Here is a 57090-nt window from a genome sequence, read left to right on the forward strand (position 1 = left end):
CTGGACATTGCTCAGCAGCTTGATTGCCACGTGATCGGCGAGCTCCTCCATGAGGATGGAGTAGTACTTGATGTAGGTCTCGTAGATCGACCAGCGGGTGACATCGATCACGCCGAGGCGCTGCAGACGGACGATCAGCGAGATGACACGCAGCACGCGCAGTACACGAAAGCCGCTGAGCGGTATGCAGCCGAGCACGTCGTACCAGTGTACGAAGGGGTAGAAGAACCAGCGCTGATAGCGACGCTCGGCGACGGCCACGCTCCAGCCGATCAATACATCGAGCACGAAGATGGCGACGAAGGCCAGATCGATGGCCAGGAAATTGTCATGAATGTAAGTGCCATAGGCCGTGTATAGATCGGGCGCGACGGATTCGAAGGCATTGTTCAACGGTGGCAGCAGAAACAGGCTATCGAACAGCAGTAGCGCGAGGTTGACCAGCACCAGAGTAATGATGAACACGTCCCACACCAGAAAGATGTCTTCCCGGCGACGATTGCCGCTGCGCTTGGGGCGTTTCGGCCGTGGTGGCGGTGTGCGTTCCAGCATCAACGTGTCCTATGCGGGTGAAAACAGGCGGGTAATCGATGGAGTGTTGCGCCACGGCAGAATGCCCGGTCAAAGCTGTAGCGTCGACCGGGCAGAGGCTTGTGCGGTGGAGTCCGTCAGTTGGGCGTGGCGGGCAGCCGACGCTTGTGGGCGGTCTTGCGGTAGGCCTCGAGGATGATCTCGCTGGCCTGTTCGTCGATGGGGCCGCCCTCGAGAAAATCGTCGATCTGTTCATAACGGACCCCGAAGGCATCCTCGTCGGCGCGCTGGGGCGATAGCGACTCCAGATCGGCGGTGGGCGCTTTCTCGACCAGCGATGCGGGAGCGCCCAGCGTGCGTGCGATCTCGCGCACCTGACGTTTGGTCAAGCCGGTCAGCGGTGCGACATCGCAGGCTCCGTCACCGTATTTGGTGAAAAACCCCATCAACGCCTCGGCCGCCTGGTCGGTACCGACCACCAAGCCGCCATGGGCGCCGGCGACGGAGTACTGGGCAATCATGCGCTGGCGAGCCTTGATGTTGCCGAGCACGAAGTCCCGGTGTGCCTCGTCGCGGAAGGCCAGATCGCCCCGCTCGAGGCTCTCGAGCATGGCGTCGCTGGCGGGCTTGACGTCGACGGTGAGCGTCTCGTCGGGCGCGATGAAGTCGAGTGCCATACGGGCATCGCTCTCGTCGTGCTGGGTGCCGTAGGGCAGGCGCATGGCGAAAAAACGCGCTTCCAGCCCCTGCTCACGAGCGCGTTCCACGGCGATCTGGGCCAGACGGCCCGCCACGGTCGAGTCGACGCCGCCACTGATGCCCAGCACCAGGGCATGCTGACCGCTCTCGATCATCTGGTCGCGCAAAAAGGCGCTACGGCGGGTGATTTCCTGCTCCGGGTCGATGGAGGCACTCACCCCTAGGGCGCTACTGATACGGCGCTGGGCGCCGCTGGTGGATTGCGTATCCATGGCTGTCTCCTCAATGATCGGTTGCCGCTCCGGGGACGTGAACTGGTGTCGCATCGCCATTTTTCACCTTGGCGTGATAGTCGGAAATGCGTGAGAGCGCGTAGTGGGCCGCTGCCAGGCGCACTTCATTTCTGTCGCCATCGAAATGCTGTGTTTCGGCAAACAGGTAGGTATTGCCCTGGAACCGATAGGCCCAGGCAAAACACAGCGTGCCGACCTCAATCTCGTCATTGGGGGTGCCGGGACCGGCGACCCCGGTATTGGCAACTGCCACATCGGCGTTATTTTTGTTGAGGGCGCCGAGCGCGAGTTCCCGCGATACCGCCTCGCTGGTCAGGCCATATTTCTCGATAGTGTCGAAGTTGACGTTGAGATGGCGATTCTTGGCCTCTGGCGAATACACGGCCAAACCACAGTCGATCGACTTTCCGCTGCCCGGAACACGGGCGAGCTCCGAGACGATCAGACCGGCGGTACAAGACTCGGCCGTGGCCAGCACCAGTTCCTGCTCGTCGAGATACTGGGTGATGCGTTCCAGCAGTTCCATTGCCCTTCTCCTTTATTCATCGAAGCCCGGTGAACGTGTCCATGCTCCGATGCCGTCTCCATAGATCCACTGTGTACTATAGTAGTGATCCTATTGAAGCTGTCGACCGACGTCAGTCCGACGCGACGTTCAGCCTTACTATTGAGGGAAATGGTCGGCGTGGGCACGTTGAGCCTGCTCTTCGGCTTGTTTGCGCAGTTTTTTGCGTAACGCGGCTTTTTCGAAACGCAGCTTCTGCAACGGCGTTTCCAGATTGAGCGGCGGCACCGGTGCTGGACGTCCTTGGCTGTCCATGGCCACCATGGTCAGATAGCAGCTGTTGGTGTGGCGGATGATTTTTTCCTGAATGGACTCGGCAATGATCTTGACGCCGATCTCCATGGAGGATCGCCCGACGTGATTGACCATGGCGAGAAAGGTCACCAGTTCGCCGACATGGATGGGTTGCTTGAACAGCACTTGATCTACCGACAGGGTGACCACATAACTTCCCGAGTAACGGCTGGCACAGGCGTAGGCGACTTCATCAAGCTTCTTGAGGATGGCGCCGCCATGCACCTTGCCACTGAAATTGGCCATGTCAGGCGTCATGAGAATGGTCATGGAGAGTTCATGCTGGCGCGGCAGGTCGTCAGGGGTCATGTCGGGATCCGGAATAATTGAACAGGTCACGCTAGGTGACAGATTTATCATGTTTTTGCATGCCTGGGGGCATTGCGCTCGGTGGCTCCGGCCGTTTTTGACTACCCTGAGTCAGAAACGCCTTCCGCGTGGCGTATTGTTCTGACAGCGAGCTGTATTTGGCAGCCCGCAACGTGTTATTGCGGCGTTAAGGAGAAATACCATGGAAAACGCATATAAAGTCGGCGCCGAGGTACTTACCCCGGCGCATGACAAGGTAGGGACGGTGGATGTCGTAGGAAACGAGTATGTGCGTATCGTTGATGAGCATCTGACCTATAGTTGGGTTCCGTTCACGCGCTTACGGGCGGAGGATGAAAACCGGCTGACGCTTCTCGACGATGAGGACGGCCAACTGGGAAGTATCCTCACTTCTCCTCCTCTGGGAGAGGAAGATGCGCGTGTGGATGAGGCGAGTAACGAGTCGTTTCCGGCCAGCGATCCGCCGTCCTTCACTCCCGACAAGTCGTAAGCTGCATGCCGTGAGGCTCATCCACACCTGAAACGTCACGCTTGGAGGGCGGCGTTTCAGGCGGGCCGGGCTAGGGCGTTTCTCGCCAGCGGGTACGTCGATGGTGCAGGTAGTAACCGCCCAGCGTCGTTGAGCGCACCAGCATGAAAAGCGTAAACGCCAGCCACAAGCCGTGATTGCCCAGGCCTTGGGTGAGATACCAGGTGGGCAGATAGACGAGCAAGGCAATGAGAATGGTGTCACGCATCTCGCGTGTTGCCGTGGCCCCGATAAAGACGCCATCAAGCAGGTAGCTCCATACGGCGATGGCAGGCATGGCGACCATCCACGGCAGATAATCGGCAGCGACGGCGCGCACCTGAGGCAAGTCGGTTAACTGGGCGATCAGGGCATTGCCCCCCAGGGCGAACCCTAGCGTCGCCAAACCCGTTATCAGCAATGAAAAGCGCGCCGCCGCTTTCACCGAGGCGGCGAACAGCCGCCAGTCGCGCTGTCCCACGGCGCGCCCGGTCAACGCCTCCGCGGCATGGGCGAAGCCATCCAGGGCGTAGGATGTCAGCATGATGAACTGCAGCAATACGGCATTGGCCGCTAGCACCGTGTCGCCTTGGCTGGCGCCCTGAGCGGTAAAAAAGGCCATAGCGAACAGCAGCCCCAGGGTGCGCACGAAAAGATGCCGATTGACCTGAAACAGCTCGGCATAGGCCGATAGACGTAACAGACGTTCGCGCAAAAAACGCCCCTGCAGCAGACGCAACTGACGAATCACCAGCCACGCGCCGAACACCAGCGCAACATAGTCGGCAATCACGGTGGCCCAGGCCACGCCGTCGCTGGTCATGCCCAGCCCCACCACGAACAGTAGATCGAGCAGGATGTTGACGCTGTTGGTCAGCACCATGATCGCCAGCGTGACCCGGCTGTTCTGTTGCCCCAGAAACCAGCCTAGAATGGCGTAGTTGGCCATGACCGCGGGAGCCGAGAGAATGCGGATATCGGCATAACTCGCCGCCAGAGACATCGCTGCCTCACTGCCATCGAGCAGCCATAGGCCGCACGCGATCAGCGGATCGGCGAGCAGGATCAGCATTAGCCCGATGCCCATCGCCAGCAACAGCGACTGCCCCAGCAGGTTGCGCACATCGCTGTCACTCTCGCGACCCATCGCCTGTGAAGTCAGCCCTGTGGTGCCCATGCGCAGAAAACCGAATCCCCAATACAAGAAGCTGAACAGCATCGCGCCCAGCGTGACCGCCGCCAGATAGCGCGAGTCCGGCAGGTGGCCGACCACGGCGGTATCGACCAGGCCCAGCAAGGGCACGGTGGTATTCGAGACGATGATCGGCCAGGCCAGGCGCCATACCTGAGTGAACTGGGCTTGCGGTTCGGGCGTATCGTTCACGGCAGGCTCGTTGAGGGTCGGGGAATAGGACAAAGCCGCCATGATAGCGGCTCGTCGTACCCGGGTCATGGGCATGAGCGGCAAGAACATGAACGCTGGCTCGCCGATGATGAGGCTCTCGGCTCGCCGCGGGTCTAAGGTAGAAGTGCTGCGTGCGGTATCGAATCGCTGCACGGCGCATGTGTACGTACGACTGCGCGTGCTACAGGGGATATCAAGGAGAGGATAATAATGGGACTTTCAAGGGCAATCCATCCTGGCAGGCTTGCGGTGTCGCTGGCTGGCGGCATGCTGGCCGCGCCGCTGGCACAGGCGTTTTCTGCCGTGACCGATGTCGATTATCTGAGCGCCGGCATTCAGCCGCCGCCTGCCGATATAAAACTGTACAACGACGTGGACACGGGCTTTCGGCTCAACGGCGGCTTGTCGCTCGAAGTCTATGGCGCCACTACGCGCAATGCCAATTTCGGCGCGCGGGAGAGCCTCTTCGGCTCGCCCACCAAGCGCCATCCCTCCTGGTGGGAAGCGTCACTGATCCCCATATTGACCAGCGAGTTCGACATGCCCGGCGGGAGTACTCTATTTGGCGGGGCCAAGGGAGTGCTGTCGATGACGCGTGGCAACCAGTACGGCGATATCGACGGTGCCACGCCCAATCATCCCGAGCATGGCCGCCTCGATCTGGCCTATCTCGGCTGGAACAGTGGCGCGCTGCTTGCCGACTCGCTCGGCGAGGAGGCGCTGACATTGTCTTTCGGCCGTCAGAAATTCGAGTTCGGCGACGGCTTTCTGGTGGGGGATGGATACAGCGATACCGGCAAGTATGCCGCTTACTACATCGGTCCCAGCGAAGGTTTTCACAACACGGCGGTGGCTTCGCTCGACAGCCGAGGCTGGCACGCCGACCTGTTTCATCTGAAGGCTCATCAATATGTCCCCGGCGGTGCCGACGAGACGACCTATGCCAACGGCACCAATATCGACTATACCCTCGGTGAGCGCGCCAAATTCGGTGCTGCCTACGTACATACCTACAATTCCGACATCGAGACGCGCGAAGGCATGGACGTTTACAACGTGCGCGCCAAGGGCGTGCCGTTCGCGTCGCTACCCGACCTGTCGCTGGGCGGGCAATATGTCTATGAAACCAATGATAAGGCCGATATCGACGATGACGGCTGGTACCTACAGACGACCTATACCTTCAGTGATGTCACCTGGACCCCGCAGCTTATGTACCGGCGCGCCGAGTTCAGCGAGCACTACGACACGCTGTTCTACGATTTCGCCGGGGGATGGGGCAACTGGTACATGGGTGAGATCGTCGGCGAGTACATGCTGTTCAATACCAACCTCAAGGTCGACATGATCCGGGCGTCGGTTCAGCCTAACGAAAGACTGGAGACCGGCATCATCGGCTATCGCTTTCGCCACAAGGAAACTCCAGAAGGCACCACCGATCGCGATTTTGCCAAAGAGGTCGATCTTTACGCCAACGTGAACGTGACCGACAGTCTGGCGTTATCTGCCGTCTACGGCGTGGCGTTTCCGGAGCGCAGCGCCGAGCAGCGGTTTAATCACGATCACACCTCGCAGCTGTTCCAGCTGTTTGCCACTTACTCGTTCTAAGGCGCAGGCGACCCAGCAGCGCTGGGGCAGAGAAATCCAGCCTCGCGGCGTGCCTCTCTGACGCATGAGATGACGCCGAGGGGCTGTTCTCAGTCGGGCAGATGATAGGCGATGATCGCGTCGCCGGCCCGGGTGCCCAGCGAGCCATGCCCACCGGCCACCACCAGCACCATCTGCTTGCCATTCGATGCGCGGTAAGTCATTGGCGTGGCTTGGCCGCCTGCCGGTAGACGATCCTCCCAGAGCTGCTCGCCGGTGGTCACGTCATAGGCGCGCACGTAGTAGTCGAGCGTGCCGCTGATGAAGGCGACGCCGCCGGCGGTCATGACCGGGCCGCCGAGGTCCGGCACGCCCATCTCGAAAGGCAGGGGCAGTGGCGCAAGATCGCGCACGGTGCCGTTGCGGTGACGCCAGGCGATTTCGCCGGTGCGCAGGTCGGCTCCCGCGACGTAGCCCCAGGGGGGCGCCTGGCAGGGCAATCCCACCGGCGACATGAATGGTGAAAACTTGACGGCAAAGGGTGCGCCGTAGTTTTCCCCGATGCCCGGAACGCCGTCGCTGACGTAGCTGGTAGTGGCATCCTCGCGCGGTACCAGCGTCGAGATGAAGGCGAGGTAAGCAGGCGTGGTGAAGGCCACCTGGCGCTGCGGGTCGACGGCCAGGCCGCCCCAGTTGAAGACGCCGAAATTGCCCGGATAAACCAGCGTGCCCCGTTGTGACGGCGGCGTGTAGCGCCCCTGGTAGCGCAGCGAGCGGAACTTGATGCGACAGGCAAGCTGGTCGAACATCGTCGCTCCCCACATGTCGTGTTCGGTCAGTGGCGGCGGGTTGAACGTCAGCGCCGACAGTGGCTGCGTCGGTGAGGCCACGTCGCGGCTGACCGCACCCAGCGGAGCCTGCACTTCCTCGACCGGGAGGACCGGCTCACCGGTCTCGCGGTCGAGAACATAGACATCGCCCTGTTTGGTGGGGGCCACCAGGGCCGGGACAGTGCTCGTGTCGGTATGCAGATCGATAAGACTCGGCTGTGCGGGCACATCCATGTCCCAGAGATCGTGGTGCACGGTCTGGAAAACCCAGCGCACCTTGCCGGTCGCGACGTCGAGGGCCACGATGGAGGAGGAGAAACGCTCCATGGCCTGGCTGCGCTCAGCACCCCACTGGTCGGGCACTGCATTGCCCAGCGGCAAGTAGACCAGGCCGAGCTCTTCATCGACGCTGGCAATCGACCACATGTTGGGAGAGTTCGGCGTATAGGTCTGATCCGCCGCAATGGGGGTCGTCGCTGTCGGGTTGCCGGAATCCCAGTTCCAGACCAGGGCGCCGGTATCCACATCGTAGGCCCGTACCACGCCCGAGGGTTCGGTGGTCGAGACGTTATCGTTGACCGCTCCACCGACGATGATGAGGTCCTGCGTGACCACCGGTGGCGATGTCGAGTAGTAGAAACCTGGTGTCAGGTTGGGCATGTTGGCCCACAGATTCACTACGCCATCGTCGCCGAAGCCCTGGCAGACCGTCCCGGTTTCAGCGTCCAGAGCGATCAATCTCGCATCCGCGGTGGGCAGATAGAGGCGGCGCGCACACTGGGGAACGATCTGCGTCGGGGCGCCGGTAGCGGTGTCGCGGGCGGAACCGCCAGACGCCGCCGTGTTGCGTGCCGTGCTGTCATAATAGGAGACGCCGCGGCACGTCTGATGCTGGCGGTTGATGTTCTTCGCCACCTCGGGGTCGAAGCGCCAGCGCTCCTCGCCGGTGTCGGCATCGAGGGCGATCGCCAGATTATGCGGAGTGCATAGGTATAGCGTGTCGTCCACCTTGAGTGGCGTTACCTCGTAGGTGGTCTCGGTGGGGTCGCCTTCGCCGCGAATGTCGCCGGTATGGTAGGTCCAGGCGACTTCCAGTCGATCGACGTTTTCCGGGGTGATTTCGTCGAGGGGCGAATAGCGCTGACCGAAGCCGGTCCTGCCATAGGCGGGCCAGTCGCCCGCGGGCACGTTATCCTGCAAGGGCGGCTGGTTGGCCTGCGGTGCAGGCAGTTGGCCCTCGATATCGTAGGGATCGGTAAACAGTGTCATTAGCGCCACGACAGCGGCAATGGCCAGCGACACGGCAAGCGGCAGGCCGGCGCTGCGCCAAGACGCACCGCCCTGTCGAGCGCGGGAGCTTCCGAGATTGCGTGTGACCCAGGGCGTCAACAGCCACACGCCGATGAGGGCGATCACGCCGCAGCGGGGGGCAAGACTCCACCAGTCGAGGCCGACCTCCCATAGCGCCCAGATCAACGTGCCGAGCAGCACGGCGGCATAGATCCACAGCGCCGCGACACGCCGTTTGATGAGCAGGCCGGCCGTCGCCAGAAAGCCGAGCGCGGCAAAAAGGTAGTACCCACTGCCCCCCAAGACCGCGAGCCAGATGCCTCCCACCGCCAAGACGAGGCCGATAAGCCCCACAACCCAACCCGATATCGTCGCGATCACTGCTTTCTCCTTGCGAGCATCTTGCATGCCCCTTTCGCCCTGGTGCGTGAAATTCCTGTCTCGTGCGCTCAGGGGCCCGACACGAGAATCACAGTCATTGACCGGTGCGAGACATCGTTTTGCCGTGTCAACGCCTACGATGCCAACCTTTCTCAAGGTTAGTCACTAACGGGAACGGGGCAAAAGCAGCAGGCGAAAAACTGCTGCCTTGGGGAGCGTAAGGTGCCAGAGAGTCCATGGCGTTTTACGCGAAACGGTGGGGAAAACGTCAGAAGCCCCTAAGCGGGGCTTCTGGCAAGGTGCGGGGGGGCAGAAGGTCAGGCGGCGGTGGTGATGAGCTTGTATTTCTTCATCAACTCATCATGGGTTTCCTCACGCTCGGGGTCGAGCGGAATGCAGTCCACCGGACATACCTGCTGGCACTGGGGTTCGTCATAGTGACCTACGCACTGCGTGCACAGATTGGGGTCGATGATATAGATTTCCTCGCCCGCGGAAATGGCCTCGTTGGGGCATTCGGGTTCGCAGACGTCGCAGTTGATGCACTCATCGGTGATCATCAGAGCCATGGGAGTTACCTCAATGCGTCGTGAGCGACCATCACTGGTCAGACGAATAATGCGCTTGCAGCGCCTCGGCAACGTGGGGAGACACGTGCTTCGAGACGTCGCCGCCCAGGCGCGCGATCTCACGTACGATAGTAGAAGAAATATACGAGTTCTTGAGCTCAGGAGTCAGAAACACGCTTTCGACATGCGGTGCCTGGGCCCGGTTCATATTGGCCAGCTGCAGTTCGTATTCGAAGTCCGACATCGCGCGCAGGCCGCGCAGGATGATACGCGCATTATGCTGATCGAGCAGCTCGGTCAGCAGACAGCTGAAACCGACGACGTCGACATTGGCGAATTCCCTGAGCACATTCTGGGCCAGTGCGACTCGTGTCTCCAGTGACAGCGTGGGCTTCTTGCCGGGACTGGCTGCCACGGCCACCACTACCTTGTCGAACATCCGCGCGGCACGCTCGATCAGATCGGTATGGCCGTTGGTGATGGGGTCGAAAGTGCCGGGATAGACCACGATGTTCATTGGCGCATCCTGCCGGGTTCGGGGAGCATTGGGGCCACAGAGTACCCGAACACCCGGGCGAGGACAATTGGCCCGACTCCAGGTGTTCGGGAGCAGGTCTAGTCGAGCGTGCCGAAGGGGTTGTCTGCCTTGAGCGCAACCGGCTGGGCGTAGCCCGGGATACGAATGGCTTCACGGGATACGTCGAGCTCCGGCCCCTCGAGAACGCCTTCGCCAAAGCGATAAGTCACGTCGAAGTGTCCATGACATGCTTGGCTCTCGTAGCGTGCCGCCGCCTCGAGCGTCGCCTCGCGGCGCTGTTTCCAGGCATCCACGGCGCGCTGCCCGTGACGCTTGATCATCAAGCGCTCGGTGATCTCGGGCGAGAGCACTAAACCGGTGGCATTGTTGCCGCCGAATCCCTTGGCATTGATGAAGGCGGCGTCCGCGGCGAACTCCAGCGGCTCCCGGAAGAAGCGCAGGCGCTCGCTGTAGACGTCGTCGGCCACGTTGTCCAGCGTGAAGATGCCCGGGAGCAGGCCGTGGGCAAAGCTGCCCAGCGCGCTGGCCAACTGATCGCCGGCGGCACTGCCCTGGGAGTGGCCGAGAAACGCCTTGACCGCCGCGACGGGCCAGGACTCGATCTGGTTGGCCTGCGCGATACGGTCGAAGACATGCGATTCGGTGACCCGGTTCTTGGGGGTGCTGGTGCCGTGGGCATGCAGATAGCTGCGTTGACGCACGGCTTCTTCGCCGATGATGGCCGTGGCCAGGGCCACCGACTTGCCCAGGGTGAGGTAGTTGCCGATGCCGGGAGCCGAAATCGAGCGCTTCCAGCCGTCGGCGTTGACATGCACCTCCGGCACCGAGCCCAGAATCTGGGCGCCGAGCTCCAGTGCCAGGGTGTCGTCCATGAGCATGATGAACTGAGTGGATTCGGCAATGGTGAAGCCGCAGTTGCGCGCGAAGGGCCGGCAGGCGCGTTGATAGTCGCTGTCGGTGAGCAGGGTCAGGGCATCCAGTGCCTTGAGGCTCTCGTCGTCGGCGAGCGCACCCATGGTGCGAAAGCCTTCGATGATTTCCGGCGTGATCGGCGCATCGGACGTGCCGACGATCACCACCCGACGACGTCCCGCGCGGATGTCCTCCACGCCCAGGCGCAGATTGTAGAGAAAGCTGGCACACGCGCCTTGAGCGGTGCCGGTGGCTCCGACACTGCCGAGGACATAGGCATTGAGGAAGTCGGCCGGCATCTGGCCATAGCCCAAGGGCATTTGCTTGGAGGTGGCGCGGTTACCCGAGACGAAGCTCTTGAGCAGGCCGCCCCAGCCCGCGTCGTCCATCTGGCCGATGGAGTTGCCGGCATACACGGCGATGGCGTCTGGATCGAGACGCTCATATACCGCATTCCAGTCCAGGCCGCTCTGGCCGAGACAGTCGGAGGCACCGAACACCGTCATCGACAGGCCGCGTGGATGGTGCACGCTGCGATAGAGCTGTTCGGGCGTGAAGCCGGACGGCAACTGGCCCGCGGTTCGCACCAGGGCGCGTCGGCGCTCGGGCAGCAACACGTTGAGAGTGCCGGCCGGCACTGTCACTTCGACCTGCTGCCTGTCGAGCTCACGTACCTGCCAGCCGTCCGGCAAGGCATCCGGTAGCTGGCGTCGCCGGACGCTGAACGTCAGGGGCGCCGCCAGGTCGAGGTGTGCTTCGCGATTGGCGGGAATGCCCTCATCGCCGAAGCGCGCATCCTCGATGCGCCGAATCAGGGTGTGGTCGAGAATCTGCTGACGGTAGCGGGTAACGACGTCGGCGTCCGCGAGAATGTCGCCATCGGCATTCTGCCAGGCGCCATCGCGCCGGCGGGTGACGAGCTGCATCAGCGCCGCGAGCGCGATTAGCGTATGCGATTGCAGGGCTGCCGGCAGGGCATCAATCACCGTACGGCGATAGGCGTGATGGCCCGAGGTTCTACCGGCGGCATTGACGCCGCCCATGCCGACGATCACCGGTAACTGTGACAAGCCGCGTCCCTCGTGTGCTGTTGTGTGAGCGTCATGTTTACGAGTCATGGCCGACGCATCTGCAGAGCCGGCCTTATATTTCGGCATCGCCGGTCAGGGCGATGTCCAGGTGCGATGGGCGCTGCAGGCGTCCATGCATGGCATCGGCGGGATAACGCAGCCGAGCGACATGGCGCGGGCACGTACGCCCTATCGATACCGTAGTTATGGAGGAGAATGATAGCACTCGGGCGTGAGGCTCGTCATGCCGAGGACAAAAGAGAAAGGCGGTTTTAAGGCGATTGCACAACGGACCTCACCGCCGCGCTGTCGGCGGTGAGGAACCGCAAGCTTATTCCTGCGGGGGCTGTTCGCGCAGACGCTTCTTGTCGAGCTTGCCGACGCTGGTCTTGGGCAGTTGCTCGACACGGGCAATGGTGTCGGGCAACCCCCAGGCGGGAAGCTCGCCGGCTGCCACACTTTCTTCGAGCAGGGCGCGTAGTTGCGCATCGAGATTGTCGTCCGCCTGCGGGGCGACCACGAAGGCCAGCGGGCGTTCGCCCCATTGGGGGTCGGGCACGCCGATCACGGCGCACTCGGTGACCTGCGGATGCCGGCTCAGGCGGTTCTCCAGCGCCAGCGAGGAGATCCATTCGCCGCCACTCTTGATCACGTCTTTGAGTCGGTCGCGAATCATCAGCCAGCCGTCGCCGTCCAGGGTGGCGACGTCGCCGGTGTGCAGCCAGCCACCTTCCCATAGAATCTCGCTGGCCTGGGGGTCGCCGAAATAGCCCTGGGTCAACCAGGGTGCCCGTACCACCAGCTCACCGGACGTGCGGCCATCATGGGGCAGCGAGCGTCCTTCGGGGTCGATGATATCGAGCTCGACCATGGGGACGGCGCGCCCGGTCATGATCCGCAGCTCGTCAGCCTCGCGGGCGCCATCCTGAAGTTCGGGTGGCAGTTGCGCGCAGGTCAGCAGCGGGCAGGTCTCGGACATGCCGTAGGCGGCGCGCACGTCGGCCCCAAGCGCCGCGGCGCGTCTGACCAGCCCCGCGGTCAGAGCGCTGCCGCCGATGATCAGCTTCCAACCGTCGAGACGGGCGTCGGCCTGTTCCGCCGCGCCCAGCACCATGCCCAGCAGCGTCGGCACGCAGTGCGAGAATGTCACCTGGTATTGCTGAATCAGCGCCAGCAGGCGGGGTGGGTCGTAGCGCCCCGGATAGACCTGGGTCAGGCCCATGGCGGTGGCGGTGTAGGGCAGTCCCCAGGCGTGCACGTGGAACATCGGGGTGATCGGCATGTAGACGTCGCGGCGCGACAGCAGGTTCTCGCCGGTCAGGTTCAGCGAGCCGATCTGCGACAGGGTATGCAGCACCAGCTGGCGGTGAGAGAAAAATACCCCCTTGGGTTTGCCGGTGGTGCCGGTGGTATAGAACAGCGTGGCGGTCTGCCGTTCGTCGAAGGTGGGGAAGCTGAAATTCGCTTCGGCCGCTGCCAGCCAGCGCTCGTATTCGCTCCATACCGGCACGCCGCCCAGCGTGTCGGGCAGCTCGCCGGTGGTGTCTTCGAGGATCACGATCCCGCGCAAGCGGGGCAGGCGCGGGGCCAGCGATTCGATCAATGGCAGGAAATCGCGATGGACCAGCACCACGCTGTCTTCGGCGTGCTCCAGGGTGTAATGAACCTGTTCCGGAGCGAGCCGGATATTTACCGTATGCAGTACCGCGCCGAGCATGGGAACCGCAAAGAACGCTTCGAGATAACGATGGCTGTCCCAGTCGAGTACCGCGATGCGCTCGCCCATTTTCACGCCTTGAGCCGTCAATGCGGCGCCCAGACGATGCACGCGCGTGTTGAGTTCGGCATAGCTCAGGGTGTGATCGCCGTGGTGAATGCAGCGTCCGTCGGCCTGCTGCAGGCTGTTGGCCAGTAGGCGATGAATCAGCAGCGGCATGTCGTGAGCCTGCTGGGCAGGGACGAAGTCTCGTTCGAAACGTTGGGTCATGGGTTCTCCTGAGGGGCCGGGATGAGCCCCGAGATGCAGTGAGCGAGGTGGAGTGCAGCTCGCTCAGCGTAGAGAGGCCCCTTGGAAACCGAAATTAAACAATTGTTTGAGAATGCCGAAAGGCCGAGGTATATTTAAACGGCTGTTTGAGTCATTACGAGTTTATTATTGGCGCCCCCCTTTGGGATGCGCCATTTTTTTGTGGGCAGGCTTGCTAGAATACGGGCTCATTTGTCGATACCCGTTCACTATGCACGCCAATTCACGCCCCATCGTCACCAATCAAGCCGGCCCGCATGAGGATCTCGAGCGCCGCGTCACCCGCGCCCTGCAGCATCCCTGGCGTAAGCCTATCGCGGCGCATACGCAGCGTGCTTTCGAGGCGGCCGAGACTTGGTATGCCGCGCGTGATCGCCCGTTGATTCTCGATGCCGGCTGCGGCGTAGGCATTTCCACCCGGCGCTTGGCCCTAGCGTTTGCCGATCATGTGGTCATCGGTATCGACCGCAGCGCCGACCGGCTATCGCGCGATCATGGGGTATTGCCCGACAATGCCTTGCTGGTGCGTGCCGACCTGGTGGACTTCTGGCGGCTGGCGCTGATGGCCGGCTGGCGGCCGGCCCGTCACTACCTGCTGTATCCCAACCCGTATCCCAAGGCCGCTCACCTCAAGATGCGCTGGCATGGGCATCCGGTCTTCCCGACGATTCTGGCCCTGGGGGGACGGTTGGAGGTGCGCTCCAACTGGCGACTGTATATCGAGGAGTTCGCCCAGGCCATCGCCTATGTCAGCGGTCAGCGGCCTGAGGTGGAACGCCATATCCCGCAGGACGCGTTTCTCACGCCTTTCGAATCCAAGTACCATCACAGCGGCCAGACGCTGTGGCGTCTGGTGACGCCGCTTTCCCGGCTTGCCGAACTCGCCGCCCCAAGCCGGATTACCGGGACGGCGCTCGGCGGGGAAGGCTCCGGTAACCGCTGAGCGCCGGCGCCGCGCCCCTATCTCGAGCAATGGACATTTTTATGAGCTATCTCTATCTGGCAATTGCCATCATCGCTGAAGTCATCGGCACCAGTGCCTTGAAGGCGTCCCATGAATTCACGCGATTCTGGCCCAGCGTACTGGTCATCGTGGGATATGCCACGGCGTTCTATATGCTGACCCTGGTGTTGCGCACGCTGCCCGTGGGTATTGCCTATGCCTTCTGGGCCGGGTTGGGCATTGTGTTGGTCACATTGATCGGTGTGGTGCTCTACGGCGAAAAACCCGACCTACCGGCCATCGTAGGGCTGGTGCTGATCATTGCCGGTGTCGTGGTAATCCAGGTGTTTTCGAAAATGGACTCGCATTAGGCGTCTGTTCGCCGCTATCGCGCTTGCCCGACCGGGTACCATGAGCGTATCAAGCATGATTTAGCTTCGGCGCGGTGCCACACCTGACGGTAGAGCCCCGCGCCCAGCATGTCCCAGTCTATCCCCGCGGAGCGAATTGCATTCATGTCACGATTGTTGTGGTTGTTATTGTTATTACCCCTGTCTGCGCTGGGTACCGGATTCGAGAATGTGGCGCACCTGGCCGGCAAGGGTTTTTCCATCAGCGCCCAAGCCCGCTTGCTGGACAGCAATGAAACTTTGGCATCCCTGGATGCGGAGCGGTTACTGTCGCCGGCCTCGGTCTCCAAGCTGTACATCTCGGCAGCCGCGCTGGATCGCTGGGGACCGCAGCATCGCTTCACGACTCGCTTTCTGACGACCGGTCACATCGATACCCAGGGAGTGCTGCAGGGCGATCTGGTGTTCGAAGGTGGTGGCGACCCGGCGCTGGTATCCGAGGACTTGTGGCGCCTGGTCCAAGGCCTGAGGCAACAGGGCATCAGTGGAATCGAGGGGCGACTGGTCATCAGCCAGTGGCGATATGGCCCCGTGCAGTGCATCACCACCGACCGCTGCCAGGCACGTAATCGAACCGCCAATGCCTACAGCGCCTTGTTGTCTTCCGCAGCGATCAACTATGGCAGCTGGTGCATGAGCGTAATGCCGGGCAGCCACGTCGGCGCGGCGGCGAAAGTCACCAACTGTGATTCGGAAGTGCCGATTACCCGTGTGAATAACGGCGTGACGACAGCGGCGGCGAGTGGCGCTACCGGCCTCAGCGCGGAAAGAATCACCGATCCCCAGGGCGATATCCTGCGTATCCGGGGCAAGGTGGCATTGGGAGCGCCGCCGCAGCTTATCTATCGTGCCAGTTCCGATCCGGCCATTCAGACCGGGGAAACGCTGCTGGCGATCCTCAAGCAGGCGGGGATCAACGTCAGCGGTGGCTACGCTACCAGCGATACGGCGCCGTTGTCCTCGAGCCGACAACTGGCCTCCATCGAGGGCAAGCCGCTTCAGGAGTTGTTGCTGCGAACCCTGAATTATTCCAACAATTTCATGGCGGATACTCTGAGCCTCAATCTTGCGTCGCAACCACACGCCGGCATGGCCGAGGGTGCGGCCGAGATCGAGCATTTTGCCGAGGCATTGCCGGGGCACGGTCCGTTGGTCATGAAAAGCGGCAGCGGTTTGACACCGGAAAATCGCGTGTCGGCCCAAGGCGTCAATGCACTGCTGGCGGCCATGTACCAGCGACCAGCGCTGTTCCCGACCTTTGTCGCCGGGATGCAACTGCCGGTCAACGGGCCCATGCGCTTTGTCCGTCGTGGCAGTGACATCTTCCAGAACCATGTCATGCTCAAGACCGGCACGCTCAACCAACCGGTCTCGGTACGCGCTATCGCCGGTTACTTTCGTACCGCAACCGGGCGCTGGGGAAGTTTCTCGGTGTTGGTCAACGGCACGGCCAAAACCCCGTATCTGACGTGGTCGCAAGTCCTCGAACCGGTATCGCGCGATCTGACTGCGATGATCGAGACCCATTAGGCAAGACCTGTCAGGCGTATGCGTCGCGGCGTCCTTTGCAAAAGCCCTTCCTCGGAAGGGCTTTTTGTTTTGTTGATCTATTTCTTCTCGTCGACATCGCGGCCATGCGCGGGCAGGGCGATTTCATCAAAGCGTCGGGCCAGTTCGTCGAGTCCTTCGCGAAGCGCCTCCTTGGCCATCGGCATGCCGTGGCCGGTCACCGCCACGCTCGGGCGCAGCTCGGCCAGACGTTGCACGGAGCTTCGAGCCGCGGCCCAGTCGGGAGTGAAATAACGCGGCGGGCCACTGATCTCCTGATGCTGGGTCAACACCTTGAACAGCGCGTCCTGGCGAACGGTGACAAAGGCGTCGCCGACGATCAGGGCGTGATCGTCGTCACGAAAGAACGATACATGCCCCGGCGTATGACCCGGTGTATGCACCCAGCGCCAACCCGGCATGCCCGGGATGCTGCCATCGTCAGGCAGGGCGCGGATGTATCCCTGCAGGTCGACGGGATCGCTGGGGAAAAAGCGTGACAGCTTGGCGATGATGCCGCCCTGCACGCTGGGGTCGGGATAGGGGTAACGCTGCTGACCGGTCACAAAGGGCATTTCTGCGGCGTGAGCATAAACGGGAACATCCCAATGTCCGGCCAGCTCGAGGGCGGAACCGACGTGATCGAAGTGGCCGTGGGTCAGGATGATTGCCCGTGGCCGGGCATAGGCGCCGAAACGCGCTTCGGCGGCTTTGATGATCAGATCCGCCGAATGGGGCATGCCGGTATCCACCAGTACCCAATCCTCCGGCGTGTCGGGCAGACCGACAAAATACACATTCACGATCTGTACGGTCAGTCCCTGAATGTCGGGCAGGACATGCATGGGTGAGCCGTCCTTGAGGGACGTCATGGGCAGGTGAACGTCCTGCAATGGATTATGTGGCATGAGGCCTCCCTGGACTTCGTTTTGTCCGCCTGCGATCGGCAAGGTAGGACAAGAGTCGATGTCCTTGAGTCTAGGTGGCCTCGCGAAATCAGCGAGCACAAGCCAAGCCGGAAAGGAGTTTGTCACCGTTTGGAGGAGCTAGGGGAGGAGGTGGCGCTATGCGAGAAAGGGACCCCAAGAAGACCCAAGACTCGCCTGAGTAATAAACTGGCTAACGTTTAGTTATCACTGCTGAACAGGGGGTGAGAATAATACACCTGTTCGATAATGCTCCGTGGCAAAATAATGAATGATAATTTCATATTTATTTCTGATGGGATAAGGTTATAAATATCAATATGTTACATTCCGCGGATAATTAACCATAGCCTATATTGCATAAAATACAATGTCTTAAAAAGCTATCTAATTTAAATTAGGAAAACATGTGTATTAATTGATAGTTTTATTTCAAATTGTTATTGACGATGTGAGCGTCGGTCAGTAATTATAGCCAGAGTACAGGATGTGCGTTAACGGCCGATATCAGGAAGATACACCTTTGGCCGGTGTATAAAACAAAGCCGCTTGTTAAGCGACTCTGTCATCCTGGTATCGTGCTCGACCGGCATTTGTTTGGGAATTCATGGAGTGCGAATTCTTCGCGCACCTGCGTAAAAAATGAAGACCTTAACGCCTTGGCAGAATCAGGCTGGTGGACACTCCCCATGCATTGATCCGCTAGAAGGCAAGGAGCCTTGCCCGTGATACCCCTAGCGCTTCGTCAATCACTCGAAAAATGCACCACGCTACCTTCGCTGCCTACCGTCGTGCAGCGTGTCATCGAGCTGGCGCGCGACCCCCATGCCAATGTGCAGGATATCGGAGCGACCATCAGCAACGACCCGGCTCTTTCGGTACGCTTGCTGTCACTGGCCAACACCGTGTTCTACTCCGCGGATCGCCCCGCCGAGGATCTGCGCCAGGCCGTCAACCGGATCGGGATCGAGCGAACGCTCTCGCTGGCGCTGGGATGCAGCCTGGTCTCGGCGACCGGAACGCAGGACGCGCCCGGACTGAATCTCGAGCGCTATTGGCAGCGCTCGCTGATCTGCGCCCTGAGCGCCAAGTCGCTGGCTGAAACCCTGGAACTGGATGGTGAGAGCGGGGCACTGTTTACCGCCTCGCTGCTACAGGATATCGGCATGCTGGCGTTGTATGCGGCCGATGCCGGGCGCTACCGGCCGCTTCTTGAAAGTGCACGCAGTCACGAGGAGCTGGTGACGCAGGAGCGTCGCGTCTACGGTATCGATCACGCTGAAGTGGGAGGATGGCTGGCTGAGAAATGGCAGCTCTCCGAGCGTACCTCGCGTTGGATCCTGCATAGCCATGACAGCATGGTCAGCGCCGAAACTCGCGGTCAACGGGCCGGCAACTGCATCATCGCCTCCGGGGTCCTCGCCGATGCCTGGCTGGAAGGCGAAGCCTCCTTGAGCGTAGCGATGGCATCGCTGGATTTCCATTTCGGTCTCGAAACGCCGCAGATGATCTCCAAGATCATGCTGCTGCAGGAGCAGCTGCCCGCCGTAGCTTCGCTCTACCAAGTGGCTCTGCCTGCGCGGCTGGATGCCAACGACCTGATGTTCGAGGCCAAGCTGTTGCTGGCCGAGCGCAACGCTCGCCTGCAGCAGGACCTGGCTCGCCAGCAGAAGGAAATCGAGGCGCTGCGCCAGGAACATGAGGCGCTCAGCGTTCAGGCCCGTTTCGATCCTCTGACCAAGCTTTACAACCGATTGCACCTGGAAAAGCTTCTGCGCGAGAGGTTCGACGAGGCGTGCAACTGTGGACGGGCATTGTCGGTCATCTTCATCGATCTGGACCATTTCAAGGCGATTAACGACGATTTCGGACACTACGTCGGAGATCAGGTTCTGCAGAGCTTTGCCGGTCTGCTGAGCCGGATGCTGGAGGGGCGTGATGATATTCATGTCGGACGTTACGGGGGCGAAGAATTTGTCGTGGTCCTGCCGGGGCGCGAGGCCTGTCTGGCCAAGGAGTTCGCCGGACAGATACGTGAACGGCTCAGCGCAGCTCCGCTTTGCCAAGTGCAGGGCAAGTCGATCTTCGTTACCGCCTCGTACGGGGTCGCGTCGATCGGCGAAGACTGTGGGCTCTGCGATTGCGGTATCGATGCACTGCTCAAGGCCGCCGACAGAAACATGTATGAAGCAAAGCGCATCGGTCGCAACCGAATCACTCTATCTTCAGATATCCCTTATCTGAGCCGTGCTTGAAAGGTATGGCGGTGTGCCTTTCCGAAACAGATCCGTCGCGAAAGCCATTGATGGCAAGGCAGTGCCAGGAGGATATTCAATGACCAAAATCGCACTCGAGAGCCGACCGCACATCCAGCAGGTCAGCGGTATGCTGGAGCCCGAGCGTCATCTGCGCCAACTGTTCGCACAGGCGCCGGGGTTCGTTTGCATCCTGCGCGGACCTGAGCACACCATTGAACTCACTAATCAGGCCTACGCTCAGCTTGTCGAGCATCGCGAGATCGTCGGCAAGTCGGCGAGAGAGGCCTTGCCCGAACTCGAAGGACAGGAAGTTCTCGAGCTGTTGGACCATGTCTATGCCACGGGCGAGCCGTTTGTCAGCGGCCCCCGGCCGATGTTGATACAGCCGCAGCCCGGGGCAGCCTTCATCGAGACGCACATCGACTTCGTCTACCAGCCGATCATCGCCAACGATGGCCGCGTCACCGGTATTTTCGTGCAGGGCAACGACGTGAGTTCCACCCATCAGCTCCATCATCAGCCAGCCTACGATACCTTGACGGGGCTGATCAATCGACATGAGTTCGAACGCCATCTGCGTCAGTCGTTGCTGAACGTCCGCCAATCCGGGACGGAACATACCCTTTTGTACTTCGTGATTGACCAGTTCAAGGTCGTCAATGATACCTGTAGCCATGCGGCCGGGGACGCCCTGTTGCAGTATCTGAGCAAGCGCCTGCGCTCCTGGGTGAGGACCAGCGACACGCTGGCGCACCTCGAGAGTGACAAGTTCGGCTTGCTACTCACCGATTGCAACGATGAGCCGGCCCAGCGCCGCGCCGAGGAACTGCATGCGCTGATTGGGGATATCGAGTTCAGCTGGGGGCAACTTCGATACAAACTGGCAGCCAGCATTGGTGTGGTTACCTTCGGCCACGACTTCACGCTGAACAAGCTACTCAGTGCCGCGGATCTGGCGTGTTTCCTGGCGCGCGAGAAGGGGTGCAATCGAGTGCATGTCTATCGCCGCGATGATGAGGAGATGTCGGCGCGCCTATGCGAAATGCACTGGGTGGGACGGCTGCAGAAGGCCCTGCAGGACGAGCGGCTGGTACTGTTCGTGCAGCGTATCGTACCGATTGCCAAGTGCACTAATACCGAATGGAGCGAGGTATTGTTGCGCCTGCGCGACGAGAATGGGGCGCTCGTCCCGCCCATGGCTTTCCTGCCGGCCGCCGAGCGCTACAATCTGATGCCGACGATCGATCGCTATGTCATCAAGGCGGCTTTCCGGCACTTCGAGCAGTTGCCTGCCCGGCAGCGCGCACGCACGGCCTATTCGATCAATCTCTCCGGCGCCACGCTGGACGACAAGCAGTTTCTGCAGTTCGTGCAGGCCCAACTCGAGCAGCATCGCGTGCCGCCCAGTCAGATCTGCTTCGAGATCACCGAGACGGTGGCGGTGGCCAACCTGACCCAAACGGCTCAATTGATTCGCTCGCTGCAGAAACTGGGGTTCAACTTCGCGCTGGATGATTTCGGCAGCGGCATGTCCTCGTTTGGTTATCTCAAGCATCTACCCATCGACTACCTCAAAATCGACGGGGAGTTCGTCAAGGGCATTCTCAGCGATCCGGTGAGTTGCGCCATGGTGGAGGCGATCGCCAAGGTGGCCGGCGTCATGGGGATCAAGACTATCGCCGAATTCGTCGAAAGCGAGGCTGAACTGCGACTACTCGATTCGATCGGCGTCGACTTCGCTCAGGGGTTTGGCGTTCACAAGCCCGAGCCGCTGCTCATCAGCCACATGGACGAGTTGCAGCAGGCCTGAGCGGAAGGTGTCAGGAGATAGCGTTTTCTCCTGACGGCTGAAGCGCATTCATCGTGCCAGGTTGATTAATACACGCCCATGAGTCTCGCCTCGCAGCATGGCGTTCGCGCGTTGCGCAATGTCTTCGAGGCCGATTTCCTCCACCGCCATGCGCGTGAACAGAGCATTGGGCAACGCGGCAATGCGCTGCCAGGCGGCACGACGCTTTTCGAAGGGGATCATCACGCTGTCGGTGCCCAGCAGCGACACGCCACGCAGGATGAAGGGCAGTACCGTGGTCGGCAATTGGGTGCCTCCGGCGAGGCCGACGGCTGCCACACGTCCGTGATAATCCATCTGTGCCAGGACATTGGCCAGCACCTGGCCCCCAGCGGTATCCACGGCACCTGCCCAGCGTCCCTTGTCGAGCGGCTTGCCGTCACCTTCGAAGTCGGCCCGTGCATGCAGGGTATGTGCGCCCAGCGAGGTCAGCCATTCGCCTTGGGCGGGCTTGCCTGTTACCGCATGCACCTCGAAGCCTGCGTGGGCGAGCATCTGCACCGCCCAGCTACCGACGCCGCCACTGGCGCCGGTGACCAGTACCGGGCCATCACCGGGTGTCAGTCCGGCATCCTGCAGGCGCATCACGCATAACATCGCGGTCAAGCCGGCGGTCCCCAGCAGCATGGTCTGGCGCGTCGTCAGCGGACTGGGACAAGGCACCAGCCAGTCGGCATCGACCGTCATGGTATCGGCATACCCCCCCCAGTAACGCTCACCCACGCCCCAGCCGGTCAGTATCACCTTGTCGCCAGGACCGTAGCGCTCATCTTCGGAAACGCGTACCGTGCCGGCAAAATCGATACCGGGCACGAAGGGCAGCTCCCGAACGATCTTGCCCTTGCCAGTCACCGCCAAGGCATCCTTGTAATTTAGATCGGAATATTCGATATCCACGCAAACTGAGCGGTTCGGCAATTCGCCGATATCGAGCGTTTCCACTCGGGCGCGTGGCGTATCGTCAACAAGCTTGAGTACGCGGGGCATGACATCTCCTGTCACAATGGGCTTCAAGGGTCGCGGTGATGATAGCGTAGTGGGTCAGGCGTGCTGCGGACAACGCGACCAAGGAAGAGGGCCGGAGTATTCGTGAGCGCGTTGTCTACCATCGGGGCGCCGTTCTGCTAGCATCGTCGTTTGACTATAGCGGCCCTGTTTCCGCCTTCCTCGCCATTTCGGGCATTCTGCGAGCAGCTGAGGACCCAGCATCATGAAATCCCGCCACACCGGCCTGCGCCATCTGGTGCACTCCACCCATTACTCCTTGAAGGGATTGCGCGCCGCCTTTCACAATGAAGCCGCCTTCCGGCAGGAGTTGGGAATCTGCGGGGTGCTGGTGCCGCTGGCCTGGTGGATCGGAGAAGATCCGGTGGAGTGGCTGCTGCTGGTGGGCAGCTGTATCTTCGTGCTGATCGTCGAGCTGCTCAACAGCGCGGTGGAAAACGTGGTCGACCGTATTGGCTCGGAACATCATGTGCTGTCCGGGCGGGCCAAGGACATTGGCTCGGCGGCGGTCATGCTGGCGCTGATCATGGCGGCCGTGACCTGGGCGTTGCTGGCGTGGGAAAAATTCTTCCGTTGATGGTCCGCGCCGCTAGGGCCATGGGCCGTTTCGAGTATCGCCATATCCGGCAAGGTCGGCGGGGCGGTCGACGTCGCGATGAATGCCGGCATCCGCCACCTCGAGCGTGCGGCAGGCCGCGGGGTGGCGACGCAACAGTTCGCGTGCGCCCGACTGGCCTCTGATCAGGGGCATGTCCGCCCACAAGGCGCGACCGAACAGCACTGGATGTCCGGGACGTCCATCGTGGCGGGGGCGTACGATACGCGCTGAATCTGCGTGCATGATCAGTTGCCGGCAGGTGGCGGGGGCTACCCAGGGCATGTCGCCCAGTAGCACCGCCGCAGCGGTGACGTCGCACGTCACAGCTGTTTCCAGTGCGAGAAACGCATCCGCCAGGCTGCTGCCCAGCCCCTCGTCGGCGTGTGCGGTCCGCAGGATGGACACCCGAGGCGGGATCGCCAGCGCCTGTGGGGCGTCATCGTCGCGTATCGCCACATAGACGCTCGAAAAGCTGTCCTGGGCCAGCGCCAGGGTTGCCGCAAGCAGCGAGCGTCCATCGGGCAGCCGGGCGCGCCGCTTGTCCGTGCCGAAGCGCCGCGCCCGGCCCGCCGCCATGACCAGCGCGACTACCCGTGGGCTCGGCGGGTCGTTTGTCTGTTCAGGGAACGGGCCAGAGGGGAACATGTCTCGCGTGTCGCTCACAGCGCCTCACGCGGCTTGCCGCGATGCACGCGCAGGATGTCGGCCATGACCGCCAGGGCGATTTCCGCAGGTGTCTTGCTGCCCAGCGCTAAGCCGATAGGCATGTGAATGCGGGCAATGGCCTGCTCATCCAGCCCTCCCGAGCGGCGCAGGCGCGCGGCACGCTGATCGGAGGTCTGGCGCGACCCCATGACGCCGATATAGAACGCGGGGGTCCGGACCGCCTCGATCATCGCCAGGTCGTCGATCCGCGGGTCGTGGGTCAGGGCCACGACCGCAGTCGAGGCATGGCAGCCACCGGAGGCGATGAACAGCGAGGGGAGCAAGGGTTGCAACTCGACGCCGCTGACCGTGAAATCCTTGCGTACCTCGGCACGAGGGTCGCAGACGATGACTTCGAAGCCCAGCGTTCTGGCGAATTCGGCGCAGGCCACCGAGACCGGCGAGATACCGGCAATGATCAGGCGCAGCGCGGGACCGACACGGATGCGGAATGCCCCCCCGCCGGGTTCCCGCTCGACGCGTGGGCCCTGGCCGCTGTCCTCGACAAACCGCACCTGTCCCGTATCGAGCGCGACACGGCGCATCAGCGGACGTTGGCCGAGCAGGGTGGCGTGCAGCACCTCGAGATGCACCAGGTTTGCCTCGTTCGGCACCAGACGTTCGACCAGGACTTCGAGAATGCCGCCACAGGGCAGACGCACTTGCGGGCTTTCTGCGGTACTGTCACCGTAGCGAATCACGCTGACTGACGCTGAGAACGCACCGTCGCGCAGCCGGGCGAGGAAGTCCTCTTCCACGCAGCCGCCAGATAATGAGCCGGCATGGCGGCCATCGGCGCGTGCCACCAGCAGCGAGCCGGGCGCACGTGGCGAGGAGCCGAAGGTGTCCAGTACCGTGCATAACCAGATATCCTCGCCGGCGTTGGCCCAGGCCAACGCGCGCTCCATGACTTGCAGATCGAGATGTTGCATGCCGTCTCCTTGGCGACGAAACGCTGGTTGGCCGATCGCCAACAGGCGTCCAGCATAGCGAATGCGCTCGTCGGACTCTATGTCGGCAGATGCTTTCGGCGCTTCTGCCCGTCCCCCGCCTTCGCTATGCTGAAGGTGCACCCGACAGGAGGCCCCCATGGTCCTGCCCGAATCCTTTCTTTGCCCGACGGAATTCCCCGAACCGCTGCGCAAGACGCTGCACAACGTGCAGTCACATCTCAATGATAGTCTGACGGCGGCCGAGCGTGCCGCCCAGGCGAGTGACGGCGAATCGCCGCTGACGGACTGGCTGGCGCTGAGCGAGGCGCGACGCCGCGAGCTGGCCAGGGTCGTGGCACTTTCCGATTACGTGAGCGAAGCGTTGATGCGACAGCCGCGGCTGTTGATGCGCCTCGATGCCAGTCAGGAACTGGATGAGGCGCCGTCGCGGGAGGCCATGGCAAGCTGGCTGGCCGAAGGGCTCGAGACCGCCAGCGATGAAACGCAGATGCAGGCGTGCCTGCGGCGTTTCCGCCGGGCGCGAATGGTGGGCATCATCTGGCGCGACCTGGCTCGATCCCCATGCGACCGGGAACAGATGTGGCGGACGGCGGCGAGCGTCTCGCAGCTTGCCGAGGTGTGTCTGGACGGGGCATTGTCCTGGCTCGAAGAGCATCTGACCCCGCGTTGGGGAACGCCGGCGCCGCGCGCGGACGACACGCCGCAGCGCCTGGTGGTGCTCGGCATGGGCAAGTTCGGCGCGGGGGAGCTGAATCTGTCCTCGGATATCGATCTGATCTTCGCCTTCGCGGAAAAGGGCCAGACCCAGGGCGGACGCAAGTCGCTCGATCATCAGGAGTATTTCACCAAGCTGGGACAGAAACTGATCGCCGCTCTGGATAGCGTAAGCGCCGAGGGGTTCGTGTTCCGGGTCGACATGCGTCTGCGTCCGCTGGGTGAAGGCGGGCCGCTGGTGGGCAGTTTCGCGATGCTGAGCAGCTACTATCAGGACCAAGGACGGGAGTGGGAGCGCTACGCCATGCTCAAGGCCCGGCCCGTGGCGGGGGACCTGGAGGCAGGTCGTGAATTGCTGGCCGAGCTGAAGCCCTTCGTCTACCGCAAGTATCTGGATTTCGGAGCCATCGAGTCGCTGCGCGAGATGAAGTCGCTGATCAACCGTGAGGTCAAGCGCAAGGGCCTGGCGAACAACATCAAGCTGGGCGCAGGCGGGATTCGCGAAGTCGAGTTCGTGGTTCAGGTCTTTCAGTTGATTCGCGGCGGACGAGACACGGAATTGCAGATGCCTTCCCTGCGCCAGGCCTTGCAGCACCTACCCGGGCTGGGCCTGTTGCCTGCCGAGGTCGTGGACGAGCTCTCCGCGGATTATGTGTTCCTGCGCGATATGGAGCATGCCCTGCAGGCGCAGCAGGATCGCCAGACCCAGACCCTGCCGGACAACGAACTGGGACGCGAGCGGCTGGCGCTGGCCATGCAGGCGGAAGATTGGCCAGCGCTGATGGCAAGGCTCGGCGAAGTGCGTGGCCGCGTGCAGAAGCACTTCGATGCAGTGATCGCGCCGCCCGAGGACGACGTGGAGCCGGATACATCAGCCGAGGACGACCGTGGCAGTCATTCGCTGGAAGAGCTGCGCGCGCTGTGGCGCGACGAGTTGACACCGGAAGAAGCGGTCGCGCTGCTTGAGGAGGCGGGGTTCGCCGAGCCCGAATCGGTGCTGAAACGCCTGGGGACGCTGCGCCATTCGCGTCAGGTACAAAGCATGCAACGTATCGGTTACGAGCGTCTCGATGCGCTGATGCCGCTGCTACTGACGGCGGTGGCCTCGAGCGAGAGTCCCGACCGGGTCATGGAGCGCATACTGCCGCTGATCGAGGCGGTGCTGCGACGTACGGCCTATCTGGCACTGCTGCGTGAGAATCCCGAAGCGCTACCCCAACTGGTGAAGTTGTGCGCGGCGAGTCCGTGGATTGCCGATCAACTCGCCCGGCATCCGCTGCTGCTCGACGAACTGCTGCATCCCGCCACGCTGTACTCGCCGGCCGACAAGGCGAAACTCGCCGATGAGCTGCGCCAGGCCCTGGCGCGTATTCCCGAAGATGACGAAGAGGCTCAGCTCGAGGCGTTGCGTAACTTCAAGCACGCCCAGGTACTGCATGTCGCCGCCTCGGATATTGCCGGCGCCCGGCCGTTGATGAAGGTCAGCGATTATCTCACGTATATCGCCGAGGTCGTGCTGGAACAGGTGCTGGCCATGGCCTGGAAACACCTGGTACGCAAACACGGACGTCCCAAGCGTCAGGGGAATGACGTCGGTGAGGCGGGGTTTGCGGTCATCGGTTATGGCAAGCTGGGCGGTATCGAATTGGGGTACGGTTCCGACCTGGATCTGGTCTTCCTGCATGACGGCGCGTCTCAGGGCAGTACCGATGGCCCGCGTATCATCGATAACGCGGTATTCTTCACTCGCTTGGGGCAGCGCATCATTCATCTGCTGACCGCCGTGACGCCGGCGGGTGCGCTCTACGACGTCGACATGCGGCTGCGGCCTTCGGGCAACGCCGGATTGTTGGTCACCTCGCTCGATGCCTACGCTGAATATCAACGCCACCAGGCCTGGACCTGGGAACATCAGGCGCTGGTGCGGGCGCGTCCGGTGGTGGGCAGCGCGGCATTGATCGAACGTTTCGATGCCGTGCGGTGCGAGATTCTCGGTCGCCAGCGCGACCGGGAAGTGCTGCGCAGCGATGTGGTCGACATGCGCCACAAGATGCGCAGCCACCTCGGCAGCAGCGAGAGCGCTCAGCGCGAGGGTTGGTTCCATCTCAAGCAGGATGCGGGCGGTATGGTGGATATCGAGTTTCTTTGCCAATACGCGGTATTGGCGATGGGCCATGAGGCGCCCGAGCTCCTGAGGTGGAGCGACAACATGCGGATTCTGGAAACTCTCGAGGCCAGTGGCCGCTTGCCGGCCGACGACGCCCGACGCCTGCGCGAAGCCTATCTGGCGTATCGTAACGCTGCTCACCGCACCGCTTTGACCAAGGGCGACGTACGGGTCCGCGACCAGGATTTTCACGGCCATCGCCAGGCCGTGCGCCATGTCTGGCAAATGCTGCTTGAGCCGGATCGCACGTAGAACCGCTTATGAAGCGGCTGTAACGCCGCACGGCCTTTTAGGCGCTCCGTAGCTCTAACGCTGCGGGGCGTTTTTAGCTTTTCGCCGCGATACGGTACCTGCCGCAAATACATACTATTGCTTTGCTAATAAACTACCCAATTGGCTATAGTGGCAAATTTTTGTCGAGACACGGCTCAGGGGACAGCGCATGACGTCGCAATGGATCATATACATGGTGGCCTTCGCGGCGTTTCTTGGACCTTTCACGCAAACGATCTATGCGCCAATCCTGCCGGAACTGGCGGCGTCACTGAATACCAGCCACTTCCTGATCAATCTGAGTATCTCCATTTTCACTTTCTTCATGGCGATCATGCAGATCGTGTACGGTCCCTTGACCGACCGGATCGGGCGGCGGCGCATATTGTTGGTCGGCGTGGTGATTTATGTTTTGGCGTCGCTGGGGTGCTTCTGGTCCAACACTATCCATAGCCTGTTGCTCTTTCGGGCCCTGCAGGCGGTGGGTATCGCCGCGGGATCCGTCGTGGCGGTAACCGTGATCGGCGATCTGTTTGAGGGACGTCTGCGCGCCAGGGCGATGGGGACTTTTCAGATGATGGTCGCGCTGGGCCCGGTACTCGGCCCGGTCGCCGGAGGCTTCGTCGGCGGTGTGCTGGATTATCACTATGTCTTCTTGGTGCTGTCGGTCATCGGGGCCGGCGTCTTTGTGCTGAATTACGCTTTCCTGAAAGAGACCCGCCCCCAGGCAAGCATCAGCCGGTTCAACCTTGGAAATTATCTTGCCGTGTTCACGCATCGCTTCGGCTCAGCGATCGTACTGTTGGGATTCGTGCAGTTCTATGCGTTCTACAATTTCCTGGTGTTCCTGCCCAGCCTCCTGACGGCGGAGTATGACCTGTCGGTCGAGCAGAAAGGCTTGATGTTTCTACCACTGTCCCTGGGCGTGGTGATCGGTAGCTTCATGAGCGGCAGGGCCCAGGAAAGATTCGATGCCAAACGGCTGCTACTTGGCGCTTCGGTACTGAATGTATTGGCCATCATCGCCTTCGTGATGGTGGCGCATGTCACTTTGTCGCTGCTCATCGTTACGCTGGCGTTGTTCGGCCTGTTCCTGGGACTGTCCATGCCGATTCAGACGACACTGCTCACCGAGGCGTTTGTGCACAATCGAGCCACGGCCGTCGGCGTCTATAACTTCGCTCGTTTCATGGGCATGGCGTGCGGTCCGCTGATCGGGACGCCGCTCTATGAGCGGGGAGGCAGTGGCGTGTTGTACAGCTTCGCAGCAGCCCTGTTCATGGCGGCCATTGCCTACACCTATTGGCGGTTGCGACAGTCTCGGACGGCGGTGCGCGCATGAATCGGTAAGGGCAGGCCGCTTTTGATTTTATTTGACTATTGGGTCAATGCCGACAATATATTGGGGTTATCGTAAGGTGGGCGTTAAAGTGCAGATGTCTGAAGGCTAAGCAGACAGTCATTTCTTGCATCGTTCCGAGATGCATCCCTAGCAACACCCCGCCTCAACCCGCGCACTCTCTGCGCGGGTCTTTTTATGCTTGAGCGATTGAATGCGGTTAATGAGCCGCGTGACCTATAGCGGCTCGGAGGGTACCGGCCGTTCAATGACGAGGCTTGGTCGTGTACTGCCCTTCCAAGACTTGGCGATGCCGGGGTGACGATGTCTCGCCCGTGCTTGTGCGCTCGCTAGCGGTAAAGTTGCCGCCAGCGTACTGTGCCTGCTGAGCACGAAAGGCCTCGGCGCGCTTTTTCATGCGATGGCGTAAAAAAGGCAACATGGCCCAACCGATCAGCAGGAAGAACAAGCCGAGCAGCGTGCCGATGATTAACATCGCCCCGAACAGCAGCCAGGTGCCGATCAGGCGTAACCCGCTCACGCTCTGAGAGGGACGCGTCTGATTGACCCGCTCGCGCCATTGCTGGGCGGCGCGCCAGGCGGCATTGTTCTGGGCAGAACTGTCGCGATGAGGTTGCCACTGATCTGTCATGTGTTACTCCGCTACCAGGATATGCGTGCCATTCCTGCACGTTCTCGTGGTGTGTTGAGCGTCGCTTTCCTTGCCGTTGTGCTAGAGCTATGACAGCCGAGTCCGGGAATGGTTGCATGCTGCCGCCCGGACTCATGGCGCGGTGTTTGCGCTAGCCCCGCCATGCCTCGGCAAGGATCTCGTAGCTCCGCAGACGATCCTCATGATGGTAAAAGTCACCATTGATCATCAGTTCGTCGGCCTCGGTGCGCTCGAGAAAGTCCTCCAGTTGGTCACGAATCGTTTGCTTGCCGCCCACGATAGCGGCGCCGAGATTCTGGGCCACCATGGCCTGTTCCTGTGGCGACCAGTCGAGTTGGGTCGTCGGTGGCAGGGTGCGCGTGCTCTTGCCGCGAATCAGGTTGAGAAACTTCTGCTGCTGCGTAGTGGCCTGGAAGTGCGCTTGTTCATCGGTGTCGGCGGCGATCAGCGGGATACCCAGCATGACGTAGGGCTTGTCGAGAACCGCGGAGGGGCGAAATCCCTGCCGGTACAGACGAATCGCTTCATGCATGTAACCGGGGGCGAACTGGCCGGCGAAGGCGAAGGGCAGTCCCAAATGAGCGGCAAGCTGGGCGCTGTAACCACTCGAGCCCAGCAGCCAGATCGGCACATGCGTTCCTTGGCCCGGTGTAGCCTTGACGCGCTGATCGGGTAGCGGGTCGCCCAGATAGCGGCGCAGCTCGTCGAGTTGATCGGGAAAGTCGTTGATACCCGAGCGCGGATCTCGGCGCATGGCCTGCATGGTGACGCCATCGGAGCCCGGCGCTCGGCCCAGCCCCAAGTCGATGCGACCCGGATACAGCGTTTCGAGGGTGCCGAACTGCTCGGCGATCACCAGTGGCGGATGATTGGGCAGCATGATACCGCCCGAGCCAACACGAATCCGCTGAGTGGCGCCGGCGACGTGACCGATGAGCACGGCAGTCGCCGCACTGGCGATACCGTCAATATTGTGATGCTCGGCCAGCCAGTAGCGATGATAACCCAGGCGCTCGGTATGCTGGGCGAGATCGACGGTACGCCGAAACGTCTCAGCAGCAGTTCCCTCGCGGGTGATCGGGGCGAGATCGAGAACGGAAAGCGGAATATCGGAAAGTCGGCTCATAGGGCCTCGCGTCGTTGAGGCGAAGGGAGGAATTGCCCTTCGTTAGCATGCTTAATTAACCTCAGATGGGGACGCCCGGCAGGCAATCCAACACCAAGCCTGTAAAAACGCCGGCGACATGAGGAAAGCCGGCGTCCTGCCAGGGCAATGCTTAGCTGCGGCGGGTGCCGAAATTACCGAAGCGGCGTTGGAACTGTGCGGCACGACCTTCGCTGCTGACCTGCCGCTGCTGTCCGGTATAGAAGGGGTGTGACGCCGAGGACACATCCAGACGTACCAAGGGATACGTGTTGCCGTCTTCCCACTCGATGGTTTCGTTGGAATTCATGGTCGAGCGCATCTTGAAATGCACATCGACGTTGGTGTCGTGAAAGATCACCGTCCGGTACTCGGGATGAATGCCCGTTTTCATGTCGATCTCCTGGATTGTCTCGCTGGGTAGCGTTATAAAATAACGTTTTAACTTTAGGGAAACTCGCGTCGCCTGACAAGCGATGGCCAGTGTCGATCAAGGCGTCACCTGGAACCACAGCCACACGCCGAACAGGGCCATGCCGAGCACTCCCAGAGGCTTGGAGTGACGGTTCCACAAGCGTAGAGCCGCTTTCCCCGCCACCGCCACCAGTAACGCCAGACCGAAATAGCGTGCGCCTCGGGCGAGCATGGCCGCCAGCATGAACAGCAGAAAGGAGTAGCCGCTGGCGCCGGCCGCGAGCATGGCAATCTGGAAGGGGACCGGCACGATGCCGATGGACAGAATGGCGATGAACCCGTCCTGCTGAAAGCGGGTCTGGAACGTCCCATAGGCGTCCTGACCCCCGAAAAGGTGGATCAGCGTATCGCCCCACTGTCCCATGGCAAAGACCCCCAGATAATAGCCGATTGCTGCGGCGGTGAGGTTGCCGGCTAGCGCCACGCTGGCGATGGTCCATTTGCGCCTGGGATGACACAGCATCCACGGAATCAGGATCACCTCGATGGGAATCGGGACGATCAGGGTTTCCATCATCGACGCGCAGAACAGCAGCAGCAGCGCGTGCCGCGATCTGTCCAGGCGATCAAGCCAGGCGCGGGCGGATGTAAGAACGGTGAGTCTCGCTAAAGACATGATGAACTGCACCTGGTTGGGGAGAAACTTGTCTTTAGCGTAGAAGATCCTATCTTACGTGTTTTTCGCTTTACCCTGGCCTTTCGGGCTAGAGTATTAACTAGCAAGCGAAAAATTACGCTGAGTGAAGGAACACCCAGAGGACTCTCATATGGTTAATGCCAATAATGGACGGCATCGTGTATTTATCATTGCTGCTGCGATCATTGCCGTGCTGGTGGCAATGGGGGCCGCGTTTCCGGAGCGCTTTGGGAGCGTATCGTCTTCCGCGCTGACGGGCATTTCGCACTACTTCGGCTGGTTCTATCTGTTTTCCGTGTTTGGCTTCGTGCTGTTTCTGGTGGGCCTGGCGTTCAGCAAGTACGGCAAGATCCGGCTCGGCCCCCAGGACAGCAAACCGAGCTACAGCTTCTTTTCCTGGGTCAGCATGCTGCTGGCCGCCGGCTTTGGCGTGGGGCTGGTGTTCTATGGCATGGCTGAGCCCATGACCCATTATCTGAATCCGCCTTTCGCCGATATGCCCGGCGAGACCGAGGAGGCGGCGCGTTACGCCATCCAATACAGTTTTTTCAACTGGGGAATTCACCAATGGGCGGCCTTCGCGCTGGTGGGGCTGATCATCGCCTACTTCCAGTTTCGCAAGGGGCAGGCAGGGCTGGTGTCGGTAGTCTTGTCGCCGATGGCCGCCAGGCTGCCCCGCAGCCGGGAAATTGGCACTGCCCTGGACGTGTTTGCCGTCGTGGCTACCGTGATGGGGGTTGCCACCTCGATCGGCTTGGCGGTGCTGCAGATCAATGGCGGGCTGCATGCCGTCTTCGGCGTAGCAGAGAGCATGCTCTGGCAGTTCATCATCATGGGCGCGATGTTCTGCTGTTACATGCTGTCCACCTGGTCGGGCCTCGACAAGGGCATCAAACGTCTTTCCAATCTCAATATGATGCTGTGCCTCGGACTGATGCTCTATGTGCTGTTCAGCGGTCCGACCGTGGCCATTCTCGAAACCATCACCCTGGGTATCGGCGACTATCTGCAGAACTTCATCGGCATGAGTCTGCGCGTGGCGCCGTACAGCGGCAATGACTGGGCCACCAACTGGACGATCTTCTACTGGGCCTGGGTCATCGCCTGGTCGCCGTTCGTGGGAACCTTCGTGGCGCGTGTGTCGCGGGGCCGCACCATCAAGGAATACGTGTTCGGCGTGCTCATCGTGCCGCCGTTGTTGGCCTGCCTATGGATCGGGGTGTTCGGCGGCGCAGCTCTGAACATGGAACTCAATGGCGATGTCGGACTGGCCGCGGCCACCGACGAGAACATCACCGTGGCGCTATTCGAGATGTTCGACCTGATGCCCTTCAGCGGAGTGTTGTCTGTCGTGGCGATCTGCTTGATCTTCATCTTTCTGGTCACATCGGCGGATTCGGCCACTTACATCGTCTCGCAGATGACCGATAACGGTTCGCTCAATCCTCCCCTTTACAAACGCGTCACCTGGGGGCTGCTGATCGCGGGGATCTGTCTGACACTGATCATCGCCGGCGGCCTCAACGGGCTGCAGTCCGCCGCAGTGCTGTCGGCACTGCCGTTCACCTTCATCCTCTACGGGATGGCGTTTATTCTGCTCAAGGAGTTGCGCGCGGACCGCAGGGCAATGCTGGCCGCGCTATACCGCAAGCATGATGAAACGCCGGTCGGGGCGGACGCCTTCGAGGCGGAAATGATGGCGGAGGATGACCGGATCCGGCGGGCGCCGGATGTAGTCAACCGGCGCATCAATACCCACCAGTAAGGCGTCTGGGCCACGCCACGACCTCGGCAGTGAGGATGCGGTGGGAAGGCCGTCATAGCGAACTCCGGCCGATGAGGGGCCGGAGTTCGCATTGCATGAGAGAAAGCTGGTGAAATGCGTGAGAACCTCTTACTGTCTGAGCATTACCCGCTCCCATTCGGTGGAGACCAATCATGCCGGTGAAACCCTCCCGACATCATGGCGCGACCCGCCGCGCCATGCCCCGTGCTACGACCAACCGCCGTGCTACCGCCAAGCCCGATCTCATCGCGCTGTTGCGCCAGCCGCAGAGGCTGGATCGGCTGCTCGACTTACTGGTCGTGGTGTCAGTCGTCTGCGCGCTGGTCGTCGGGGCGATGGCCCTCTGCGTGATGCTGTTGCGGGGATAGCAGCGCTCCAGTTCGCTGATTCATTGTCCGGCTCCTAGGCTGTAAGCAGCGTTTGCGCACATCACGTAGTCGCATCATTAAATTGCCTGCCAGGGAGGAGCCCGGATCATGCAGGAACGCCATGCCGAGGTGGTCATCATCGGGGCCGGTAGCGCAGGGCTGGCGGCCTATCGAGCCGCCAAGGCCCACACGTCTTCGGTGCTGCTGGTCGAAAGCGGCCCCCACGGCACCACCTGCGCGCGAACCGGCTGCATGCCCAGTAAGTTGCTGATCGCGGCGGCCAACGCCATCCACGATGCCCGCCATATCGAGATTTTCGGCGGTCGCGGAGGTGACATTACGGTCGACGGGCGTGCGGTGATGGCGCGAGTGCGTCGCGAGCGTGACGGTTTCGTCGATTCCATCCTGGCCTCGTTGGAACGGCTGCCCACCGCCGACAAGCTGCAGGGGCATGCGTGCTTCGTCGATTCCCAGACGCTGATGGTCTCCGACCACACCCGGGTGAGTTTCGAGCGTGTCGTCATCGCCACCGGCTCGCGCCCCAAGGTGCCCGAGCCTTTTCAAGCGGCCGGCGAGCGTCTGGTCACGACCGACAGCCTATTCGATTGGGAGACGTTGCCCGAGTCGCTCGCCGTGTTCGGGCCGGGCGTGACCGGGCTGGAGTTGAGCCAGGCGTTGGCGCGCCTGGGTGTGCGCTTGCGTCTGTTCGGGCGCAGCGGAGGACTGGGGTCGCTGTCCGATCCGCATGTTCGCGATGAAGCGCTGCGCGTACTCAATCAGGAGTTCTATCTCGACCCGCAGGCCGAGGTACAGAACATCGCCCGCCAGGGCGAGCACGTCGTGGTCACGTTCAAGCGGCGCGATTCAGGCGAGGTGGTGAGCGAAGCGTTCGATGCGCTGCTGATCGCAACGGGCCGCCAGCCCAACGTCGAGCGTCTTGGACTGGAAAACACCGCTGTTTCGGTGAACGAGCAGGGGGTGCCGCACTACGACCGCTTTACCCTGCAGTGTCGGGGTACGGGACGTGCGGAGCATTTCTTTATCGCCGGTGACGTCGATCAGGGCGAACCGCTACTGCACGAGGCGACTGACGAAGGCCGTATCGCGGGCGACAATGCCGGACGGTTTCCCCATCTTCGCGCGGGGCATCGGCGAGTGCCGCTGAGCATCGTGTTTTGCGAGCCGCAGATCGCCAAGGTCGGACTCAACTATCGCGACATCGAAGCGCGCTATGGCGAGCGGGGCGGCTTTGCCTGCGCGGAGCTCTGCTTCGAGAGTCAGGGGAGGGCACGTGTCATGAACGTCAATCGGGGCATGATGCGTGTATACGGCGAGTACGGCTCGGGACTGCTGTTGGGCGCCGAACTCTTCGCGCCGGAAGCCGAACACCTAGGCCATCTGCTGGCCTGGGCCTGTCAACAGCGCATGACGGTGACGCAAATTCTACGCATGCCGTTTTATCACCCCACGCTGGAAGAAAGTCTGCGTAAGGTGCTGCGCGATCTCGGTAGCCAGCTACGCCTCGAGACGGCACTCTCCGAGCCCTGCATGGAATGCGGGCCGGGCACCTGAAGCAAAGTGCCCGGCCTGATTGCGTGTTCGTCAGGGATTGATTGCATAGCAAGGATGCCATGAAGCGATTTTCGGTTACGGTGTCGTGCCTGCTGCTGATCGTGGTGGGTATCGGATTCGACAAGCAGTGGTGGCAGATTCCCGATGAATGGAACCCTTGGCGGCCGTTATCGGTCAGCGATCCGCCGACATTCGTCACCCAGTGGAAGCTGAAGCGGCTCGGCGACGATCGTCAGGCGTGTTTGGCGGTACTGGAGCGTGCCCGAGACAACCGGTTGCGCTACACGCCGCTGGCCGATTATACCCCGATAGCAGGCTGCCCGTTGAAGAATGTGGTGCGCCTCCAGCAGGCCGGAGTGAATTTCAGTTCCAGCTTCGTGGCGAGCTGCCCACTAGCGGTGGCCTGGCTGATGTTCGAACGCCACCAGCTTCAGCCGACAGCCGAACGGATCTTCGACCAGCCGGTAGCGGAGGTCGAACATTATGGCTCCTTCGCCTGTCGCAACATCTATCATCGCCAGAATGCCCGCAGAAGCGAACATGCCAGCGCCGAGGCACTCGATGTCGCCGCCTTTCGCCTGGAGGATGGCCGACGTATCAGTGTACTCAAGGATTGGGACCGCGAGGGGCCGGCCGGCGACTTTCTGCATCAGGCCCATGACGGCGCCTGCGAATTCTTCGGGACCACTCTGGGGCCGGATTACAACGCCGCCCACGCCAACCATTTTCATCTGGGCATGCGCGGCTTCGCTGTCTGTCGATAACGTTGTCCTCCTCGGCAGGCGGGTTGCCATTCCACCTTTTCAGCCGCTCAATTGAGGATGGCCGCTCACTCGTCCAGGTTGACGTCTTCCTCGTCGGTAACGGCACCGGTCGCCGCGCCTACGCCTGCGCCTATCGCAGCGCCCTTGACCACACTGCCGCCGGTCACCGCACCGGCGCCCGCGCCGACGGCGGCGCCGATCCCGGCACCGCTGGTGGCGCGCTCGGTATTGGACGTGCCGCAGCCCGCCAGTGCCAATACCGCTATCAACATGCTCCACCGTAAAAATGCCATGTCAGCCTCCTCTGCTTGCGGATAGGGTTTCAGCGTAGAGGGCGACGATGAATGCAGCCAAGCGGGACTTTACGTTTCAGGGCCGCGGTTGTTGCTGGGTGATGCAATGAATGTTGCCCCCGCCGAGCAGAATCTCCCGGGCATCGACACCGATGACGCGACGCCCCGGGAACAGCTCTGCCAGCAGCCCCCGGGCCTGATCGTCGTACTCGGGGTCGAGCAGCGGCATGACGATCACCGTGTTGGCGATATAGAAATTGACGTAGGAAGCGGCCATGCGATCGCCGGGTTGGCGGGGCCGCGAGCTGTTGAGGCGGTCGACACCGCTGGCTTCCTCCTCCTCGATATGCAGCGGACCCGGTTGGAGCAACTTATGGACCTTGAAGTCGCGTCCGCGCGCATCGGTTGCGTGCTCCAAGACCTCCAGCGCCGCGCGCGAGATGGCGTACTGCGGGTCGTCCTGGTTTTCCGTCCAGGTCAGAGCCACCACGCCGGGGGCGATAAAGCAGCATAAATTGTCGACGTGGCCATCGGTTTCGTCCAGATAGCAGCCGTTGGCCAGCCAGATCACCTTTTCGATGCCCAGATAGTCGGCTAATAACTGCTCCATGGTGGCGCGGTCGACATCCGGGTTGCGATTGGGGTTGAGCAGGCACTCCTCGGTGGTGATCAGCGTGCCTTCGCCGTCGACATGGATGGCACCGCCCTCGAGCACCATGGGCGCGGCGAAGCAGGGCACGCCAAGCATCTCGGCGATCTTGCGGCGAATGCGGCGATCCTTGTCCCAAGGGAAGTAAAGTCCCCCCTTGAGCCCGCCCCAAGCATTGAAGTCCCAGTCGACCATGGCCAGTCGACCATCCGGATGGGTCAGGAAAGTCGGCCCTACGTCGCGCATCCAGGCGTCGTTGCTCGATAGCTCGACTACGCGGATATGCTCGGGAAGCTGATGGCGGGCGTTCTCGTACTGCTCATCATTGACACCGACGAATACGGTCTCGCTTTCCGCGATCGCCGTGGCGACCTTGACGAAGGCGCGTTGCGCCGGCTTGGCGCCGTAACGCCAGTTATCGGGGCGCTGCGGCCACAGCATCCAGCAGGCATCATGCGGGGCAAACTCGGCGGGCATGCGGAAACCGAGCTCGGCGGGCGTCTGCTGCCGCAGGGTAACGGGAGCCGCAGGGGGGAAATTGCCTGTCATGGTGAACCTCGAAAATTCTGCGTCTCGCGACTTCGATTTGGCGGAAAGCCTGCACCTAACGACCTCAGCCTATAGACCCTAGCTAGCCTATAGACCCTAGCCCTAGATAGTGCCGCGGCTCCGGCGCCATTCCCGCACGATAAAAATGCCGACTTTAGCACTGCTTGTCGCGGGGCCCAACGTCTGCGTTGCCGGATGCGTGTCTCGCTCATCATGGGCTAGGCTGTAAGGATGTAAGGAGTGCCGACCGAGTGAAAAGGAGCGCAAAAATGGCTGAGGATGAAGTGACGATGCGTCTGTTTATCGAAGGGATCAATCAGGATAAGCCCATTCCGGGGCAGTATGCCTTCGCCGTGCCCGATGCTGACCAGCACTTTCGTTTCAGCGATAACCGCAACCCTCAGGTAGTGTGGGATTTCGTGCCCGAGGATACTCGCAGTTTCGCCCTGCTGGTGATCGATCCCGACGTGCCGTCCGACCCCACCGACGTCAATCAGGAGGGCAAGACCGTACCGCGAGATCTGCCGCGTGTGGATTTCTACCACTGGGTGCTGGTGGATATTCCTGCGCATGTGCGCCAGATCGACGAGGGCGAGGACTCCGATGGGGTGGTGGCCAAGGGCAAGGCGCCGGGCAGAACGCCCAAGGGCGTGCGCGGCATTAACAGCTACACCGACTTCTTTGCCGGTGACCCCGACCTGGAGGGGGTGTACGGCGGTTACGACGGACCCTGTCCGCCGTGGAACGACGAGCGCCTGCATCATTATCACTTCATCCTTTATGCCTTGGATGTCGAGACGCTGGGGCTGGAGGGGGAATTTACCGGCGAGCAGGCACGCGAGGCGATGCAGGGCCACGTGCTGGCACAGACCAGCATCGTCGGCACCTATACCCTTAGTCCGCAGTTGACATGACCAAGGCGCGCTTTTTACCTGCTGAGGATAAGAGTATGGCCGAGATACAGACCATTACGCTCGATGTCGCCGCGCAGGGTGAGAAAGGCGCGAGTGTCGAGATCCGTCTCGAGCGTGGCGAAACGGGTTTTTCGGCGCGGGCCGACCAGGGCGGCGCGGTGATCGGCAACTCCGAAGAGCCGAAGGCGGTGGATGCGCTGGCGGCATGTCTGGAACAGGTTGCGACAGTGGTGGGCGGTGACAACATCCGCTCGGCGCAGCTGGCCGGTCACAAGCTGATGGGTGATGCCGAGTTCGCCAAGGCCTGTCGGCATGCCCAACTGGAGATTCCCGCTTCCCGCTAGAGGCAACATAGCCGGGCCCGCATCGATCCTAACGCCCCTTGGACGGGGCGTTGTCGTTTCCGTGTGCGCGTGCCTGGCCTTATCCTCGCCGCGGTGTTCCTCTACAATCGTGTTTCCTTCTCAATCGGCAGGCCGCTCATATGCTTGGATTTCTGCAAGGGTTTGCTTATGGATTGTTCCTCAGTTGTCTGCCGTGGTTCGTGATCGGCATGCTCAGCCCACGCCACGCCATCCCTACGCAATACCCCAACCGCCTGCAGGTGATCATCCGCTACTGGCTAGTAGTGCCTTTCATCGCCTTGCTGCTGTGGCTGACCTCGCTATGGGGCGGCTTCGGCCCCACGCTGGGAGGCTGGCTCGTCGGGCTGGCCGCCATCGCTATCGAGCGTCCTTGCGAGGGACGCATACGCCGCTGGTGGAATGCGCGCAAGCGGCGGCAACAAACGGCCCGCCATGATGCCGAAGCGGCGCGGCGCCAGGCGGAGCTACGCAACAAGGCGCGCGAAGCCGGCGTGGCTACCCTCGACCCCCAACGGCCACCGGTGGATGCCGATCATGTGGTCAAGGCGCTGTGTACCGCCAAGCAGCAGTTGCTCGACGTGCATCGGCCCGATATCGCCGTGCAGGCCGATCGTTTGTACAGCCGCTACGATCATGTCATGCAGGTGCTGCAGGCCCGTTTCGACGTGCGCGAACTGACCTTCGAGCGTTCGCGAACCCTGGTCCGGGAGGTGTGTCTGGGCGCCGTCGACAACCTGACCGCCATGGCGTCGCAGGCCGGTGGCGTGGCGGGCGTGGATCGTGAGTTCGTGCAGCGCCGGCTGTCCAAGGGCGAGCGCTTGACGGCGGCGGAACGCCTGGCGCTCGAGCGACGTCTGGCGCTGGTGGAGGAAACCGAACGTCATCTGAACGATCTAAGTGCGCGTAACGAGGCGGCCTTGACGGCCCTGGACGACACCGCCGTGGCCATGGCGCGAATCGAGACCGGCCGCCCACAAGCCTCGGTGAGTGCCGACCAGGCGCTGCGGGATCTGCGCGTCTTCATCGACAGGGCCGAGCACTACGATCGAGGCCAACGATGACCTACCGCCTTGAGGCACAACAGGGGAGCAGCAATGAGCGATAAGCGCGACACCGGTTCTGAGCAGCATCTCTCCTTGCCTCCGGTGGACGAGATTGCCCGCCACCTGGAGCCCGATACCGAGTCCCGGGAGGCGGACCTGGAGACACAGGCCGATGCGTTCGTGGCAGGTATCCTTTCGGCGGATGCCGAAACCGCCTCGACCGAGCGACAGCGGCGCGCCGTCGACGAGATGGGCGTCGAGGTCCAGCGCCAGGCCGCCCACCAGAGCGAGATGCTCAAGACACCGATTCGCAAGCTCGCCCACCAAGGCGACGATGGCGGGCCGGTGGCTCAGGCCCTGACCAGCCTGCGCGGTCGTATGCAGGAACTCGACCCCAACCGTCGCAAGCTTTCCGGCGGCAAGCTCGAACGGGTCCTGGCCTTCATCCCCGGCGTCGGCAATCGCATGCAGCGCTACTTTCGACAGTACGAGAGCGCGCAGGAGGCGATCGATGCCATCATTCACGACCTGGAAGCGGGGCGCGACATGCTGCGTCGCGACAACCTGACCCTGTCGGGGGATCAGGATGCATTGCGCGACACGCTGGCCCAGCTGCGCCACCAGATTACATTGGGCCGCTTGATCGACGAGCGGCTGGAAAAGCGTAGCGTAGCGCTTGCCGAGGACGACCCGCAGCGCGGCTTCATCGAGGAGGAACTGCTCTTCCCGTTGCGTCAACGTATCGTCGACCTGCAACAGCAGCTCGCTGTCAGCCAGCAGGGCGTGCTGGCGCTGGAAGTGGTGATCCGCAACAATCGCGAGCTCATGCGCGGCGTGGACCGGGCCGTCAACGTCACCGTATCGGCGCTCTCCGTGGCGGTCACGGTGGCGTTGGCCCTGGCCAACCAGCGGCTGGTGCTCGACCGTGTCGAAGCCATTAACTCCACCACCTCGGATATGATCGCCGGCACCGCCAAGTCCCTGCGCAGTCAGGGAGTGGAGATTCAGAATCGTTCCGCCTCGGCAATGCTCGACATGCAATCCCTCGAGCAGGCTTTCGGTGACGTGCTGGCTGCCATCGATGATGTCTCGCGCTACCGGCGCGAGGCGCTGCCCCGGCTGGATGCTCAGATCGACCGTCTGGAGGCCCTGGCTCGTCAAGGAGACAGCGCCATCCATCGTCTGGATAAGGGCAACGATGCCCAGGCGGGAAATGCGCTGTAAGAGGCATGTCCTGGTCCGCGCTCATTGCCGGGAGGCTGAGCCCCGCCGCGAGGAGCGGCTATGCTGAAAAGCCAGAGGCGACTTTCGGTTGCCAGGCGATAGATCGAGGCGAGATGAACGACGAGACGAGGGCGGTACGGCGCACCGGGCTGGGCATGATGCTGCTGTTCTGGATGATATTGCTGGGGTTCGGCGCCTGGTGGTTTCAAGGACTGTTCGAGGCACGCCACAACCCCAATGCGGACCTGGTTCAGACAGAGGAGGGCAGCCAACTTCCCGTCACCTTGGAGCGCAACGCTTCGGGGCATTTCATCGCTACCGGACGTATCAATGGCGAGCCGGTGGACTTCCTGCTGGATACCGGAGCGAGTTACGTGGCGGTGCCCGAGGCACTCGCCGAGCGCCTCGGGCTTCAGCGCGGTGCTAGCGCCAACTTCAATACTGCCAATGGTCGCGTGCAGGGGCACCTGACGCAGATCGAGCGGATCAGTCTGGGCGGCCTGACGGCGCACCAGGTACGTGGATCGATCAATCCCGGCTTCGACGGCGATATCGCCCTGTTGGGAATGAGCTTTCTCAACCGTTTCGATATTCAGATACGGGGTGACGAGATGATTCTGCGCCCGGCGGACCGCTCATAGCCGTTATACGTTACGCCAGCTGCGGCTTGTAGCGCCGGACAGTGCGTTGTCATGCGGTTGTGGCGGTTGATATCATGGATGTACGTACAGCATTCGTGGCCCCAATGACGCTCGCACCGCTCGAAGATCCCTTCTACTACCTCAACAACTTCCAGACCGTGCTGGGCTGGGTCGGGGCGCGTTACCCCGACCTGCTGAGCACGCAGGAGGCGGATTTCATTGCGACCTTTCCCGCCTTGCCTCGAGCATCCCGGGCGCTGTTGGCACGCATGGTCATGCGCAAAGGCACGTTGTTTCGGGCCGGCAAGCTGGACTACGTCGAAATCGGTGCGCCCCGGGCTGCCGCACAGCCGTTAATCGACCAGGGCTGGGTCGAAGCCGATCCGGTATTGACGCTCGAGGAAGTGTTCGGCCTGCTGACCAAGGCTGAAATCCTGCAGGCCTTTGCGGTCAGTCTGGCGACCGGCGAGAAAGATTCAGCCGGCCTGAAAGGTGCCGCCTGCCTTAAAAAAGCTGCCAGCCTTAAAAAAGCCGAGTTGCTGGAGCGGCTACAGCCGGTCTTTGCCGTGCCTCGCCGCTTCAGTGCCTGGTGGAGCACCGACGACGTTTACGCATTAACGCTCATGGATATGTGCGACCGTCTGCGATTGATGTTCTTCGGTAACCTGCGCCAGGACTGGTCCGATTTCGTGCTGGCGGACCTGGGGATCTACCGTTACGAAACGGTGGAGTTCAGCCCCGAATCGCGCGCCTTCCGTCGGCGTACCGAGGTGGATACCTATCTGCATCTTCATCACTGTCGGGAGCGCTTCGAGGCGGGCGAGCCGCTGGAGACGATCCTGATGACGCTTCCCGCCATCATCGACAATCCCTGGCTCGAATCGCGCCGCGCCAAGTTAGTGTTTCAACTCGCGCAGCATTGCGAGCGCCACGCGGAGCTGGACACGGCGCTGGCGCTGTATGCCGACTGCTTGCATCCCGGGGCGCGTATTCGCCGCCTGCGCGTGCTCGAGCGTCGCGGCGAGCATGCTGCCGCACTCGCCCTGGCCCGTGAGGCCGAACAGGCCCCGGAAAGCGACGGCGAGCGACAACATCTGCAGCGGATGCTGCCGCGCCTGCATCGTAAGCTGGGATTGCCCAAGCCGCCGCGTCGGGCGTCGGCGCCGATGGCGCGAATCGACCTGACCTTACCCCGCGTCGAGGTGGCACCATCGGTGGAAGGCGCGGTGCGCATGCATCTCGAAGAAACCGCCGGGCCGGTGCATTATGTCGAGAACACGCTGATCAATTCACTGTTCGGCCTGCTGTGCTGGCAAGCGATCTTTGCGCCGCTGCCGGGGGCGTTCTTTCATCCCTTCCATGCCGGCCCGGCGGATCTGCTGCGTGCCGATTTCCATCAGCGCCGCGCAGCGCTGTTCGAGGCCTGCCTGGCAGAGCTGGAATCAGACGCGTACCTGGCCACGATACGTGACAATTTCGCTACCAAAGAGGGCCTGCAATCACCCTTCGTACACTGGGGAGTGCTGAACGAGACGTTGCTTGAGCAGGCGTTGGCCTGTTTCCCGGCGCACCACCTGAGGCTCTGGTTCGAACGGCTATTGGAGGATATCAAGGCCAATCGCGCCGGAATGCCGGACCTGATTCAGTTCTGGCCTGGGCGTGATCCCGGGCAGCGCTACCGGATGATCGAGGTCAAGGGGCCGGGGGATCGCCTGCAGGACAATCAGCTGCGCTGGCTGGAATTCTGTGCCGAACACGCGATGCCGGTGACGGTGTGCTACGTGCAGTGGGCGGAATCCGCCGCCGAGGATCATGGGTCTTGAGCTATCGTGTTGCGGTGCGGGCATTATGCGAATTCACCGCCAAGACCGGTGACCTGGACCTGCGATTCACACCGTCACCCACGGCGCAGGAGGGCATCGCCGGGCATGCAGCGGTCGCCGCGCGCCGCGGCGAGGACTATCAGCGCGAGATTGCGCTCAGCGGGGAATATCGCAGCCTGGGCGTACGCGGCCGGGCCGACGGCTTCGATCCTCGGCGTTGTCAGCTTGAAGAAATCAAGACCTTCCGCGGCGATCTGGAGCGGATGCCGGCCAATCACCGTGCGCTGCATTGGGCACAGGTGAAGGTCTATGGTTGGTTGTTCTGCCAGTCGCGGGAGTTGGCCGAACTACGCCTGGCACTGGTCTACTTCGATATCGTCACCCAGCGCGAGACGGTGCTCAGTGAGGTGTTTGGCGCCGAGACCCTGCGTGAGTTCTTCGAGCAGCAGTGCGCGCGCTTTCTCGACTGGGCCGAACAGGAACTCGCGCATGGCATGGCACGCGATCGGGCACTGACGGCGCTACGTTTTCCACATGAGCAATTTCGCGCCGGCCAGCGCCCGCTGGCCGAGGCGGTCTACAAGGCGGCGAGTACCGGGCGCTGCCTGATGACGCAGGCGCCCACCGGGATCGGCAAGACCCTGGGCACGCTGTTTCCGCTGCTCAAGGCGATGCCGGGCCAGCGGCTCGACAGGCTATTCTTTCTTACCGCCAAGACGCCCGGACGGCAGCTAGCCCTGCAGACCCTCGCGACGCTGCGCGGCAATACCCCTGAATTGCCGCTACGAGTGCTGGAACTCACCGCCCGGGACAAGGCCTGCGAGCATCCCGACAAGGCATGTCATGGCGATGCCTGCCCGCTGGCCAGCGGCTTCTACGACCGCCTGCCCGCGGCGCGCCAGGCGGCGGTGAACGTGGGTACGCTTGATCAGGCGACGCTGCGCAGTGTGGCGCTGGAACACCGCCTGTGTCCCTACTATCTGGGGCAGGAGCTGGCGCGCTGGAGCGACGTGGTCATCGGCGACTACAACTATTTCTTCGATCTCCACGCCATGCTGCATGCCCTGACCGTCACCCATCAATGGCGGGTCGGAGTGTTGGTGGACGAGGCGCACAATCTGGTCGAGCGGGCGCGTCGCATGTACAGCGCGGAGCTCGACCAGGTCGCCTTGCAGGCGGCGCGTCGGGGCGCACCGGCCATACTCAAGACATCGCTGGAGCGGGTTCAGCGTCAGTGGCGGGCCTTGAATGTGCAGGAAAGCGACACTGCGCCGGGGCAGGACTATCGAGTATTGGATACGCTACCCAACAAGCTGCTGTTGGCCCTGCAGAATGCCGTAGCGGCCGTGACCGACTATCTGGCCGAGCAGCCGGCCGCGCTGGACGGCGCATTGCAGGCCTTCTACTTCGAGGCCATGCATTTCTGTCGCATCGCCGAGCTGTTCGGCGAGCACTCGCTGTTCGACATGACGCTGCGTCCCGGCAGACGCGGGGCACATCTTTCACGGCTCTGTCTGCGCAATGTGGTCCCGGCGAGTTTCCTGACGCCGCGCTTCGAGGCGACGCGTGCCACGGTGCTGTTTTCGGCGACCCTGAGCCCCAGTCGTTACTATGCCGATCTGCTGGGGCTGCCGGACAATACGCCGTGGGTCGAAGTGGAATCGCCGTTTCAGGACGGGCAGCTCGCCGTCCGTGTCGTCGGCGCCATCTCGACGCGTTATCAGCATCGCGACGCATCGCTTTCACCCATCGTCGAACTGATGGCCCGTCAGTACGCCCAGCGGCCGGGCAACTATCTGGCTTTCTTCAGTAGTTTCGCTTATCTCGAGCAGGTCGCCGAGCTGCTGCGAACGCGCCACCCGCAGATTCCGATGTGGGCACAGTCGCGGCGCATGGACGAGCCTGCCCGGCAGGCGTTTCTGGAGCGTTTCAGCCTGGACGGACGCGGCATCGGCTTTGCCGTGTTGGGTGGGGTCTTCGGCGAAGGTATCGACCTGCCGGGCGAGCGCTTGATCGGTGCCTTTATCGCCACGCTGGGGCTACCGCAGCTCAACCCGGTCAATGAACACTTCAAACAGCGCATGGCGTCGCGCTTCGGCGCGGGATATGACTATACCTATCTGTATCCCGGCCTGCAGAAGGTGATACAGGCCGCCGGGCGAGTGATACGTACCCAGCAGGACCGAGGCATTGTCTATCTCATCGACGACCGCTTCGCGCGTCGGGACGTCGCGGACCTGCTGCCGACCTGGTGGCAGGTGAAGCCGTACGGTTAAGACGGTCGGCGTTGGGGAGCGTTCAGCTATGGGCTGCTCGGTGAGCCTCATGTCACTATTACGTTTACTCATGCATCCCGGTTGCCTACCGACAGCCGGGATGTGGCGGTGGGGAATCTGTCTGCGGGTTAGGAGTCTTCCCAATAGCCGTTGAATTCATCGTAATTGAAGGTGGTCATTCCGGTGACATCCTCCTGCGTATAGGGCAGTGCGTAGGAGCTGTAGCCAGGATTCCAGCCATAGGTATAGCCATGGAACGGGTAGGCGATAGCACCGCCACCTCCGCCGAAGGTGGGGCCTGAAGGCATCACGATCACCGCCAGCAGCTCACCTTGTTCGGAAAAGACCGTGTTGTCGACATAACCATACTCCATGCCGTTTTGCAGGTTGGAGTAGTCATTGAGCAGTTCGGTAAGCTTCCAGGTGCGTTCACCGGTCTCGACGTCCTCATCTACTGCGGCTTTCTGCTGAAAATCCTCGCGAGTGACGGCCGAGTTTTCGCCGTAGAGCTCATAATCCTCGACGTTATCCTCATTGACCGGAACCTGGACGCCCTCTTCGGAGAGTTCAACCTGATCCCATGGCACGATCACATGCGTGTCGCCGATGTCCCAGAATCCGCCGACTTCAGCGATTAGCGCGATGATCTGATTCTGCTCATCGAGAACGGCGTTGACGACATCGCCGATGTCGTCGCCGTTCTCGCCGATGACATCGGCTTCCAGCAGACGATCGCCGAGAAACCGTCCTTGCTCGTATACCTGGTCATAGTTCCATTCGCTAAGAGGGCGCACCTGAGCAGACGTCTGCGTCTGGTTTTCGCTGTTAACCTGAGCGGTATTCTCCGACGTCTGTGACTGAGCCTGGGCGATCGAGACGGACGAGGCGACCGCCAGGGCGAGTGCTGATGCTGAAACGGGCATGCGATGCTGAAGTTTCATGTCAGTCCTCCTTTGCACGGGACACCCTTCAAGCTAGCAAAGGAAAAGAGAGCGTAAAGCGAGTCGTGACACCTCTAACGCGAGTAACGTCCCATTCGCAAGGGAATAAGACGCTGTTAGCCAGGTGACACTGGCCCGATCGACCTGCCGGAGAGGGCTCTCCCGGTCGATCAAATCGGGCCGTGATTCAGGCGCGGCATGCCGTTAGGAACATGCCGTCAGGGATACGCTCGGTGCGACTTCACAGGATATCTCATCGTACCGAGTGGCAATCACTTGGGCGGCTCGACGTGCCCTCCGAAGCCGAAGCGCATCGCCGACAGCAGGCGGTCGGCGTAGGTGTTTTCCTGGCGCGAGCGGAAGCGGGCGAAAAGTGCACCGGCCAGTACCGGGGTCGGCACGCCCTGTTCGACCGCTGCATCGATGGTCCAGCGGCCTTCGCCACTGTCGGCGACCGCGCCGGTGTAATCCTCCAGCCGCTCATCGCCGGCCAGAGCCTGAGCGGTCAGGTCCAGCAGCCACGATGAGACGACACTGCCACGGCGCCAGACTTCGGCGATGTCGGCCAGGTTGAGGTCGAAGCGTTCGTCCTCGGGCAGATCCGGCGACGATTTGGTCTTCATGACATCGAAGCCTTCGGCATACGCCTGCATCAGGCCATATTCGATACCGTTGTGAATCATCTTGACGAAGTGCCCGGCGCCGACAGGGCCGGCATGGATGTAACCACGCTCGGCACGGTCATCGGGCGCATTACGGCCCTGAGTACGCTCAAGATCGCCGTAGCCCGGCGCCAAGGTTTCGAACAAAGGCTCAAGGCGCTCGAAGGTCTCGCCTTCGGCACCGATCATCATGCAATAGCCGCGCTCGAGTCCCCATACGCCGCCGGACGTCCCGACATCGACATAATGGATGCCCTTGGCACGCAGCGTCTTGGCACGACGAATGTCATCCTTGTAGAAGGTATTGCCGCCATCGATGATCACATCGTCCGCTTCCATCATCTCGGCAAGTTCCATGATCGTTGTCTCGGTGATCTCGCCGGCCGGCAGCATGACCCACACCGCCCGCGGCTTGGCGAGGTTGGCGACCAGGGCCTGTAGGCTGTCCGTGCGAGTAGCGCCATCCTCGTTGAGGGCGCTAATCGCCTCCTGATTGCGATCGTAGGCAACGATCTCATGGCCCTTGCGCATCAGGCGCCGTGCGATGTTGCCGCCCATGCGGCCGACCCCGATGATACCGAGTTGCATGTTGTGATCCTTTCACCAAGAGACAATGAATTGAGGCTAGCGTCAGACGAGCGCTATGGCATCGAATGCCGGCGTCACGCGATTATCGGCTGTCGTTTAACCTCCGACACAACAATGGGCCATGCTTTGCAGCAGTGGCCCATCGATTGTGGGGTGTCGTGAGCAGACTAGATCAATCCCAGCTCAGCGCACCACCGACTTGATATTCGGTGACGCGCGTCTCGAAGAAGTTCTTTTCCTTGCGCAGATCGATGATCTCGCTCATCCACGGGAACGGGTTGGTGGCGCCCGGGAACTGCTCCTTCAAACCGATCTGCGCCAGACGGCGATTGCAGATGAAGTGCAGGTATTCCTCCATGATCGCGGCGTTCATGCCGAGTACGCCGCGCGGCATGGTGTTCCGCGCATAAGCGATTTCGAGCTGAGTGCCTTCGAGGATCATCTGGGTGACTTCATCCTGAAATTCAGCGGTCCACAGGTGCGGGTTCTCGATCTTGATCTGATTGATCATGTCGACGCCGAAGTTCACGTGCATGGATTCGTCGCGCAGGATGTACTGGAACTGTTCGGAAACGCCGGTCATCTTGTTGCGTCGGCCCATGGACAGGATCTGGCTGAAGCCGCAGTAGAAGAAGATGCCTTCGGTAACCGAGTAGAAGGCGATCAGGTTGCGCAGAAATTCCTGGTCCTGCTCCGGCGTGCCGGTCTGGAAGTCCGGGCGCGCCAGCGACTGGGTGTGCTTGAGTGCCCAGGCGGCCTTCTTGGCTACCGAGTCGACCTCGCGGTACATGTTGAAGATTTCACCTTCGTCCATGCTCAGCGACTCCACGCAGTATTGGTAGGCGTGGGTGTGGATGGCTTCCTCGAAGGCCTGGCGCAGCAGGTACTGGCGACATTCGGGGTTGGTGATGTTCTTGTAGACGGCCAGCACCAGATTGTTGGCCACCAGCGAGTCGGCAGTGGAGAAAAAGCCCAGCGAACGCTTGATGATGAGCCGCTCATCCTCGGTCAGGCCATCCTGGCTTTTCCACAACGCGATATCCGCGTTCATGTTCACTTCCTGCGGCATCCAGTGGTTGGCGGAGCCGTCGAGGTACTTCTGCCATGCCCAGTCGTACTTGAGCGGTACCAACTGGTTGACGTCGGCGCGGGCATTGATCATGCGCTTGTCATCGACCTCAACGCGGTTGGCGCCCATTTCCAGCTCTTCCAGGCCGGCGGCGACGTCCAGCTCATCGAGCGCCTTCTGGGCGCGGGCGAGGCGATCCGCTTCAGCAACCTGATAGCTGCCGGCGCTTTCCTTTACCTCTGCCGACGGTGCGGGCGTCTCGGGGGCTACCGCGGATTGCTTGGCCGGCGCCGACTGGCTTGGGGCGGCAGGAGCATCGTCTTCGTGGAATTCATCCCAGTTCAGCATGAAATCACCTTTAATCTGGCAATCAAGCGTTGAGCCGCAAACCGGCTCAACGGTTCGTTGCATGAGTTCGACTCGGCAGGTGCCGAATGAAGGGTTACTGACACGCCTCGCAACCCAGGTCGTCAATATCGCCGGCCGACGGTGCGCGCTGGCCGCCCTTGCCCTGCAGGAAATCCTCGATACCCCGCGGCTCCTTCCCGCCGGCCGTAGGCGCTTGCTGCGCTTCGGGGGGCGCCGCGGCTGGCGGCGCTCCGGCGTCGCTGCCATTGCCCACGGCATTGAGCTTGCTGCGCTCGACGGTGGATTTTTCCACCGAGGTGGCACCCAGGGCGCGCAGGTAGTAGGTGGTCTTCAATCCGCGGAACCAGGCCATGCGGTAGGTCACGTCGAGCTTCTTGCCCGAGACGCCGGCAATGTACAGGTTCAGCGACTGGGCCTGGTCGATCCACTTCTGACGACGCGAGGCGGCTTCGACGATCCACTTCGGCTCGATTTCGAAGGCCGAGGCATAGCGGGCCTTGAGATCCTCAGGCATGCGCTCGATGGGCTGTACGCTGCCGTCGTAGTACTTGAGATCGTTGATCATCACCTCGTCCCACAGGCCACGCTCCTTGAGGGCGTGAACCATGTAGGCGTTGACCACGGTGAACTCGCCGGAGAGGTTGGATTTCACGTAGAGGTTCTGATACGTCGGCTCGATGGACTGCGACACGCCGCAAATGTTGGAGATCGTCGCGGTGGGGGCGATCGCCATCACGTTGGAATTGCGCATGCCCTGGCGGGTGACCTTGTCGCGGATACAGTCCCAGTCCTGGGTGGCCGAGGTATCGACTTCGATGTAATCGGCGCCACGCTCTTCAACGAGTTTGGCGATGGAGTCGATGGGCAGCACACCCTGGCTCCACAGCGACCCTTCGTAGCTCTCGTAGCTGCCTCGTTCGGCGGCGAGATCGGAGGAGGCCTCGATGGCGTGATAGCTGACCAGCTCCATGGAACGGTCGGCGAACTCCACCGCATCCTGCGACGCGTAGGCGATGCCTTGTTCGTAGAGAGCGTCCTGGAAGCCCATGATGCCCAGTCCCACCGGGCGGTGCTTGAGGTTGGAGCGACGCGCCTGCGGCACTGCGTAGTAGTTGATATCGATGACGTTGTCGAGCATACGCACCGCGGTACGCACGGTCCTCTTGAGCTTGTCGCCGTCGAGCTGGCCGTCGGTGACATGCTGCGCGAGGTTGATCGAGCCCAGGTTGCACACCGCGATCTCATCGACATTGGTGTTCAGCGTGATCTCGGTGCACAGGTTGGACGAATGCACCACACCGGCATGCTGCTGCGGGCTGCGCAGGTTGCACGGGTCCTTAAAGGTGATCCATGGATGGCCTGTCTCGAACAGCATCGACAGCATCTTGCGCCACAAGTCCTTGGCCCTGACGCGCTTGAACAGCTTCAACTGGCCGTTACGGGTCATTGCCTCGTACTCCTCGTAGCGCTTCTCGAAGGCGGCGCCGTAGAGGTCGTGCAGGTCCGGGCAGGTGGATGGCGAGAACAGCGTCCACTCCTTGTCGTCGAAGACGCGCTTCATGAACAGATCCGGCACCCAGTTGGCGGTGTTCATGTCATGGGTGCGGCGGCGATCGTCGCCGGTGTTCTTGCGCAGCTCGAGAAATTCCTCGACATCCATGTGCCAGGTCTCGAGATAGGCACATACCGCGCCCTTGCGCTTGCCGCCCTGGTTGACGGCGACCGCGGTGTCGTTGACCACCTTGAGAAACGGCACCACCCCCTGGGACTTGCCGTTGGTACCCTTGATGTAGGAGCCCAGCGCGCGCACCGGCGTCCAGTCATTGCCCAGCCCGCCGGCCCACTTGGAGAGCATGGCGTTGTCGCGGATGGCGCTGTAGATGCCGTCGAGATCGTCGGGCACGGTGGTCAGGTAGCAGCTGGAGAGCTGGCTGCGCTGGGTGCCGGCATTGAACAACGTGGGCGTGGAAGCCATGTAATCGAAGCTGGAGAGCAGCTCGTAAAACTCGATGGCGCGTGCTTCGCGGTCATCCTCGTTGAGGGCCAGTCCCATGGCGACGCGCATGAACATCACCTGGGGCAGTTCGTAGCGCACACTGTCGCGGTGCAGGAAGTAACGGTCGTAGAGCGTCTGCAGCCCGAGGTAGGTGAACTGGTTGTCGCGAGTGTGGTCCAGCGCGGCGGCGAGCCGTTCGAGGTCGAAGCTGCGCAGGCGCTCGTCGAGCTGCTCGAATTCGATGCCCCTGTCGATATAGGTCTTGAATGCCGGCGCGTAGAGGTCGGCCATTTCACCGAACGTGGCCTCTTCGGCGACACCCAGGAAGGACAACGCCTCGCGGCGCAGATTGTCCTGCAGCAGGCGCGCGGTGACGTAGGTGTAATTGGGTTCCTTTTCCACCAGCGTACGCGCGGTCATCATCAGGGCGGTGGAAACGCCGTCGATGGGGACGCCGTCGTAGAGGTTCTTCAGCGAGGCATCGACGATCTTCTGCGCTTCGACGTTGGCCAGCCCCTCGCAGGCGTCGTGCACCAGCGTCTCGACGCGGGCCAGGTCGAGCGGGCGCGTCGTACCGTCGGGCAGCGTGATGTTCAGGCTGGGATGGGGCTTGGCGATACTGGTGCCGCGTGACTGACGGGCACGGGCATGTTCTTCGCGATAGAGCACGTAGGCGCGGGCGGTCTTCTGCTCGCCGGCACGCATCAGCGCCAGTTCGACCTGGTCTTGAATATCCTCGATATGCAGGGTGCCGCCATCGGGCATACGGCGTTGGAAGGCCTCGGTAATCTGTTGCGTCGCCTGCGCGACGAAATCGCGGACCCGTGAGGAGGCGCCGGCGTTGTCGCCTTCTATGGCGATAAAGGCCTTGGTCATGGCCACCGAAATCTTGCTGACATCAAACGCCACGACATCACCGTTGCGCTTGATGACCCGCAGCCGCTGAGGCGCGGTTACGCCTACTGACGACGCGTCAGATGCTTGCTCCGAAGAGAATATGGTTTCCATACGTCGACCTTTATCTACGCAGAAGATGGTTAAAATAATGCTAGAGCACTGAAATTCATCAAAAGAGCTGTCGAAATCGCTGGATTTGACAGCGCCTCTGTGAGTTGATAGGTGCACACCATATTGTAGTTGTGCCGTGAAGAGGCACAAGATAGTGTGCTTCCAAGGCGCCTTCAAGTGGATAAGATGTGTATATCTTGTGTCTCTTCTGGGTATGAGTCCGAAGGCCCCTGTCCAGGCCGCCACTAGCGGGAAACGGAACTTTTTTTTAGCGCAGGTTAAAACTTGTCGAATGAGTGCTAGGCTTATTGCAAGTGATTTCGGGTATCATTGCGTGCTATCCGCTATGGTATAAGTGGCAACATGTAAAGCCCTGTCGCAGTCCTTTAAATTTAGATGCGTCAGGCAGGGATCGAAGGCACCAATTAAAGGGATGATGACTGCTTTGGAAAGCACAAGACACCAGGATCACATTCTGATCATCGAGGATGATGAGCGGTTAGCGAACCTGACCCGGGAATATCTCGAGGCCAATGGCTTTCGCGTTACCCTCGAGCACGACGGCTCACGCGGCGTAGAGCGGATCGTCGATGAACAACCCGAGCTCGTCATTCTGGATCTCATGCTGCCCGGCGAGGATGGCTTGTCCATTTGCCGTCGGGCACGGCCCCACTACGGCGGCCCCATCTTGATGCTGACGGCACGCACCGATGACATGGATCAGGTGCTGGGGCTGGAAATGGGCGCCGATGATTATGTTCCCAAACCCGTGCAGCCGCGTGTGCTGCTGGCGCGCATGCGAGCGTTGATGCGCCGCAGCGATGCGCTGGAATCGGTCAGCGGCGCGACCCGGCTGATGTTCAACAATCTCGTCATCGACAGTGCGACGCGTGAAGCCTGGCTCGATGAAGAGCGCATCGACCTGACCAGTGCCGAGTTCGATCTGCTGTGGCTGCTGGCGGACAACGCGGGACGCGTGCTGACCCGCGAGGAAATATTTTCCCAGTTGCGCGGTATCAAGTATGACGGGCAGGACCGCTCCATCGATGTGCGAGTGTCGCGTATAAGGCCTAAGATTGGCGACGATCCTAACCAGCCACACCGCATCAAGACGGTGCGCAGTAAAGGTTACCTCTTCGTCAAGGATAGCTAGAGCTAATGCGGCGAGGGTTAACCGACAGTGCATTTCTGAGAGTCTACCTCTCACTACTGCTGGCACTGGTGCTGACATTCGGTTTGGCGTTGCTGGGGTTTCTCATCGTCGACCAGGTTCGTCATGAGAAATATCGCGAGAGGATCGCCAGCGGCCCGATGGCGCTCTTGGCCACTCTGGCCGAGTCGCAGCCGGCGGCTGAGCGTGACGCATGGCTTTCCTCGCTGGCGTCGACGCTGGGCATGCCGCTGGCTTTGCGGAATATCGACAGTCTTACGCTCAATTACTTCGAGCGTTCGCGTCTCGATAATGGCCGCCCGCTGATCGAATTGGCCGATGGCGACTGGCAGGTGTTGCAACGTTTGCCCCAAGAACCCTGGGTTCTTGAGGCACGTCTGGACACGCTTGGTGAACAGCAGTTGCGCGGCGCGACGGAAGCCCTGCGCAACTGGCTTAACAGCGTGACCGGAGATGAGCGTAGCGCTCGCATGAATGTCCTGCGCAACGTCTTTCATGTGCCTTTGCAGCTTACCGCGACACCTCCCGGCAGCGTGGACCCGATTCAGTTGACCCGGCTTGAGGGCGGCGAGATCGTGGTGCGCCTCGATCCCGGTGTCGGCAGCTTCTACATTCATGCACGTCTCGGTGCCGAACGTTGGCTGCAGATCGGGCCGGTGCGCACGTTCGAAACCATGCCCATCTCGCTGGCCCTGGCGTTATTGGCCATCGGTCTCAGTGTGCTGGCAGGCGCCATCTACTTCATTGTCCGCGGCGTGGAAGGGCATGTGGCGCGGCTCGAAAAGGCGGCTACCCGCATTGCCGGGGGATATCTCGATACTCGGGTCAAGGTCGAGAGCAGCGATTTTCTGGGACGAGTCGGCATGGCCTTCAATGGCATGGCGGCCCAGGTGCAGTCGCTGTTGCGTAGCCAGCAGGAAATGATCCGGGCCGTTTCGCATGAGCTGCGTACGCCAGTCGCGCGGATTCGCTTTGCCGTACAGATGGTCGAGGATATGACCACTCAGGAGTTCGTACGACAACAGTTGAAAGGCATCGATGGTGATATCGAGGAATTGGATCAACTGATAGATGAGATCCTGACTTATGCGCGGTTGGGTAATGATAACGTTCAAGGCATTACTCTGGAGACCGAAAGCGTCGCCTGCCGTGCCGTGGCGGAGCGGGTTGTCGAGACGCTGGCGCCACTGCACAGCCATCTGGAATTGAAGGTGATAGCGGACCATGACATTGAGGTGGAGGCCGAGCCGCGCTACCTGCAACGCGCCCTGCAAAACCTGGTGTCCAATGGTTGTCGACATGCCCAGTCGCAGGTCCAGGTGAGAATCTCGCGGGAGGCGCGCGCCGTGCGTCTGGACGTGGAGGATGACGGCCCCGGGGTTCCCGAAGCCGACCGGCTGCTGATCTTCAAGCCGTTTACCCGGCTGGATGATAGCCGCACCCGCAGCTCGGGAGGCTATGGGCTGGGATTGTCGATCGTGCAAAAGGTCATGGCCTGGCATGGTGGCAGTGTGGTGGTCGACAGCAGCCGTATTCTAGGGGGGGCCCGTTTTAGTCTGCTGTTGCCGATACGTAGCCGCCCCGATACCTCCCACAACCTTATGAGTGAGTGATCATGAACCCGACTCAAGCCTCCCTGGCCGGAAGCTGGCAGTTGCAGCACTTCGTCTACCGCTGGCCGGATGGACGCGAGCAGGCCCCGCTGGGGCGCGCACGTGGCTGGCTGCACTACCTTCCAGCGCCTGAGGCGAGGATGAGTGTGCAAGTAGCGGCCGAGACCCGGCCACCCTTGGACCCCGATAGCGATGCTTGTCTAGCGGCGTTGTTTCGCTCGGGATTTGCCTATACCGGACATTGGCGGCTGGAGGAGAGCGTGGTGCACCATGACGTCGAAATCGCCACTCTGCCGGTATGGGAGGGTATCACCCTCAGTCGCTGCGTCACGTTGACGGACGATACCCTGACACTGGCTACCGATGAGCCCAATCCGCAGCTGCCGGAAGGCGGCTATGAAACGCTGCTGATCTGGCGGCGCGCGTAAGTCTTGCTACCGCTCCCGAGCCGGCCGGTTCAGGCCGGCTTGATTCCCGTCAGTACTGCGAAAGACGTTTCCCGAGCGGTACGCAGAAAATCCTCCATCCACGGCAAGTCGCGCTGCTCTTCCCGAATCGCTGCAAATAGCGTGCTCCAGAGGCCGTGCTCGCCAAGCGGCAAGCTGCGCACGTAATCGCGCTCGAGATATTCGGTCAACGCCCAGTTGGGCAGCGCGCAGACCCCGCGGCCGCTGGCGACCAGTTGCATCATCATGATCGTCAGTTCGGCGGTCCGCACCTCACGCGGCGTTATTCCGGCGGGGTCGAGAAACTGCGTGAACACATCCAACCGGGCGTGCTCCACCGGATAGGTGATCAGGGTCTCCTGCGCCAGATCGCCAGGCGCCACCCAGCCCTTGGCGGCCAGCGTGTGCTGCTTGGAGACCGCCAGCAGTCCTTCGTAACGAAATAATGGCTCGTAATGGACACCCGCGAGCGGCTGAGGGTCGGCGGTGATCACTAAATCGAGTTGTTCGCGGGCT

At 61.6% G+C, this 57090-nt stretch carries 50 protein-coding genes (2 of these 50 only partly in view); 25 read left to right on the top strand and 25 right to left on the bottom strand.

What is annotated here, in order from left to right:
* From ACW4DH_RS10985 to ACW4DH_RS11000, 4 genes are all read right to left on the bottom strand, one after another.
* A protein-coding gene (locus ACW4DH_RS10985; RefSeq protein WP_459636440.1) for an ion transporter crosses the window boundary here: on the bottom strand, positions 1–552 show its 5' portion. 474 nt of this gene lie to the left of the window's left edge; 552 of the gene's 1026 nt are visible here — the first part of the coding sequence; the start codon lies at positions 550–552; its stop codon lies off the left edge, out of view.
* 116 nt (positions 553–668) lie between these two features.
* Complete coding sequence (gene nadE, locus ACW4DH_RS10990; RefSeq protein ID WP_459636441.1) at positions 669–1502, bottom strand: ammonia-dependent NAD(+) synthetase; 834 nt, start codon at positions 1500–1502, stop codon at positions 669–671.
* Between the two features lie 10 nt (positions 1503–1512).
* Positions 1513–2049, bottom strand: coding sequence for a CinA family protein (locus tag ACW4DH_RS10995; RefSeq protein ID WP_459636442.1), 537 nt, complete (start codon positions 2047–2049; stop codon positions 1513–1515).
* A gap of 138 nt (positions 2050–2187) precedes the next feature.
* Entirely contained in the window at positions 2188–2691 is a 504-nt protein-coding gene (locus ACW4DH_RS11000; protein WP_459636443.1) for an acyl-CoA thioesterase, read from the bottom strand.
* A 202-nt stretch (positions 2692–2893) separates the two neighbouring features.
* Between ACW4DH_RS11000 and ACW4DH_RS11005 the strand changes: the two genes are divergently transcribed.
* Positions 2894–3202: a hypothetical protein gene (locus ACW4DH_RS11005; RefSeq protein ID WP_459636444.1), complete on the top strand. Its 309-nt coding sequence runs from the start codon at positions 2894–2896 to the stop codon at positions 3200–3202.
* Between the two features lie 70 nt (positions 3203–3272).
* On the opposite strand, the gene ACW4DH_RS11010 is transcribed toward ACW4DH_RS11005, so the two are convergent.
* Positions 3273–4646: an MATE family efflux transporter gene (locus tag ACW4DH_RS11010; protein ID WP_459636445.1), complete on the bottom strand. Its 1374-nt coding sequence runs from the start codon at positions 4644–4646 to the stop codon at positions 3273–3275.
* 189 nt (positions 4647–4835) lie between these two features.
* Between ACW4DH_RS11010 and ACW4DH_RS11015 the strand changes: the two genes are divergently transcribed.
* A complete protein-coding gene (locus tag ACW4DH_RS11015) occupies positions 4836–6233 on the top strand; it encodes an alginate export family protein (RefSeq protein ID WP_459636446.1) in 1398 nt (465 codons plus the stop codon).
* Positions 6234–6322: 89 nt separating this feature from the next.
* On the opposite strand, the gene ACW4DH_RS11020 is transcribed toward ACW4DH_RS11015, so the two are convergent.
* The 4 genes from ACW4DH_RS11020 to ACW4DH_RS11035 form a co-directional block, all read right to left on the bottom strand.
* Positions 6323–8713, bottom strand: a complete 2391-nt coding sequence (locus ACW4DH_RS11020; protein ID WP_459636447.1) for a glucose/quinate/shikimate family membrane-bound PQQ-dependent dehydrogenase — start codon at positions 8711–8713, stop codon at positions 6323–6325.
* Positions 8714–9030: 317 nt separating this feature from the next.
* Positions 9031–9282: a YfhL family 4Fe-4S dicluster ferredoxin gene (locus ACW4DH_RS11025; RefSeq protein ID WP_459636448.1), complete on the bottom strand. Its 252-nt coding sequence runs from the start codon at positions 9280–9282 to the stop codon at positions 9031–9033.
* Between the two features lie 31 nt (positions 9283–9313).
* On the bottom strand, positions 9314–9799 hold the full coding sequence (gene coaD, locus ACW4DH_RS11030; RefSeq protein ID WP_459636449.1) for a pantetheine-phosphate adenylyltransferase: 486 nt from the start codon (positions 9797–9799) through the stop codon (positions 9314–9316).
* Positions 9800–9897: 98 nt separating this feature from the next.
* Positions 9898–11775 carry a beta-ketoacyl synthase gene (locus ACW4DH_RS11035; RefSeq protein ID WP_459636668.1) on the bottom strand — a complete coding sequence of 626 codons (1878 nt, stop codon included), beginning with the start codon at positions 11773–11775 and terminating at the stop codon, positions 9898–9900.
* A 73-nt stretch (positions 11776–11848) separates the two neighbouring features.
* On the opposite strand from ACW4DH_RS11035, the gene ACW4DH_RS11040 reads away from it, so the two are divergent.
* Positions 11849–12022 (top strand): hypothetical protein, encoded by a 174-nt coding sequence (locus ACW4DH_RS11040; RefSeq protein WP_459636450.1) that lies wholly within the window; start codon positions 11849–11851, stop codon positions 12020–12022.
* A 111-nt stretch (positions 12023–12133) separates the two neighbouring features.
* Here the strand turns inward: ACW4DH_RS11040 and ACW4DH_RS11045 are convergent, their stop codons facing one another.
* Complete coding sequence (locus ACW4DH_RS11045; protein WP_459636451.1) at positions 12134–13789, bottom strand: fatty acid--CoA ligase; 1656 nt, start codon at positions 13787–13789, stop codon at positions 12134–12136.
* A 250-nt stretch (positions 13790–14039) separates the two neighbouring features.
* Here ACW4DH_RS11045 and trmB point away from each other — a divergent pair, with 250 nt between their 5' ends.
* The 3 genes from trmB to dacB all read left to right on the top strand — a co-directional run bounded on the left by trmB (position 14040) and on the right by dacB (position 16711).
* Positions 14040–14771: a tRNA (guanine(46)-N(7))-methyltransferase TrmB gene (gene trmB, locus ACW4DH_RS11050; RefSeq protein ID WP_459636452.1), complete on the top strand. Its 732-nt coding sequence runs from the start codon at positions 14040–14042 to the stop codon at positions 14769–14771.
* A 41-nt stretch (positions 14772–14812) separates the two neighbouring features.
* Positions 14813–15142 carry a DMT family transporter gene (locus ACW4DH_RS11055; protein ID WP_459636453.1) on the top strand — a complete coding sequence of 110 codons (330 nt, stop codon included), beginning with the start codon at positions 14813–14815 and terminating at the stop codon, positions 15140–15142.
* A 144-nt stretch (positions 15143–15286) separates the two neighbouring features.
* The gene (dacB, locus tag ACW4DH_RS11060; protein WP_459636454.1) at positions 15287–16711 is read left to right on the top strand and encodes a D-alanyl-D-alanine carboxypeptidase/D-alanyl-D-alanine endopeptidase; all 1425 of its coding nucleotides are present in this window, start codon (positions 15287–15289) and stop codon (positions 16709–16711) included.
* Between the two features lie 77 nt (positions 16712–16788).
* Here the strand turns inward: dacB and ACW4DH_RS11065 are convergent, their stop codons facing one another.
* Positions 16789–17637, bottom strand: coding sequence for an MBL fold metallo-hydrolase (locus tag ACW4DH_RS11065; protein WP_459636455.1), 849 nt, complete (start codon positions 17635–17637; stop codon positions 16789–16791).
* Positions 17638–18380: 743 nt separating this feature from the next.
* Here ACW4DH_RS11065 and ACW4DH_RS11070 point away from each other — a divergent pair.
* Together ACW4DH_RS11070 and ACW4DH_RS11075 are read left to right on the top strand one after the other, a co-directional pair.
* Positions 18381–19910 carry a sensor domain-containing diguanylate cyclase gene (locus tag ACW4DH_RS11070; protein WP_459636456.1) on the top strand — a complete coding sequence of 510 codons (1530 nt, stop codon included), beginning with the start codon at positions 18381–18383 and terminating at the stop codon, positions 19908–19910.
* A gap of 79 nt (positions 19911–19989) precedes the next feature.
* Positions 19990–21723 carry an EAL domain-containing protein gene (locus ACW4DH_RS11075; protein ID WP_459636457.1) on the top strand — a complete coding sequence of 578 codons (1734 nt, stop codon included), beginning with the start codon at positions 19990–19992 and terminating at the stop codon, positions 21721–21723.
* A gap of 48 nt (positions 21724–21771) precedes the next feature.
* Here the strand turns inward: ACW4DH_RS11075 and ACW4DH_RS11080 are convergent, their stop codons facing one another.
* Positions 21772–22749, bottom strand: a complete 978-nt coding sequence (locus ACW4DH_RS11080) for an MDR family oxidoreductase (protein ID WP_459636458.1) — start codon at positions 22747–22749, stop codon at positions 21772–21774.
* A 223-nt stretch (positions 22750–22972) separates the two neighbouring features.
* On the opposite strand from ACW4DH_RS11080, the gene ACW4DH_RS11085 reads away from it, so the two are divergent.
* Positions 22973–23344, top strand: a complete 372-nt coding sequence (locus ACW4DH_RS11085) for a diacylglycerol kinase (RefSeq protein WP_459636459.1) — start codon at positions 22973–22975, stop codon at positions 23342–23344.
* Positions 23345–23356: 12 nt separating this feature from the next.
* Here ACW4DH_RS11085 and ACW4DH_RS11090 read toward each other — a convergent pair whose 3' ends face one another.
* Positions 23357–24028, bottom strand: coding sequence for a nucleotidyltransferase family protein (locus ACW4DH_RS11090; protein ID WP_459636460.1), 672 nt, complete (start codon positions 24026–24028; stop codon positions 23357–23359).
* Positions 24025–25002 carry an XdhC family protein gene (locus tag ACW4DH_RS11095; RefSeq protein ID WP_459636461.1) on the bottom strand — a complete coding sequence of 326 codons (978 nt, stop codon included), beginning with the start codon at positions 25000–25002 and terminating at the stop codon, positions 24025–24027. Before ACW4DH_RS11095 ends, ACW4DH_RS11090 begins: the two co-directional genes overlap by 4 nt.
* A gap of 157 nt (positions 25003–25159) precedes the next feature.
* Here ACW4DH_RS11095 and glnE point away from each other — a divergent pair, with 157 nt between their 5' ends.
* Positions 25160–28156 (top strand): bifunctional [glutamate--ammonia ligase]-adenylyl-L-tyrosine phosphorylase/[glutamate--ammonia-ligase] adenylyltransferase, encoded by a 2997-nt coding sequence (gene glnE / locus ACW4DH_RS11100; protein WP_459636462.1) that lies wholly within the window; start codon positions 25160–25162, stop codon positions 28154–28156.
* A 190-nt stretch (positions 28157–28346) separates the two neighbouring features.
* The gene (locus tag ACW4DH_RS11105; protein WP_459636463.1) at positions 28347–29519 is read left to right on the top strand and encodes an MFS transporter; all 1173 of its coding nucleotides are present in this window, start codon (positions 28347–28349) and stop codon (positions 29517–29519) included.
* A 262-nt stretch (positions 29520–29781) separates the two neighbouring features.
* On the opposite strand, the gene ACW4DH_RS11110 is transcribed toward ACW4DH_RS11105, so the two are convergent.
* From ACW4DH_RS11110 to ACW4DH_RS11125, 4 genes are all read right to left on the bottom strand, one after another.
* On the bottom strand, positions 29782–30168 hold the full coding sequence (locus ACW4DH_RS11110; protein ID WP_459636464.1) for a hypothetical protein: 387 nt from the start codon (positions 30166–30168) through the stop codon (positions 29782–29784).
* 151 nt (positions 30169–30319) lie between these two features.
* Positions 30320–31315 carry an LLM class flavin-dependent oxidoreductase gene (locus ACW4DH_RS11115; protein WP_459636465.1) on the bottom strand — a complete coding sequence of 332 codons (996 nt, stop codon included), beginning with the start codon at positions 31313–31315 and terminating at the stop codon, positions 30320–30322.
* 151 nt (positions 31316–31466) lie between these two features.
* Positions 31467–31727, bottom strand: a complete 261-nt coding sequence (locus tag ACW4DH_RS11120; RefSeq protein WP_459636466.1) for a type B 50S ribosomal protein L31 — start codon at positions 31725–31727, stop codon at positions 31467–31469.
* 96 nt (positions 31728–31823) lie between these two features.
* A complete protein-coding gene (locus ACW4DH_RS11125) occupies positions 31824–32423 on the bottom strand; it encodes a YqaA family protein (RefSeq protein WP_459636467.1) in 600 nt (199 codons plus the stop codon).
* Between the two features lie 151 nt (positions 32424–32574).
* Here ACW4DH_RS11125 and ACW4DH_RS11130 point away from each other — a divergent pair, with 151 nt between their 5' ends.
* From ACW4DH_RS11130 to ACW4DH_RS11145, 4 genes are all read left to right on the top strand, one after another.
* On the top strand, positions 32575–34209 hold the full coding sequence (locus ACW4DH_RS11130) for a BCCT family transporter (protein ID WP_459636468.1): 1635 nt from the start codon (positions 32575–32577) through the stop codon (positions 34207–34209).
* 173 nt (positions 34210–34382) lie between these two features.
* On the top strand, positions 34383–34598 hold the full coding sequence (locus ACW4DH_RS11135; RefSeq protein WP_459636469.1) for a hypothetical protein: 216 nt from the start codon (positions 34383–34385) through the stop codon (positions 34596–34598).
* A 108-nt stretch (positions 34599–34706) separates the two neighbouring features.
* Positions 34707–36170 (top strand): dihydrolipoyl dehydrogenase, encoded by a 1464-nt coding sequence (locus ACW4DH_RS11140; RefSeq protein WP_459636470.1) that lies wholly within the window; start codon positions 34707–34709, stop codon positions 36168–36170.
* Positions 36171–36229: 59 nt separating this feature from the next.
* Complete coding sequence (locus tag ACW4DH_RS11145; RefSeq protein ID WP_459636471.1) at positions 36230–36934, top strand: extensin-like domain-containing protein; 705 nt, start codon at positions 36230–36232, stop codon at positions 36932–36934.
* Positions 36935–36999: 65 nt separating this feature from the next.
* On the opposite strand, the gene ACW4DH_RS11150 is transcribed toward ACW4DH_RS11145, so the two are convergent.
* Both ACW4DH_RS11150 and aguA read right to left on the bottom strand, forming a co-directional pair.
* Positions 37000–37227, bottom strand: coding sequence for a YMGG-like glycine zipper-containing protein (locus ACW4DH_RS11150; RefSeq protein ID WP_459636472.1), 228 nt, complete (start codon positions 37225–37227; stop codon positions 37000–37002).
* 76 nt (positions 37228–37303) lie between these two features.
* Positions 37304–38425, bottom strand: coding sequence for an agmatine deiminase (gene aguA / locus ACW4DH_RS11155; protein ID WP_459636473.1), 1122 nt, complete (start codon positions 38423–38425; stop codon positions 37304–37306).
* 269 nt (positions 38426–38694) lie between these two features.
* Between aguA and ACW4DH_RS11160 the strand changes: the two genes are divergently transcribed.
* The 7 genes from ACW4DH_RS11160 (at position 38695) to ACW4DH_RS11190 (ending at position 46711) form a co-directional block, all read left to right on the top strand.
* Entirely contained in the window at positions 38695–39339 is a 645-nt protein-coding gene (locus ACW4DH_RS11160) for a YbhB/YbcL family Raf kinase inhibitor-like protein (RefSeq protein WP_459636474.1), read from the top strand.
* A 35-nt stretch (positions 39340–39374) separates the two neighbouring features.
* Entirely contained in the window at positions 39375–39683 is a 309-nt protein-coding gene (locus ACW4DH_RS11165; RefSeq protein WP_459636475.1) for a hypothetical protein, read from the top strand.
* A 140-nt stretch (positions 39684–39823) separates the two neighbouring features.
* The gene (locus ACW4DH_RS11170; protein WP_459636476.1) at positions 39824–40765 is read left to right on the top strand and encodes a cobyrinic acid a,c-diamide synthase; all 942 of its coding nucleotides are present in this window, start codon (positions 39824–39826) and stop codon (positions 40763–40765) included.
* A 33-nt stretch (positions 40766–40798) separates the two neighbouring features.
* Positions 40799–41971, top strand: coding sequence for a toxic anion resistance protein (locus tag ACW4DH_RS11175; RefSeq protein ID WP_459636477.1), 1173 nt, complete (start codon positions 40799–40801; stop codon positions 41969–41971).
* Between the two features lie 113 nt (positions 41972–42084).
* Positions 42085–42612, top strand: a complete 528-nt coding sequence (locus tag ACW4DH_RS11180; RefSeq protein ID WP_459636478.1) for a retropepsin-like aspartic protease family protein — start codon at positions 42085–42087, stop codon at positions 42610–42612.
* 74 nt (positions 42613–42686) lie between these two features.
* The gene (locus ACW4DH_RS11185; RefSeq protein WP_459636479.1) at positions 42687–44435 is read left to right on the top strand and encodes a VRR-NUC domain-containing protein; all 1749 of its coding nucleotides are present in this window, start codon (positions 42687–42689) and stop codon (positions 44433–44435) included.
* Entirely contained in the window at positions 44432–46711 is a 2280-nt protein-coding gene (locus ACW4DH_RS11190; RefSeq protein ID WP_459636480.1) for an ATP-dependent DNA helicase, read from the top strand. The genes ACW4DH_RS11185 and ACW4DH_RS11190 overlap by 4 nt, the downstream gene beginning before the upstream one ends.
* Positions 46712–46839: 128 nt before the next feature.
* Here ACW4DH_RS11190 and ACW4DH_RS11195 read toward each other — a convergent pair whose 3' ends face one another.
* The 4 genes from ACW4DH_RS11195 to ACW4DH_RS11210 form a co-directional block, all read right to left on the bottom strand.
* The gene (locus tag ACW4DH_RS11195) at positions 46840–47652 is read right to left on the bottom strand and encodes a PRC-barrel domain-containing protein (protein ID WP_459636481.1); all 813 of its coding nucleotides are present in this window, start codon (positions 47650–47652) and stop codon (positions 46840–46842) included.
* Between the two features lie 272 nt (positions 47653–47924).
* On the bottom strand, positions 47925–48902 hold the full coding sequence (gnd, locus tag ACW4DH_RS11200; RefSeq protein WP_459636482.1) for a phosphogluconate dehydrogenase (NAD(+)-dependent, decarboxylating): 978 nt from the start codon (positions 48900–48902) through the stop codon (positions 47925–47927).
* A gap of 172 nt (positions 48903–49074) precedes the next feature.
* Positions 49075–50319: a ribonucleotide-diphosphate reductase subunit beta gene (locus ACW4DH_RS11205; protein ID WP_459636483.1), complete on the bottom strand. Its 1245-nt coding sequence runs from the start codon at positions 50317–50319 to the stop codon at positions 49075–49077.
* 94 nt (positions 50320–50413) lie between these two features.
* Complete coding sequence (locus ACW4DH_RS11210) at positions 50414–53344, bottom strand: ribonucleoside-diphosphate reductase subunit alpha (protein WP_459636484.1); 2931 nt, start codon at positions 53342–53344, stop codon at positions 50414–50416.
* Between the two features lie 436 nt (positions 53345–53780).
* Here ACW4DH_RS11210 and ACW4DH_RS11215 point away from each other — a divergent pair, with 436 nt between their 5' ends.
* From ACW4DH_RS11215 to ACW4DH_RS11225, 3 genes are read left to right on the top strand one after another with little or no spacing between them, the layout of a single operon-like run.
* Positions 53781–54497, top strand: coding sequence for a winged helix-turn-helix domain-containing protein (locus ACW4DH_RS11215; protein ID WP_459636669.1), 717 nt, complete (start codon positions 53781–53783; stop codon positions 54495–54497).
* A gap of 5 nt (positions 54498–54502) precedes the next feature.
* Positions 54503–56128, top strand: a complete 1626-nt coding sequence (locus ACW4DH_RS11220) for an ATP-binding protein (protein WP_459636485.1) — start codon at positions 54503–54505, stop codon at positions 56126–56128.
* A gap of 2 nt (positions 56129–56130) precedes the next feature.
* Positions 56131–56556, top strand: a complete 426-nt coding sequence (locus tag ACW4DH_RS11225) for a lipocalin-like domain-containing protein (RefSeq protein ID WP_459636486.1) — start codon at positions 56131–56133, stop codon at positions 56554–56556.
* A gap of 29 nt (positions 56557–56585) precedes the next feature.
* Here the strand turns inward: ACW4DH_RS11225 and ACW4DH_RS11230 are convergent, their stop codons facing one another.
* Positions 56586–57090: the 3' portion of a LysR family transcriptional regulator gene (locus ACW4DH_RS11230; RefSeq protein ID WP_459636487.1), read on the bottom strand. It continues 410 nt past the right edge of the window; the window shows 505 of its 915 coding nt (coding positions 411–915); its start codon lies off the right edge, out of view — the gene reads right to left on this strand; its stop codon occupies positions 56586–56588.

Source organism: Halomonas sp. WWR20, assembly GCF_054602495.1.

Excerpts from the sequence above, each read along its gene's own strand:
- ACW4DH_RS11095 (WP_459636461.1), bottom strand. The coding sequence starts at position 25,002 with ATGCAACATCTCGATCTGCAAGTCATGGAGCGCGCGTTGGCCTGGGCC.
- ACW4DH_RS11055 (WP_459636453.1), top strand. The coding sequence starts at position 14,813 with ATGAGCTATCTCTATCTGGCAATTGCCATCATCGCTGAAGTCATCGGC.
- ACW4DH_RS11160 (WP_459636474.1), top strand. The coding sequence starts at position 38,695 with ATGGCTGAGGATGAAGTGACGATGCGTCTGTTTATCGAAGGGATCAAT.
- ACW4DH_RS11140 (WP_459636470.1), top strand. The coding sequence starts at position 34,707 with ATGCAGGAACGCCATGCCGAGGTGGTCATCATCGGGGCCGGTAGCGCA.
- ACW4DH_RS11105 (WP_459636463.1), top strand. The coding sequence starts at position 28,347 with ATGACGTCGCAATGGATCATATACATGGTGGCCTTCGCGGCGTTTCTT.
- ACW4DH_RS11080 (WP_459636458.1), bottom strand. The coding sequence starts at position 22,749 with ATGCCCCGCGTACTCAAGCTTGTTGACGATACGCCACGCGCCCGAGTG.
- ACW4DH_RS11085 (WP_459636459.1), top strand. The coding sequence starts at position 22,973 with ATGAAATCCCGCCACACCGGCCTGCGCCATCTGGTGCACTCCACCCAT.
- ACW4DH_RS11135 (WP_459636469.1), top strand. The coding sequence starts at position 34,383 with ATGCCGGTGAAACCCTCCCGACATCATGGCGCGACCCGCCGCGCCATG.
- ACW4DH_RS11210 (WP_459636484.1), bottom strand. The coding sequence starts at position 53,344 with ATGGAAACCATATTCTCTTCGGAGCAAGCATCTGACGCGTCGTCAGTA.
- ACW4DH_RS11165 (WP_459636475.1), top strand. The coding sequence starts at position 39,375 with ATGGCCGAGATACAGACCATTACGCTCGATGTCGCCGCGCAGGGTGAG.
- ACW4DH_RS11015 (WP_459636446.1), top strand. The coding sequence starts at position 4,836 with ATGGGACTTTCAAGGGCAATCCATCCTGGCAGGCTTGCGGTGTCGCTG.
- trmB (WP_459636452.1), top strand. The coding sequence starts at position 14,040 with ATGCACGCCAATTCACGCCCCATCGTCACCAATCAAGCCGGCCCGCAT.
- ACW4DH_RS11125 (WP_459636467.1), bottom strand. The coding sequence starts at position 32,423 with ATGTCTTTAGCGAGACTCACCGTTCTTACATCCGCCCGCGCCTGGCTT.
- dacB (WP_459636454.1), top strand. The coding sequence starts at position 15,287 with ATGTCACGATTGTTGTGGTTGTTATTGTTATTACCCCTGTCTGCGCTG.
- ACW4DH_RS11145 (WP_459636471.1), top strand. The coding sequence starts at position 36,230 with ATGAAGCGATTTTCGGTTACGGTGTCGTGCCTGCTGCTGATCGTGGTG.
- ACW4DH_RS10995 (WP_459636442.1), bottom strand. The coding sequence starts at position 2,049 with ATGGAACTGCTGGAACGCATCACCCAGTATCTCGACGAGCAGGAACTG.
- ACW4DH_RS11205 (WP_459636483.1), bottom strand. The coding sequence starts at position 50,319 with ATGCTGAACTGGGATGAATTCCACGAAGACGATGCTCCTGCCGCCCCA.
- ACW4DH_RS11185 (WP_459636479.1), top strand. The coding sequence starts at position 42,687 with ATGGATGTACGTACAGCATTCGTGGCCCCAATGACGCTCGCACCGCTC.
- ACW4DH_RS11170 (WP_459636476.1), top strand. The coding sequence starts at position 39,824 with ATGCTTGGATTTCTGCAAGGGTTTGCTTATGGATTGTTCCTCAGTTGT.
- ACW4DH_RS11075 (WP_459636457.1), top strand. The coding sequence starts at position 19,990 with ATGACCAAAATCGCACTCGAGAGCCGACCGCACATCCAGCAGGTCAGC.
- gnd (WP_459636482.1), bottom strand. The coding sequence starts at position 48,902 with ATGCAACTCGGTATCATCGGGGTCGGCCGCATGGGCGGCAACATCGCA.
- ACW4DH_RS11035 (WP_459636668.1), bottom strand. The coding sequence starts at position 11,775 with ATGGGCGGCGTCAATGCCGCCGGTAGAACCTCGGGCCATCACGCCTAT.
- ACW4DH_RS11065 (WP_459636455.1), bottom strand. The coding sequence starts at position 17,637 with ATGCCACATAATCCATTGCAGGACGTTCACCTGCCCATGACGTCCCTC.
- ACW4DH_RS11225 (WP_459636486.1), top strand. The coding sequence starts at position 56,131 with ATGAACCCGACTCAAGCCTCCCTGGCCGGAAGCTGGCAGTTGCAGCAC.
- ACW4DH_RS11180 (WP_459636478.1), top strand. The coding sequence starts at position 42,085 with ATGAACGACGAGACGAGGGCGGTACGGCGCACCGGGCTGGGCATGATG.
- coaD (WP_459636449.1), bottom strand. The coding sequence starts at position 9,799 with ATGAACATCGTGGTCTATCCCGGCACTTTCGACCCCATCACCAACGGC.
- ACW4DH_RS11120 (WP_459636466.1), bottom strand. The coding sequence starts at position 31,727 with ATGAAAACGGGCATTCATCCCGAGTACCGGACGGTGATCTTTCACGAC.
- ACW4DH_RS11010 (WP_459636445.1), bottom strand. The coding sequence starts at position 4,646 with ATGGCGGCTTTGTCCTATTCCCCGACCCTCAACGAGCCTGCCGTGAAC.
- ACW4DH_RS11175 (WP_459636477.1), top strand. The coding sequence starts at position 40,799 with ATGAGCGATAAGCGCGACACCGGTTCTGAGCAGCATCTCTCCTTGCCT.
- ACW4DH_RS11110 (WP_459636464.1), bottom strand. The coding sequence starts at position 30,168 with ATGACAGATCAGTGGCAACCTCATCGCGACAGTTCTGCCCAGAACAAT.
- ACW4DH_RS11130 (WP_459636468.1), top strand. The coding sequence starts at position 32,575 with ATGGTTAATGCCAATAATGGACGGCATCGTGTATTTATCATTGCTGCT.
- ACW4DH_RS11005 (WP_459636444.1), top strand. The coding sequence starts at position 2,894 with ATGGAAAACGCATATAAAGTCGGCGCCGAGGTACTTACCCCGGCGCAT.
- ACW4DH_RS11040 (WP_459636450.1), top strand. The coding sequence starts at position 11,849 with ATGGCCGACGCATCTGCAGAGCCGGCCTTATATTTCGGCATCGCCGGT.
- nadE (WP_459636441.1), bottom strand. The coding sequence starts at position 1,502 with ATGGATACGCAATCCACCAGCGGCGCCCAGCGCCGTATCAGTAGCGCC.
- ACW4DH_RS11215 (WP_459636669.1), top strand. The coding sequence starts at position 53,781 with ATGACTGCTTTGGAAAGCACAAGACACCAGGATCACATTCTGATCATC.
- ACW4DH_RS11150 (WP_459636472.1), bottom strand. The coding sequence starts at position 37,227 with ATGGCATTTTTACGGTGGAGCATGTTGATAGCGGTATTGGCACTGGCG.
- ACW4DH_RS11000 (WP_459636443.1), bottom strand. The coding sequence starts at position 2,691 with ATGACCCCTGACGACCTGCCGCGCCAGCATGAACTCTCCATGACCATT.
- glnE (WP_459636462.1), top strand. The coding sequence starts at position 25,160 with ATGGTCCTGCCCGAATCCTTTCTTTGCCCGACGGAATTCCCCGAACCG.
- ACW4DH_RS11115 (WP_459636465.1), bottom strand. The coding sequence starts at position 31,315 with ATGAGCCGACTTTCCGATATTCCGCTTTCCGTTCTCGATCTCGCCCCG.
- ACW4DH_RS11025 (WP_459636448.1), bottom strand. The coding sequence starts at position 9,282 with ATGGCTCTGATGATCACCGATGAGTGCATCAACTGCGACGTCTGCGAA.
- ACW4DH_RS11220 (WP_459636485.1), top strand. The coding sequence starts at position 54,503 with ATGCGGCGAGGGTTAACCGACAGTGCATTTCTGAGAGTCTACCTCTCA.
- ACW4DH_RS11045 (WP_459636451.1), bottom strand. The coding sequence starts at position 13,789 with ATGACCCAACGTTTCGAACGAGACTTCGTCCCTGCCCAGCAGGCTCAC.
- ACW4DH_RS11195 (WP_459636481.1), bottom strand. The coding sequence starts at position 47,652 with ATGAAACTTCAGCATCGCATGCCCGTTTCAGCATCAGCACTCGCCCTG.
- aguA (WP_459636473.1), bottom strand. The coding sequence starts at position 38,425 with ATGACAGGCAATTTCCCCCCTGCGGCTCCCGTTACCCTGCGGCAGCAG.